A 57671-nucleotide genomic window follows, 5' to 3' on the forward strand; every position below is an offset into this window, starting at 1 on the left:
GAACAAGGATGGAATGGAATCTATCGTGGTCGTCCAGCTCCTTCTGGAACATATACTTGGTATGCTGATGTCTTGTTTAAAGATGGACATACAGAGCAAGTGAAAGGGAATATCACCCTTCTCAGGTAATAATCATTAATATTATTATAAAAAATCAGCCACTAGAAAATAAAATCTCTAGTGGCTTTTTTTTATCTCATAGTGATCAATAATAACAATTCGTTGACTCCTACAATTCTATTACCTGATCGTTCGCTACGCTCATAAGATCACTATTACTTAGTTCTTTAATTTCTATATTTTGATTTTGTTAAATACCATAAATCCATTTTCAATTGGACAAAAAAAATGCTACACTCTATGAGCATAACATTTTATGATTTATTCTAAGTTAATAGATTACTCTATCAAACTACTCGACTTTATGCAAATTTACAACAGGCACATATAACTGTCCTTTTTCGTTGAATCGCCCAATAACGATGCGTTGAACTTCCGAAGTACCTTCATAGATTTGTGTAATTTTAGCATCACGCATCAAACGCTCTACGTGATATTCTTTTACAAAACCATATCCTCCATGCACCTGTACAGCCTCAACTGTTGTGCGCATAGCTACCTCAGAAGCATATAGTTTAGCTTGAGAACCTGCTAAGTCGTATTCCATGTGTTGGTCTTTTAACCAAGCAGCACGATATACCAACATTTTAGCAGCTTCTATTTCAGTTGCCATAGTAGCCAACTTAAAGCTAACACCTTGATGCTTAATAATTGGCTTTCCAAAAGCACTGCGCTCTTTGGCATAAGCAGAAGCTAATTCATAAGCACCTCCTGCAATTCCTAACGCTTGTGCAGCAATCCCTATACGACCACCAGAAAGCGTTTTCATAGCAAATTTAAATCCAAAGCCATCTGCTCCAATACGATTTTCTTTAGGAACTTTAACATCATTGTACATGATAGTGTGCGTATCTGAAGAACGGATTCCTAGCTTATCTTCTTTAGCTCCAATTACAACACCATCCCAATCTGTTTCAACAATAAAAGCATTAATTCCTCTGTGTCCTTTCTCTACATCCGTTTGTGCAATTACTAAGTGTACTCTAGATGTTCCTCCATTTGTAATCCAATTTTTGGTACCATTCAAAACATAATGGTCGCCCATATCAATCGCTGTTGTACGTTGAGAGGTAGCATCAGAGCCCGCTTCTGGTTCAGATAAACAAAAAGCACCAATCCATTCACCAGTGGCTAATTTTGTCAAATACTTTTGTTTTTGTTCTTCCGTTCCATACTCCTCTAATCCCCAACAAACCAATGAGTTGTTAACAGACATACAAACAGAACAGGAGTTATCTACTTTAGAAATTTCTTCCATAGCCAACACATAAGAAAGTGCATCCATTCCTCCTCCCCCATACTTAGGGTCAACCATCATCCCCAAAAAGCCAAGTTCCCCCATTTTTTTGAGTTGCTCAGTAGCGTGAATCATTTTAGAATCGCGCTCAATAACGCCAGGTAATAGTTCTTGTTGTGCAAAATCACGAGCAGCCTCTTTTACTGCTAAATGCTCTTCGGTTAATTCAAAATTCATAAACCTTGTGTTCTATATAGCATAGCCTTATGGCTATCACTGGTTAGTAAAAAGGATTGTTTATTATAAAATTTAGTACTTTTAAGAATTAGTCCTCCGTATGCACTAAATTTTCGACAAATATAAGATTTTAATTAAAAAATTAAGAATTATTTTCTTTGCTCTATATTGCCCATAGAAAATAACTCTTAACCTTCCCTTAAGTTACTTAACTTCTTTTCTTAAGTTTTAACAAAGTATGATAAGAATCCCCTATGAGTTCAAATGTATCCACTACTTCAAATCCTGTATCTACAGACATTTTTTTCATCTCTTCTGAATGATACATTTTACTATTTCCATTAGCAATACAAGTAAAGTAAAGAGATGTTCCTACCAAACAGAATTCACTTGCAGGGAATCGTTGGTTATTCCAAAATGGCTCTAAAATGTAAACAAAAGCATTTTCGTCTACAGCATCATGTACTCGTTTTAAAATAGATAAAATTTCATCCGAACTAAAACAATCTAAAAACTGACTCATCCATACCGTATCTGCACCTTTTGGAATCGCTTGTTCTTCATCTAATAGATTGATTTCAAAATAGCTAATTCGATCCGAATAAGGCTCTTTGGCATTTGTTTCCTTCGCTACATTTAGCTGTCCAGGTAAGTCTAACATTTTTATGTTGACTTGATCGTTATATTCGCAACAAGCTCTTGCCCATTTTCCTGTATTGCCTCCAATATCAAATAAATTGTGCACAGGCTCTTTAAATACAAGGTCTAAAGCATAAGGAAAAGCATCATCAGAATAAAAATGATCAAACTCAAACCAAGATTTTTTGACTTGATCTGGCAATTGAGACAAACCTTCGTATACTGTTGGCCAATCACCAAAGACTTTTAGGCCAGCAGGTTTTCCTTCTACAATAGACTCTTTTAAATGCTCCAAACCTGCATAACAAACATCTTTAGCAAAATTCATATTAACCTCTGTCATTCGATCCGAACGGATAAAGCGTCCAACAGTTGTCAATCTATATTTTTTTTCCTCGTCTTGCTCAACAATATTAATGCACAAACCAGCCTCTAAAAGAACTTTTACGCCATAATGTGACAATCCTGTTTGTTCTGCAATTTCTTCTAAAGTAAGTCCTACTCTAGCTTTAGCTATAACGTCTAAAATATTTAGTTCCTTAAGACATACTGTTGCGTGAAAAAAGATAGGTGCAAATGCTATTTTTTGCGCTTCATACTTTGCTTCAATAGCAGACATTCGATTTGCCATATTGTTTCTAATTTTAATCTTTAATGGTTATTTTATTTATAATAGTCCACTGTGTTGGCTACTTTATCATTTACAATGCTTTACACCCTATACTGCGTAAAACTTATATGACTTAGCATTAAACGACACCGTGGGTTATTGTTTATTAGAAAAGTTGTAAAAAACAGGCTAAATAGTTTAAACAAACCCATTCTTTTCACTCTGTATTAAAGGTTTAAAGGTAAAAGAACTATTAATTAAGTTGGTTATAATTCCTATATTTTAAGTAATCGTTGAGAAAAGTTATCTCCTTTATTTTTCAGGTTCCACTTATTTAAGAAAAATCATGTTTCAGCTCTTTGCCTTTCTTATTTGCTTTCATTGGATAGAAATTTCCCCCAAAATAGGTTTTATTATCGTTTTAAGGTATAGTAAATTGCTAATTTTTTAGTTTTTCAAAGAAAAACATCAAGTGGTGTTCTTTTTCATTTAACAAACCAAGCCCTAACCACTTAATTATCAAAATAAAACACATTAAAAACTAAAAATCATCTACTACCCATTGTCTTTTAGACTATAAGTTGTTTTTATTTGTCAATTAATGACTTACAAAGGTAGGGGAAGGCTAAATTAAAACGGTTTTATATGTAAATATAAAATTATTGCAATGTGGCAATCTTTTTGAGCTTTATAATCGTTCCATTGGTATTAGCACTTATTTTGTGCATTTATCCAAAACATCAATCCAATTTTCCAAATATCAATAGTTTATTCGGTATGTTTCTTCGTTTAATCTTCCTTTTATTTTGCAGTTGTCTTTATCTCGTATCTTTTGCCCAGCCTAGCAATGACGATTGTCACAATGCGACTCCTTTACCTATTAGTAGCAATTGGTGTTCTCCAGTTGCCGCTTACACCAATGTAGGAGCAACAGCATCCAATTTTCCTACTTCCCCGTGTTTTAGTAATAATAATGGAGATGTTTGGTTTAGTTTTGTAGCGGTAGGAACTGATATCAATATTACCGTAAACGGGAGTCAAGCACCAACACCAGGAGGCACACTATTGCGTCCTCAAATTGCTCTTTATACAGGCACTTGTACGAGTAGTGGTGGCACCTTATCACACTTGCAATGTCAAAATGCTTCTGCTGGAAATAACATTGTCGACTTGTACAAAGGGGCATTGGTCATTGGGCAAACTTACTTTTTGCGTATAAAAGGAAACTTGGGTAGTACTGGAACATTCCAGATTTGTGCTCAAAACTATAATGGTCCTGCCCTACCAGGCTCTGATTGTAATTCTGCATCTGTTCTTTGTGATAAATCTTCCTTTGTTGTTCAAAGCGTTGTAGGAGCTGGCTTAGATCCTGATGAAGCATCCAATAGTTGTCTGGGAGGTTTAGGAGGAAATTCTGAATCCAATTCTACTTGGTTTAAGTGGACCTGTGACCAAAGTGGCTCTCTGACATTTACGTTGACTCCTAATAATGCCTCTGATGATTTGGATTTTGTTCTTTACGAACTGCCCAATGGAATTAACAACTGTGTAGGAAAAACGGTACTTCGCTGTATGGCTGCTGGTGAGGCTGTTGCCAACTACCCCACCCCTTGTCATGGTCCTACAGGACTAAGAGCCACTTCAAACGACACCAATGAACAACCTGGTTGCTCGCAAGGACAAGACAATTGGCTATCTCCTGCCAATTTAGTGGCAGGAAGGAGTTATGCCTTACTGATTAATAATTTCACCTCCACAGGCAATGGTTTTCAAATGGATTTTGGTGGAACAGCAACCTTTCAGGGACCTACTGCTGATTTTAATATCTCTGCTCCTAGTACAAATTGTGCTAGTGAGACATGGACCTTTACAGATAATTCTAGTTTTGCCTTTGGAAATATTGCCAATTGGTCTTGGACATTTGGAACTGGTGCAAGCCCTGCAACTGCCAATACACAAGGTCCTCATAACGTGACCTATAATACTCCAGGTCAAAAATCGGCTGTTTTATCTGTAGAAACGACAGAGGGCTGTCTAGTGACACATGTTGTTTTGTTAAATGTCGATTCATGCTGCCAAACAGTCAATGCTTTACAATATACCACCGCCACTACAGATGTTTTGTGTCGAGATAATCCAGATGGTGTAGCAACTATTACTCCAACTACCACCCACCTAACGCCTTATTCTTACAGTTGGTCTACTGGTAATACAGGAAATACAATCAATAATTTGTTAGTTGGAAACTATATGGTTAGTATTTCGAATGGTATTTGTACAGCAGAAGAAACACTGATCATTGGAGGACCACCGCCTTGGGAATTGACAGATAGCATCGTTCGTCCTACCTGTGATGGAGGAACAGATGGTGCCATTTTAGTACTTAATAGCAATGGGTCAAATGGTGCTCCCTATCTTTATAATTGGGATAATACAGGATTTAGCACCAATACATCTTATAATAACCTATCAAACGGAACGTACAATTTGACACTTCAAGATAATCAAGGTTGTGATACCATAATTAGTTATCAAGTTCAAGAATTGGTTTTACAATTAGATCCTGTTGCGTCAGGGATTGTTCATCCAAGTTGCTTTGGTTATGCTGATGGTAGTATCCAAGTAGTGGCACAAAACGGCTTAGCCCCTTATTCTTATATTTGGAATCATAATGCTACAGGAGCACAATTAAATAACCTGCCTGAGGGTACCTATACCTTAGATACCGTATGGGATGCCAATCGCTGTAGGACATGGGCACCTGTCAATTTTACGCTAACCGCACCTGATTCACTTCAAATTGTACTCGATAGTGTAGAAGTTAGTTGTACGGGAAATCCCAATGGTGCTTTAATTCCTATTGTATCAGGGGGTACCTATGCTTATCAGTATCAATGGTCAACCTTCCAGTCGGATTCTATTGCCACCAATTTAAGAGCGGGCAACTATCAACTCACTGTAACAGATGCTAATGGCTGTACTAAAACCATCCAAACTAGTTTGACGGAACCACCTATTCTTCGAGTCAACTACGATGTTCAAGATGTTAGTTGCTTTGGATACTCTGACGGACGTATTCGTATTATTGGACAGGGCGGTCGTCCTGGATATACCTATTCTATGGATGGCATCAACTTTAGTTCGGTTGATAGCTTTGCGGTTCCTGCTGGAACTACGTACAAATTATACCTACAAGATGCTGCTGGCTGTAGAACTGAATATAGTCCTGTTGTTGTCCAAGAACCCGATTTATTAGTTGTTGATGCTGGACGAGATACTACCATTGAATTGGGTGCCACCTTAGACATAGAAGCAAAACTTAGTTTTTTTGATTATTATACCTATGATTGGTCTGTTAATACAGGAGACATAACTTGTCCTTCTTGTCGTAAAACAACCATACAACCAGTCGATGATCGTAAGTATTATAGTGTTTTAGTAACAACACAAGCGGGATGTATTGCTAGGGATTCTTTTTTAGTGGTTGTTGAAAAAGATCGAGATTTATTTATCCCCAATGCATTTTCTCCTAATAATGATGGGCAGAACGACATCCATGATGTTTACAGTGGCAATGATGTGGCAATGATCAAACGTTATTTGATTTTTGATCGATGGGGGGATTTAGTTTGTAACAAAGAAAATATCCCTAGTCATTGGAAAAATTTTGGATGGGACGGCACTTTTAGAGGTCAAAAGTTGCAAACAGGAGTTTATGTTTATATGGTTGAGGTAGAGTTTATTGATGGCGCCGTTATTCGATATTCTGGCGACTTAACGTTATTCCGATAATTCATTCTCTTTTTTAAATGCTTATTCTAATCTATTCTTTCATTGCAATAGGAGTTCCTTTAATCCAATGGTTCATCAATTCAATGTTATCCAATAAGTTTCCAACAACGAATAACTTTGATTTTCCTAACACAATGGATTCATTCCAAAGTTCTTTACGGACTTGTTTATTACCAGAATAACTAGCATGTACAAAGTAAAGGTTGTTTTTAGTATTCCACAAATAGCCAACATGTGTGTCTAATCCTACGATATAAATACCGCTAGGTTGTGTATCCAAATAAGCCTTTAGTTTGTTTAATTGATTAAATGCTTGAATACTTTTCTTCGGACATAGGGTTCTGATAATGATAGAAGCAGCTTGCTGAGCTAATTTTACTCGTGGTAGTGTAAAACCACAATGTTCAAGTGTTGTGGTTACAAAATAGCCGCAAGCAATTTTACCTTTTCGGGGCTTCTCTGTTGTACCGTTAAAATCCCAAGTTGTACCATACCAATAAGAAAAAACGCTATCTGTTAAAGTAGTATACAAATAGTTTTTAGCCATTTTTTGAAGCGTTGGTAGACGTTGTGGGTGAGATTTCCATTCTTTTTCAAAATCTAGCCGCCTCTTATGAATCGTATGTTTAGCATTGCCATAAGCCAATAAATGTGCTTCAATATCAAAACTTTTATAAGCTACATATTCCTTTATGGCAATACAAATAGTAATGCTAATGATTGTTGTCCATATCAGTATTCGATTCATGTTATTGAATTGTTTTTGGCGTTGCATCTACTTTTTTCAAAGACTTTATAGAGCCCAAATCTTTTAGAGCAACCTTGCGTTCTTTACTCTGCCATTTGCCTAAGTGGGTACGCATGCGCTTAGCTACAGATCGCATCGCTTGTACTTGACTTGTTGTTATATCAAAGTAGACTTGAGGACTATCTTCAAATGCTGTCACAGGCAATACTGCATACGTCCAGTCAAAGCCTTCTCTTAAATCCATATTATAACGTCCTTGTATATAGCGCCAAGCTAAAATATAATCATGCGCTCCAATTGTAGTTTGGTTTGTTTGGCTATTTTTTACTAATTCTAATTCAAAGATAAGACCAATATCCGTATTTGTTCGGTATTGATTAGAGATAAAATTTCCTAAAGAGTAGGTAACCAATACTTCTCGAAAAGTAGAAGAATCTTCTTGCCAAATAGTATCTGTCTTAATTGGTTGTATGACATGAGGATGCGCCCCAATAACAACATCTACCCCATTTTCCCACAAAAACTGCGTATATTCAACTTGACTTCTATGTTCGTTTAATTTGTATTCTTTTCCCCAATGCATAATGGCAATAATCATATCAGGTTTTGCCGCTTTGGCTTGTACAATATCCTTATAAATTTGATTTTGCTCGATCATATTGACAATACAAGGCTCTTTGGTTTTAAGCCCATTCGTTGCATAAGTATAATTAATAAAAGCCAAGCGAAAAGTTGTTCCATCCACTTTTTTCTCTACAATTAAAGGATAAAGAGAGTCTCGCTCTGCTTGGTTTTTGAAGGTTCCTGTATGTTTGATTCCTAGAGAATCTAAAACATCTATGGTATGTGTTAAACCGTATTTAAATCCATCGTTGGAATGATTGTTACAAGTTGTCAACAAATCGAAACCTGCATCTTTTAAGTACGCAGCTAAGATATCTGGCGACCGAAACATTGGATACCCCGTATAACGCCCTTTGTTGCTCAAAGTAAGTTCCAAGTTTCCAATCATCAAGTCTGCTTCCTCAAAAATAGGTTTAACATACCTAAAACAAGTTTCATAATCAAAATCACTCATATCCCTACTCTTCATCTTAGAAGGCTCGCCAACTGCCGCACGAATTTGGTTGTCGTGTCCCATGATATCTCCCACAAAAGTCAACTTTATCCGATGCAAACTATCTACTAACAATACTTCTTTGGTTGAAGTGTCGATTGGTTGGTTAGCTAAATTTGTAATAGTAGTTGGAGTATCCACATTCGTACACGATAGTGTACAACTTGCCAGTAGAATTAGATAAGAGGTAATTTTCATAGTTATTTTATTAAGCAGCTGCCATTAATCATAATTCAATCATACTACTAATACAACAATTCTCAATCAAAAATATTTGGATAAAATACAAAAACATCTGCACAGTTCTATCTAAAACAACATAACATTCTAACTTACAAGCATCAACACCTTATAAGTCCATATAAAAAACACCTTGCAAGCAAGACAAAAGTAATTCCTGTTTTTCAAGAAAAACACTTCCTTTTCTATTTTTTTTGTAAATTCGCAAAGCTTCTGTTTTGAAGCTAATTTTAAACGATAGAAATCCCTCCACTAACATAAATATATAATTAAGACTATGAAAAAAATACTGGTTGCTAATAGAGGAGAAATTGCCATGCGTGTTATGCGTACTTGCCGTGAAATGGGCATCAAAACGGTAGCTGTTTATTCCGAAGCTGATAGAAATGCTCCCCATGTTCGCTATGCTGATGAAGCCGTTTGTTTGGGTCCTCCTGCCTCCAACCAGTCTTATTTATTGGGAGAAAAAATTATTGCTGTTGCCAAAGAGCTAGGGGTTGAAGGCATTCATCCAGGGTATGGCTTTTTGAGCGAAAATGCTACTTTTGCCAAACAAGTTACAGATGCTGGTATTACTTTTATTGGTCCCAAACCTCATGCTATTGAGATGATGGGAAGTAAATTAGCTGCGAAAGAAGCTGCGAAGGCAAATGACATTCCATTGGTTCCTGGTACAGAAGAAGCCATCGAAGATCCTGAACTAGCAAAAAAAATTGCCCTAGAAATTGGCTTTCCTATTCTAATCAAAGCTTCTGCTGGTGGTGGTGGAAAAGGAATGCGCGTCGTTGAAAAGGTTGAAGAACTAGACGAGCAAATGGAACGTGCGATCTCTGAAGCGCAATCTGCATTTGGCGATGGTTCTGTTTTTATTGAAAAATACGTGACCTCTCCTCGACATATCGAAATACAAGTATTGGCCGATACACATGGCAATGTCATTCATTTGTTTGAGCGAGAGTGCTCCATTCAACGCCGTCATCAAAAAGTTGTAGAAGAAGCTCCTTCTATCGTTTTAACACCCGAATTAAGAGATGCGATGGGTGCTTGTGCCGTACGAGTAGCTCAATTGTGTGATTATGTTGGTGCTGGAACTGTAGAATTTTTATTAGAAAATAATAAGACGTTCTACTTCTTAGAAATGAATACACGTTTGCAAGTAGAACATCCTGTAACGGAATTAATCTCAGGTGTTGATTTAGTTAAACAGCAAATTTTGATTGCAAGAGGCGAAAAGCTAAGTATTCAACAAGAAGATTTGAGTATACAAGGTCATGCCCTCGAACTTCGTGTTTATGCAGAAGATCCTGTTAATAACTTCTTGCCAAGTATTGGAAACTTAAGCACTTACAAAATTCCTAAAGGAACAGGCGTACGTGTCGATGATGGTTTTGAAGAAGGAATGGATATTCCTATTTATTACGACCCGATGATTTCCAAATTGATCACCTACGGCAAAGATCGTCAAGAAGCTATCCAAAGAATGCTGCGCGCCATTGAAGAATATCATATTGACGGCTGCGAAACAACACTACCATTTGGAACCTATGTACTGCAACACGATGCTTTTGTTTCTGGTAATTTTGATACTAACTTTGTCAAAAAACACTTTGATCCCAATGCACTAGTCCAAGAGGATGATAAAGAGGCAGAATTGGCAGCTAAATTAGCAGCGTACTTGATGAATTCTAATAAACAACAAAGTACAGCAACAACAACACAAAACACTCAAAAATCTAAGTGGGCGGCTCGCAAATGGAGCTAAGTAACGATAAAAAATAATCTTTCAATTTGCCTAATCTTTTTGAAAACGTATTTTTTGAACGTCACTAACATCCCCTTTTACAATACTCCGTATATGCTTTTGCTATTGTAACAAAACATATACGGAGTTATCAATAATGCTCCGACAAGGCATCTACCAACTTATTGGGCTAATCATTGCAACGCACCTTTACAGCATTTTCTTTATCTCAGAAGGATTTTTTCCAAAATACGTCTTAAATGAACGACTAAAGTGTGCCAAATCTTCAAATCCCACTTCCAAATAAACATCTGAAGGAGTCTTCTGGGTTTGGATTAACAAGCGCTTTGCCATTTCCAAACGTTGCTGCTTAATCCATTTGTGTGGAGATTGTTGGTAAATAGCCTTAAATTCTCTATTAAACGTAGAAAGACTACGCCCTGCCATTCTAGCAAGTTTTTCGAGTGGTATGTTGTATATAAAATTGTGCTGCATAAAACTTTCTAAATCCGCTCGTTCAGGTCTTGTGTATTCTTTTAAAACAGTCAACAAATCAGGGCGTGATTGAGCAATAGCCATCAACGCTTCCATTGTTTTTAGCTCAACCATTTGACGATCTAATGTCAAATTGCCTTCTACATATGCCCATATTGAATCCATTAATCCTTTTAGCAACGTATTGTAGGGCAAATGAACAACACACTCTACACGTTCCAAAGTATTGCTTTGAACAGGTAAGTTTTGTATGACTTTTTGTAGAAATTCATCTTGCAAAACGAAAGCAATCATTCTAGCACAGGACTCCCCTTCGCCCCAAGTCTTAAAACACTGTCCATTAGTATACTTACGAATTAAAGCAAAAGAGCCTTTGGCAATAATATAAACTTCCTCATTCCGTTCCAAGGTCATTTGCCCTTCTTGCAAATAAATCAAGACATTGCTAGGATAATAAATTGTGTGCGGTTCTACTAGTAGTGCTTCTACTGATGCTGCAATTTGCATCTGTTCGCACTCGATTGTTTTCATTATTGTTTTTTCCATAGATTCAAATATAATTCATTTACAACCAACTTATTTGCCTTTACTTATCAAAATACTTGCTTTTTTCTGTCAAAAGAGTTTTAGCTTATTAATAGGAGGAAATAGCCTACTGATTACCTCTTAAAATCCATAGATAAATCTTACTTCTCATTACTCCGTTGAAAAATCGTATTAGTTTACTTCGTGAGCGCTACGGGTTCGTAGGAAAACTAAAAAATCAACGGAGTATTAACTTCTATACTTGGCTTTTTAAATTAATGTCTCTATTTTAGTTACACATTGCATCCACTATACATTAATTTCCAACCTATTAAATCTTTTAATTTAATTTATTAATCTACTATATTGTTATGATTAAAAGCAGTACACAGCACACTGTCATTTGGTAACCTGCTGCTTATTCAACCGTCAATCTACAAAAGTTGGAAAGATTTTTATTCTTAAATAATTAAATAAACAGTACAATGAAAAAACAATTTCTATCGGTCTGTTTTGTGCTCCTTGCAACCATATCCTACGCACAAAACTACCAACTCATTCTACCGACCAACGAGCAGCACTTTTTATATGCTCACACTACAGGAAGTCCCAATTATCATCAAGAAATTCGCTCTATACGAATTGACACTTCGGTCACTCAAGGAGCAGAAACATATTATTATAATCATAAAATATTAGAAGAAACTCCTACCAGCTCACTCTGCCTTGCAGATCATAACGACTCATCTTGGGTAGGTCATCAAATAATTGCCTCTAATAACGGGGATTATGTTTTTTTTAACAAGCAATTGGATAGTATTGTCATCAAAAGCTTAGCTCCTTTGAACGATACTTGGACTATATATAAATTTGGAAATGGAGACTATATAGAAGGGACTTTAGTTAGTATTGATACCGCCACGATATTAAACCATTTAGATAGTATCAAAACAATTCATTTGCAAGTAAAAGATGCAGCCAACAATATTATCGTTCATCCGATGAATACTAAAGTTTTGCAATTTTCTAAGCAAAATGGTTGGGTGCAATTTTTTGATTTCCATACCTTCCCTAATGATACCATTCCTTACCAGTTGGTAGGGAGTAGCGCCCAGCCTAATATTGGTATTAACAACCCAACCCACATCGACTTTTTTAATTTTAATGTTGGTGACGAAATTCATACTACTGGTGAGTATCGTCCTCAAGCAACTCCTTGGATTTTTGGTAAGCACAAAACTATTCGTACCGTACTTAGCAAAACAGTGTCAACCAATCAAGATACCATTACCTATACGTATGAAGATTGCATTGCAAGGATTGACAACGATGCAATGCAAGGAAAACAGGATACTACATTTTTAACAGATACTGTTGTACAAAGAGTTATTGTATCCACTGATGTGAATAATTTGGGGCAACTTACCCATGAGCTTGCACCAGATTCTTCTGGTTTTAGTGTGACCTCTGTCAGAAATTTTGCAAGTCTCCGAAGACAAAAAGTTACTTTCAATTATTTTTATTATGATACGTTCAATAACTGCTGGACATTCTACTTTGACGTTTGGCCCCAAATTTGGATTGAGGGCATTGGCGGTCCTTTTGTGAATAGTCCTGCTCGAAAAAACATGCCTGTTTATTACAAAAAGGGCAATGAAACATGGGGCATTCCTGTTAACTGCTCGACGTTTCTAAATATTCCTACGATTGCGAATGAAGAACAGACCATTCAAATCTTTCCAAATCCATTGACAGAAACTGCGACCCTCCAAATTAAAAACTTTGATGCGATGGACAATTGGTCGTTGCGGCTGCTAGATGTAACAGGAAAAGTTGTCCGCTCTACTCCTATCCAAAAAGCAACACATCTATTGCACAAAGGAACGTTACCTTCTGGCGTCTATTTTTATCAACTTACGAATACGCAACAACAAAAACAATACACAGGGAAATTAATTCTACAAGATAATTAATGACACTAAAAAATTGGAGCCTATGACATAACAATAGACTCCAATTTTTCTTTTTTGACAACCGTATTGAGCAGTTTATTCCCTAAGATTAATCTATTAAAATTGCCTCTATTTTTCGCTCTAGTACTTCATAAGAAGTATATCCACTAGACAATATTGTTTTCTTGCCTCCTACTTCCAATACTAGCGCAGGAAATCCACCAATATTCTCTTGGCTTGACAAGCTAAACTCTTCTAAGGCTTGCTTTTGAAAAACCTCTAGTTGCATTTTCTCATTAAACACAGCTTTATTGATACCCAACTGAGCAGCATAGTCTCCATACATCTCGATATCTTCAGGGTTTTTCCCATCCACATAGAAAGCTTGATGCAATAACCCCACAAAAGGAATTACCTGTTGAGGGTAATCAGATTTCACCACACACAATGCCATTGCAGGACACAAGGAATTCATAATCATATTTCCCTGTTCCAAACCACGCTCAACAAAGCCCTTTCCAAAGATTACTCCTGTTGTAGACTCTACCGTTTTGTACGCTCCCGCTTTTATATAAGGAGCAACTTCATTAATAGGTCCTACTCTATCTCCCAAAAACAATCCGCCACTAATTACCTCAAAATCTATTTTGGCATGGTAGGTTTTATGAATTTCCTTAAAAACAGGGCTAAAACCAAAACACCAACCACATAAGGCATCGTAATAATAAGTTATTTTTATATTTTTCATTGTACTATTTTTAGCTTGAAAACTACTGTTCGTTAGCACAACAACTACAAGTATGATTAGTTTTGCTAAGTGATAAATTTTCCCCATTCTAATTTAATTATGCTTACAAGTTTAGTAGTTAGCTACGCTGCTACTTCGTAGTTTTAACGAACTATTGAAGTTAGTTATAGCCATTTTTTTAGTTTAAAAAAGGCAATTGCTGCCAAGAAACTGCTGCCCATTAATGCTAGAGACAAGGGGTAACCATACTGCCAATGTAATTCTGGCATTTGTTGAAAATTCATCCCATAAATGGCTGCAATTAATGTTGGCAAGGAAATACAAACCGTTATAATGGTCAGACTCTTAAAAATTCTATTTTGCTCTAGATCAATCTTACTATTAATATTTTCTTTCAGATCATCCAATCGTTCAAAATTATATTGCAAATGTTCTGTTATAACGGCAATATCATCTAGTTCTACTCCTATTCGCTGATTAATGATTTTTTCTCGATCACCACTACGAATTAATAGTATTAAAATGCGCTGAAAGTTATTAATCGATTCTTTTACCAGTAGATTGTTAAAATTGAGTCTTGTAATCAAATCCAAATCATTCTCTACAAATTGCTTGGCTTCTAACGTTTTTAAAAAAAGCTGCTTAATTCTTTTTGAAATTAGCTCTGTTAAATCAGCATAGTAATCAGAGATGACACCTATCTGAAAAACGAAATGCTCCAAGTGAGAATTAAAATTAATACTATCAAAATCATAACGAGACTTTGTCAAATTTGTCAGATTTCGATCCATTTTTGTGGTCAAAAAATAAAAGACAACGTTACTTTTGATAATAATAAATACTTCTTCTTCTTCAAAAAACACTTGGGAAGAATAGCTAGGAATTGAAAAATTAAATACCAATTGGTTGGACAAATTTAAGAAGTGCGAACTGATTTCTATGTCCTCTTTTTGATTGAATATCGTTAGATTTAATCCAAACTTTTGCGCCAAAGCATTTAACTCATTTTGAGAAAAATCAATAATTCGTACGTTGAACAAATCTGTTAATTGGTAGGTAATTTCATCTACAGACTGGACCTTCTTAACCTGATTATCTTTAAAATAAAGTTCTATCATGGGAGTTGTCTACTTACACTTACATATATTTTAATTTCACGGTAACGGATTTATCTGTATTCCCCACCTCAAAATCAAAATCGTTAAACGTTGGAGCCAACACCCCACTGTGATAATAGTCTGAGAAACCAAACCCTTCTATTGGTAATAAAAAACCATAATCCGCTTTACCATTTTTATTTTCATCATCCAATAAAGCAATGCCATATTTTCCAGCAGGTAAAGGTAATGAAAACTTGACTATTCCGTTTTTCATGGTTGTTTTTTCTACCACTTTACTCATAAATGGTGTTCGCTTCGAAAAAGACTTGCCATCTTTATAAAATCCCAAGACCAAGTTTCCTTTATTGTTTCGGATATTGGTAATCACAACTTCTACGATGGGGGTATTATCTAAGTAAGACCATGAAAAAGCCGTAGAAAAAAATAAGGCAATAGTAGATAGTAAAAAAATGCAGATTGGTTTCATTGTTTTAGAAATTATTATGTTTTAATGCTAGTAATAGTTCGCTACGTTGCTACCTTCGTGGTCGTTGAGTGATTGATAAGCTATGCTTGTTGAATTGCTTTTAAGCGTACGTTTTGTTTTGTTACAGTTGCAAAATTGCCAATCAGTTGTACATCATGATTAGCTATCGCATCCAAGACTACTTTAGCTCTAGCGTGTACATTATCTTCTTTAACATCAACTAACATAATTCCAGATTGAACCCGTTGGTTTTGATATAAATCTTGCGCAAATTCCTTATCTCCTGTCAAAAAAATATAGCCTTCACCGTTTGCTTTTTGGCAAAGTTTTTCTTCCGAAGTATCTGCATCTAACTCCGTAGCGTAATATACTTCATGTTTATTATTACGAATAGCCGTAATAACTTCTGACTCAACAGAACGATATGCAATAAATTTATGTGCCATAGTATACAATAAATATTAAGAGGTTAAGAAATCAATAGGTTCGTTGGCAAACCTTCTCCGTTTTTGGGGTAAAACGCTATAAAGAACCATCTTATTTAAACAGAAAAAGACCGATACTTGTTGCATCAGTCTTTAAATTTATCGTATAACTTACTCAGTTTTTTTACATAAAGTATAATGGAGGAAAACGATCGGGCTGCGCTTCATGCATCAACGCATACACTTTTTCAAATACATCTTCCACACTAGGTTTTGTAAAGTAATCTCCATCTGATCCATAAGGAGGACGCACATCAGCGGCATGGATATTAACAGGTTCAGAATCCAAGGCATAATATCCTTTTTGTTCTACCAAGATTTTGTGCATCATATAAGCCGTTGCTCCGCCTGCAAAATCTTCATCAAACAAAACCAAACGGTTGGTCTTTTTAAGAGAATCTGCAATTAAGTGGTTGACATCAAATGGCATTAGAGACTGTACATCGATCAACTCTACCGAAATGCCCTCTGCTTCCAATTTCTTCACAGCCGCCTCTGCAATACGCACACAAGAGCCATAAGTCACCAAGGTGACATCTGTTCCTGCTTTTAATACTTCAGGAACCCCCACAGGTACTGTAAATTCGTGTACATTGTCTGGCAATTGCTCTTTCAAACGATAGCCATTCAAACACTCAATAATCAAAGCAGGATCATCTGATTGCAACATGGTATTATAAAAACCAGCTGCCTGTGTCATATTTCTAGGCACCAAAAGACAAATCCCTTTCAAGCTATTCAACAACAAACCAATTGGTGACCCAGAATGCCAAATTCCTTCCAAACGATGCCCTCTAGTTCGAATAATGGCAGGTGCTTTTTGAATTGCATTAGAGCGATAGCGTACGGTTGCCAAATCATCCGACAGAGCCGATAAACTATAGATTAGATAATCTAAATATTGAATTTCAGCAATTGGTCTCAATCCACGCATAGACATTCCTATAGCTTGCCCCATAATTGTCCACTCTCGGATTCCCGTATCAAAGACACGTGCCTCGCCGTGTTTTGCCTGCATTCCAGCAAATCCTTGGTTCACATCTCCAATGTTTCCAACATCTTCACCAAAAGCAAATAAGCTCGGATTATTGGTCAAGTGATAATCAAAACACGCATTTAGAATTTCAAAGCCATTTTTTAAAGGAGCATCATCGCTATACTGAGCGGGTACTTCAGGAATATTTAAAGCAGCATACTTAGAAGCACTGTATAAATTAGAAGTATAAGAATCTGTATGCTCTGCAATCAATTCATTTGCCCAGTTGCCCAATGCTTGAACAGCAGCGCCTTGTTCATTTTTAACTAAATACAGTGCTTGACGCACAGCTTTAACCACATCCTTATGGGTTGGGTCCAAGCTTTTAGCTAATTTTTCTTTGATGGCAGCAATTGCTTCTGCTTGTGCACTTTCGTTAACAAGTTGCCCTAACAACTCTTGTGCTTTGTTTAAATTAAATTGAATAGACGCATTAAACGCATTCCAAGCTTTTTTGATAGAAGCACGAACTTCTTTTTTAGCCTCTTTTTGGATAGCGTCTAGCTCTTCAAGAGTCGAAATTCCTTCATCAATCAACCATTGCTTCATTTGAACAATGCCATCTTTTTCTTTCTCGAATTTCAAACGCTCAGCATCCTTGTAACGCTCATGAGACCCAGAAGTCGAATGTCCTTGTGGTTGTGTGACTTCTTCTACATGAAACAAACAAGGTATATGATTTTCTCTGGTTTTGTCGATTCCTTTTTCAAAAACTGTACGCATTTCAGCATAGTTCCACCCTTTGGTGGTATAGATATCAACCCCTTTTTCACCTTCTTGAGTAGGTTGAAAACCAGCTAAAGCTTCAGAGATACTTCCTTTGGTTGTTTGATATTCTTTGGGAACAGAAATACCATATCCATCATCCCATACAAAAACGGCTAGAGGTACTTGCATCACTCCCGCAGCATTTAAGGTTTCCCAAAATACGCCCTCCGAAGTACTTGCATCTCCAATACAACAAAAAGAAACTTCATTTCCCTCTTTCGAAAAGTTCGTCCCTGTTGACAAATCAGGAGAAGTTCTATATTTTTTGGAGGCTAATGCTAAACCTAAGGCACGCGCCATTTGTCCTGCCGTTGGAGAAATATCTGCACTAACATTTTTGGTAGCAGTATGATCCAGCCACTCTCCTTGTTCATCAACTAAAGGCGTTGCAAAGTGAGAATTCATCTGGCGACCAGCAGAAAAAGGCTCATGTTTGGGATCTGCATGTGCATACAACTGAGCATATAAATTTTCGACTGTTGCCAAACCAGAAGCCAACATAAATGTCTGACCTCTGTAATATCCTGAACGAAAATCACCATTCTTAAACACCCTTGCCATTGCTACTTGAGCAACTTCTTTGCCTGCTCCAAATATGCCAAACTTAGCCTTTCCTGTCAAAACTTCCTTGCGTCCTAGCAAACTTGCTTCGCGACTAATACATACTGTTCTGAAATCTTCTAAAGCTTCTTGTTGAAACTTTTTGGAATACTTAGGAGAAGTATTTTTTGTTTTAGCTTGACTCATGCTTTTTTTCGTTTTGGTTACAATAACTTATCTCAACAGTTCTTTCTTATAAATACAACTTGTTATTCATAAAAATACCTTGTACACAACAATATTCTAAAATCATTTGTTTTTGATTTCCGAATATGGGTGCAAAAATATAACAAAAAGTTGGACCTATAGAAGCTAATCCAAAAATAAATCAAAAAAAATCGACAATTGCAGTTTTTTTGGCATAGCTGTTGGATATAGGAAGTGTAGAAGCATGAGTCAAACTAAAACTTTAGTTAAAATACTACTAATTCGCTAGGATTTGACTCAAAATTTTATACCTTTATAATCATATTACATAGATACTTGATGTATGTGTCTATGAAACAATTGAATTAAAATCAATATTTTATATCATTTCACTCGTATAAGTATAAACTATTAAAATAAACTATTTGACATGAGAAAGCTAATTAATCTATTCGCTATACTAGTACTATTTGCATCTACGTCTATGGCTCAAGACATCAAACTTGAGTTGTACCAAGGCGAAAAAGCAGAAGCAAAAGACTTAAAAACGGCTGATGAGCAACAAGGAGCTAAATTAGTACAAACAGGAACAGCTACAGATTGGAATTATGGAAAAATCGAAAAAGCATCGACTGGTGTTCGTTTCTTTAAGTTTACCAATACAGGATCGGCTCCTTTAGTTATTTCGGCAGCAAAAGGAAGCTGTGGGTGTACCGTTCCTTCTTATCCCAAAGAGCCAATCATGCCAGGTGAAGCGGGATATATCAAAGTAAAATACGATACTAAACGTGTGGGAGCATTTACCAAATATGTTACCCTAACTACCAATGCAACTTCTAACACAACTACTCGCCTAAAAATTACAGGTACTGTTGAAGCAGAAGCGGCTCCAACTCCTGCCAAAGAAAAAAGCATGTTTAACTAAGCCTCGTAATCAAACAAATAAAAATCCTAGTAGAACTCTTTAACTAAAAAATTAGTTAACATACTATTAAAGTACTAGGATTTTTAATTCTTTAATTATATCTTCGTATTACAACATTATTACACCAAATTCTTATCAACATAAAAATTGACATCAAAATGAAAAAGATATTCTCTCTATTTGCGGTATTATTGGTAGCCGTTTCTTTTGCTTCTGCACAAGAAATTACGTTCTCTAATTATGCAGCTGGTGACTGTACAAAAGCTTCTTCAGCAGCAGAAAAAGAAGGTGCGCAAATGGATCAACCAGGTACTACTGCAACAGAATGGAACTATGGAAACATTAAAAATGCTTCTACTGGTTATCGTTACTTCAAATTTACCAACACAGGATCTGGTCCATTGGTTATTTCGGCAGCAAAAGGAAGCTGTGGATGTACCGTTCCTTCTTATCCAAAAGAGCCAATCATGCCAGGTGAAAGTGAGTTTATCAAAGTAAAATATGATACTAAACGTACAGGTGCTTTTACTAAATATGTTACTTTGACTACCAATGCTCAAACAAATACAACTACTCGTTTGAAAATTTTTGGAACAGTAGATGCTCCTGCAAATACTCCTGCTCCTGCGTTGAAAGAACAACCTCAAGGATAATAATCAATTATAATCAATCATCCCATTTCTTATTGGAATGGGATATTTTTTCACCCCTTATAACTAAATTTTTAGTTTTACAACTATCGAATTAGTTTAAATAATACTTCTACTTATGAAAAGATTAGTTAGCGCAGTGCTTTTTTTTGTTTTAGGCACTCAATTATCAGCTCAAACAATCAGTTTTGATACCGAAAAAATTGACTATGGTACGATTGCTCAAGGATCTAATGGCGAACGATACTTTTCTTTTACCAATACAGGTACAGCTCCTTTAATTATTCATAATGCTCAAAAAAGCTGTGGATGTACGGTCCCTACATGGCCCAAAGAGCCTATTTTGCCAGGAGAAAAGGCTAAGATAAAGGTTAAGTATGATACCAATCGTTTGGGTTCTTTTACAAAATACGTCACTATTACAAGTAACGATTCTCAAAACCCTACCATTCGATTGAATATTGTTGGAACAGTAGACAAGGAAACAGCAGCAACTCCTAAAAAAGAAGCTTACATTTTTGAATAGAAATAGCGTCTATACTATTTAATCTATTTTTTTGCACACTTCAACTAAGTTTTTAGTTAAATAAGTATAAGTAATACGGCAGTTTTTCAAGGTACACAACTGCTTGCTTTGCGTGAAGTAGGTTCATACTATTGATTATCACCCTCCCTAGTATTTGAATCTACTTCTATACTTATTCTTGTATTCTTGGTTTTATCCTTCTATAGGTTCTAAGGGCAAGATACTTGTATCTATAATTGATAAAATCTCTTGATAAGGAATTTCAAAAGAGATTGCCCCCAAGGCAAAAGGTCCTAAATCGTATGGATTATAATAAAAATGTAGCCCATCTGTTCCCACCGAAAAGTTAGGTGGCAACATAAATTCTCCTGTACTAAACTCATAATGGGTTTCCACCAAATTGGTATCTGCATCCAAATTAACAGTTCGCTTAAATGCAGCTTCTGAAATGGTTAACAATTGAGATTCAAAATCATCAATAAACAATTCTTTTAGGTCAACTACCTTGCCTGTTGTCAGATCTACCGTTAAATAGTTCGTCCATGAATTGGCATGTGCTCCTCCTGTAAATTCTAATTTATTTATTCTTAGAGAAACTAAAGATGGTCTATTGAGCAACACATCAATTTTCATTTCAAATACCCAATTACTAGATGGGAGTTGAAATTCAATCATTTCTTGCTTGTGTTCTTTGTATTCTTGTAAAAACTGCGTCATTCGCTCTTCTAAGTTTTCATAACGCACCTCTCCCATCATATCTTGTAACAACAAATCTTGTACAAGGGTATTCACAGAATCCATAATTACTGTTGCCGAAAAAGAATCTACCTGTGGATAAGTGAATACTATTTTTGTAATGTCATTTTGGGTATAATCTTTCGCTTTTTCTTCTAGTTTGTAAGCCAACTGAATGGAATAATGTAATGTATCTGGACCTACCATAATTTGATGTGGCACAGAATCATTTGTCACCAAGGTTTCAGCTCCTCTTGGTGTCCTTTCTGTATGTACTGTAGTGGTGTCTCTACAAGCAGCAAACAGTGTTATGCATAAAAGTATAGTTCCTATAGAACCCCATTGATTCATTGTATAATCACTTGTATTGTTGTCAATAAATTACCAAAGATGTTCTAAGAATATCTATTAGCGTCAACTCTGTTTGTTCGGTTAAAATCAGGTATCCTACAATTTAGGTGATTTTGAAGATAAATAGAAAAATCATACGAAAAACATTTGTTTCGGTGGCAACCACTCCATATTTTTTGCAGATTATAAGCTATATAAATTGATTATTTACTAAATTTACGTTCTTATTGTTTTGCCCAAAGTAAGCATTTTAATATAGTGGTTAGCAGTGCTGCTAATTACTTGCTCGTTGCTTGAGCTTTGTATGTGGTTTCAACAAACTACTAATAAAATAATACGATTTACTGCGTGAGCGCTTTGCTTTTAGTTAGCTGCGCTGCTACTGCGTGGTTTCAACGGAGTAATAGTAAAAAACACTATTGATTTATTACAAAATCATGAAAACAGAAAAAGAAATACAATTAGCAGCTTCCGCATTTTCTAGTGCTTTTGACAATAATCAAGCCACTACCTTAGAAGGAACATTTATACCATACCAATATGCCTATTTGTATAAAAAACAGCAGTTCTATTTAGGCGCATCTGTTCTTATAGGCGTTTTGTTTTGCTACTTGGCATATCACGCTTGGTATACAGATGCTGTTTATTATTGGCATATTGATGGTCCAGTTGTTACAGGAATCACAATTATTGCCTTGTTTCTTGTTACTTTCTTGTTTTTAGTTAGACAGTATTTTCAAATAGGTTTATATATCAATGACGCTCTAAAAAATCCACGCCAATCTCGTTATGGCACGCTTATCACTAAAGAATATTACTTTGAAAACAATCCTCGTGAGTTTCATATTATTCCCAAAGAAAATATTGTTCGAATAGATCATGAAGAAAAGAGAAAAAATCAAGAGATTTATCTAGAGTTGCTCTTAGATATGGGCAATCGCTATGAACTGCGAGGAATAACGTATCACCCAACTGATTTTGATTTAAAAACATGGATAGAGCAAGACAAATAAGCTATTTTTGCAACTTTAACGTATCTTTAACAGCAGCTTCTTTTAGATGTGGATTCGGATTTTCGAGGACACTTGCAGGTTCTTCTTTGTCCAGTTTGTTAAGATCTATTTTGCCTGTATAAATACCATAAAAGGCAACTGCTCCTACCAACGCCAAACCAATAAAAGAGAAGGTGGAGAACTTCCAACCCCAAATATTTCCAAGATATTCATCTTTAAAATCTCCGAAAATCATCTTTCTAGCCCTGTCTCTGCGCTCTTTGCGGCTTAGTTCAATAAATGGTCTTTCATCTTCTTCCTTTTCCATAAGTTGTATTTCTTACTTTATAGAACGTTTGTTGAAATTTTTCCTTTTTCCATAGAAAACAAAAATTTTAAACGAACTATTATTTATTATCTACGTATAATTAAAGTTCAAACAATACTTAGTACAATTATTGAAGCATAAAATTAATCAATTGTTTGCTAATAGCGTTTATTATAAAAAGAAAATAATTAAGTATCTTTTGGTCTCCTTTTAAAATATCTCCCAACAGTTAAGTAATCATTCAAAAAATAAAGAAACGCTGTTTTTCTTCTTTAAGAGAAGATGAACTACCTAAATAGTACTTGTTAAAAGAAAATATGAAACTTATGAAGAATGTTTTGATGGTCTTAGCCATTTCTATTTTAAGTTCTGGATTAACATTAGGAATTTACAAATATTATATTGAAGAACCTGTTACCCCTGTTCGGGATGTAATCATCAAGGAAGCTTCTTTTGCCAAGCAAGTAAATCACCCCAACTACTATCCAGATATAACCAATGTCAGTTCTTTTAAAGATGCTGCCGACTTAGTTCGCCCAACGGTAGTCCATATTCATAGCAGTAGCGGCGATCGATACGACCGCTTGTTTGGAGGAGAATCGTCTGGTTCTGGGGTTATTGTTTCTGAAGATGGCTATATTGTTACCAACAATCATGTTATTAGTGGTGCCAAGGAAGTAACCGTTACCTTAAATAATAAGAGAACCTACGAAGCTAAAATCATTGGTACGGACAAAACAACTGATTTAGCTGTCATCAAAATCAAAAAACGAGACCTAAAAGATGTCAAACTGCCGATGTTGCAATTTGGTAATTCGGATGATGTTTCTGTTGGTGAATGGGTTTTGGCAGTTGGTAATCCTTTTAATTTAACCTCTACAGTTACCGCTGGGATTGTTTCTGCCAAAGGGAGAAATATTGATATTTTAGATGGTGCTTATGACATCGAATCGTTTATTCAAACCGATGCTGTTGTTAATCCGGGTAACAGTGGTGGTGCTTTGGTAGATACGGATGGTAATTTGATTGGTATCAATACGGCCATTATTACCCGTTCAGGACGCTATGAGGGGTATTCTTTTGCTGTTCCAGCCAACTTGGTAAGAAAAGTAATGCAAGATTTGATTGAGTTTGGTGAGGTTCAACGTGGCTTTTTGGGAGTGACCATCAAAGATATTTCGGACGAAATTGCAGATGAGAACAAGTTAGAATCTATGGATGGTGTTTATATCCAAGGAGTTGGTGAAGAAAGTGCCGCCGAAGAAGCAGGTTTGCAACGTGGTGATATTATTGTTAAAGTCAATGGTATTGATGTCAAAAGTTCGCCAGAATTGCAAGAACAAGTAGGGCTATTCCGTCCAGGAGAAAAAATTGCTGTTATTTTCTTGAGAGAAGGAAAATTAAAATCAACTGAAGTGATTTTAAAAAATGGCTCTAATACCATTGCGCTTGGAGAGAAAAGAAGCACAAGTGGTTTTCTAAATTCAAAAGAAAACTTGTTGGAAAATCTAGGAATTGCTGCCGAGACCTTAGATGACGATGAATTCAAAGATACAGAAGGGGTTATTATTACCAAAATTGATAAAGATGGGATCATCGAAGGCACCAATATGGAACGAGAATTTATTATAACTTCCGTTAACAATCAAAAAATCAGCTCCTTAGAAGAATTTAAAGATGCGATTGTTGATGCGGAAGGTGAAATTGTCTTAGACGGATTTTACAAAAAATATCCTGGTGAGTACAGCTATGTTTTTGACAAGGACTAAATGATGTCCCCATAATTGTCTACTAACGACTCTAATACCAAGGTTTTGAATATTTTTTTATGTCCACTTACTTAATGTATTAAAATGTCTTAATAGAACAATAAAATCCATTACTCCTGCTTTATTTTTGAGTAGGTGTAATGGATTTTGTATTTTTGTGGTAGACAACTCATCATTACTCCGTTGAAAAATCGTATTAGTTTGATTATCAGAAAGATGCATTTTTATCAACCTTTACACTAAAAGACTGGTAATCAAACTAATACAAGATACTTTTTTACGTTTTTACTTCGTGAGCCTGCGGGTTCGTAGAAAAACTAAAAAATCAACGGAGTATTAACTCATACAATCAATACTAATTCTATAAACCTGTTCTTATTCCTTGATTTACTTTTTCAGCTCGCTTAGTTGAGTTACTTCCTACGCTACGTAAGCTCTTGAGAATGCCAACTTAGTTAACAAAAAATAACGACCACACAGTAACAATCTAGCGAACTACTAATAAACACAACATGAAAAAAATACTAGCATTCAGTTTAATTCTTGCAACTTTATTGGCTTGCGATAGAAACGATACCTTATTTACTAAAAATATCGATAACACCAGTTCTAAAACCATTCATTTCTATTTTTATGGTCCTTTTAATCCTATGACTTATGGAGACACTGTAACCGTAGCAGCAGGAGAATTTAAGGAAATTCATTTTTACAAAGAGGAAAATAGTAATGTTGATATACGACAAGGTTGTAGCGTTTACGACGACTCTATTCGCGTAGAAATTGTTGGAGGTGGAACATTGAACAAAGATTTAACGAATGAAGCCGATTGGGACTTTGAAAAAGGTGCTGAAAACAGCCAAAATTGTACCTTTAAAATTACAGATGCGGACATACTTTAGATAAATCATGTGGAAGGTTATTGGAATTCCTTTAGTACTTTACTTTATTTTTGCCTTGTACATTTACCAACCTGTTCCTACGGTCGATGCGGCAGTAGCAGAACTCATAGAGGACATGCCTATAGATACTGTCCTACAATATATTGAGCTCAATTACACCTTGGCAGTACAAGAAATGCAACGAGCCAAAATTCCTGCTAGCATTACACTAGGACAAGCAATCCTAGAGTCAAAATATGGCACAAGTGAATTAGCGATGCAAGCCAATAATCACTTTGGTATTAAAGCAGAGGCTAAATGGGATAGTACGGATCGCCATTGTATTTATTCTTATGAATGGAATCAAAAAAAGCAACGAATGTATCCTATGCTGTCTTGTTTTAGACGTTACAAAAATATTCAAGCGTCCTATATTGGTCATTCTAACTTCTTGGTTCAACGAGCTCATTACATGCCTCTTTTTGCCTTAGATATTTATGATTTTGAAGCTTGGGCGCATGGATTGCAAAAAGTAGGGTATGCTACAGATCCTAATTATGCCAATAAGTTGATTTCGATCATTCAACGATATCAATTATATCGTTATGACAAAAAGGAAGTCTTGATCGAATCTTAGAAAGCCAAACTTTTATTATCTTTGCAGTTAGATAAGTAATCGTTCAGAAAAAACATATAAAAAACAACCTATTTTTTAGCTATATTTTTTTCTGCCCACTTACTTAAGAACAATAGTTCGTTGAAAAACTTTATTAGTTTGATAATCAACAAGTTACACCTTTGCTGTGTTTTGTGTTAAAATTTTGATTATCAAACTAATATAAATGTGCTTTTTTATCTTTTTGGTAAAAAAGTAAAAAATCAACGAACTACTATTAAGAAAATATCTTTGAATTAATCATGTAAAAACAAAACCGTAAGTAGTCGTTTATACTTAAATACTAAGAAATACAGTCTATATTCTCTGTACCGACTTACTTATAATTAATACTTAATTATGGAAAACAATAACCAAAAAGTGGTTAAGACAAGTGACATCACTTGTAGAATAGGTTTGGATGAGCAAAACGTTCCTGTAAAAATTGAATGGTTGGCACAAGATTCTCCTGATACACCAGAATTTAAGGAGTCAAAAGCAATGCTATTGGCTTTGTTTGATAAGGACTATAGAGATACGTATAAAATTGATCTTTGGACAAATGAGTTACAAATAACAGAAATGAATAAATTCATGTACCAAACCCTCCGTGGGCTAGCAGATACGTACTTTCGTGCTACCAACAACAAGGAGATGGCCAATGATATGAGAAAATTTGTACAGTATTTTGGAGAAAAAACAGAGGTTACCGCTCCTGAAAATTAGTTATCTCCTGCTTTACTGATACATTTTTGACTACTAGACATGTTCTATTAATTTTGAGAATTAAAGAGGAAATTATCCAATCTTTTTTAATTCTCAAATTCTTTTTTAGACCTATTCCATAGCTATCCTTCCTACCAACAGCCTTTTTGCTAAATTCATATTTAGCAGGATAGGATACCAACACACATCTGCCATTATGGAATTACTTCGCCAAACTCTACATCAACAAATTCCAATCAATGATCAAGACTGGGCTAGCCTAATGCAGCATTGGAATCAAGAAAAACACCTTCAACGCAAAGAATATCTTTCGGATATAGGAAGTATTGGGAAACACCTTTATTGGGTTTTGGAAGGAACACTAAAAATCTGTGTTCTCAACCAAGGAGAAGAAACCTGCATTGGTTTTGGTTATCCCAATACGGCTATTTGTGCTTATGCTTCTTTTATTTCTAATCAACCTACCGATTATTATATTCAAGCCATTACTCCCTGTCGATTGATAGGTATTGCTCGGGAGGATTTTTATCAGGTTATTGAACAAAATATTCGATTAGAACGGGCTTGGCGTAAGTTGACGGAGCAAGCACTCTTGGGCAGAATTGAACGAGAAGTCTACTTAAACAACTCCAATCCCCAAGAAAGATTTATACGCTTGTGGAACCACAGTCCACACCTTTTTCAGTTGGTTCCGCAGCGTTACATTGCCTCCTACTTGCAAATGAGTCCCGAAACATTTAGCAGAATTAAAAAGAAAGTTTGGAAACGTTGATTTCAATCAAGATTTTTTAATTCTTTTTTGTGGACTTTTGTATTGTTAATAGTTCGCTACGTTTATGAAATAACCAAATACGATTTTAAGCGAACTAACGATTGACATTAATAATAACAATACACCTATGAAATCGAGTGATTTATTACAACAAGTAGAAGCCACTAGTAGGGCTATTTTAAAATTAGCAGAAGAACATTTTGCTCCCTTATCTTCAGAAGTCTTAAACTACAAACCCAATGCACAAAAATGGAGTATTGCTGAATGTTTAGAACACCTCAATTATTACTCGGATTATTATAATAAAGAGGCACAATTAGCCATAGAAAAAGCCAAAAAAAAACAATGGAGAGCAGTTCCTACATTTAACTCAACATGGTTGGGCAAAAAATCTATTGAGTCCGTGCATCCTAACAATACCAAACCCACTCAAACTGTCAAAACATTAAATCCTTCTTTGAGTACCGTTCGCCCAGATGTCGTGCAGCGATTCATTCAAGGGCAAAAAGAATTCTTGCAACTCATTGAAGCGGCTAGACATATTAACCTGAACAAAGCAAAAGTCCGTATAGAGGTCTTTAAATTATTAAAATTACGTCTTGGAGATATATTTCTTTTTATGATCGCTCACCACCAACGCCATTGCAACCAAGCGTTGCGTGTTGGTAATTTTGAAGCTACTCTACTCTTCAAAACGGTTCACTAAGCTTATTAAAACAATCCGTTTACCAAGATCTTGTAAAAGAAATTGACGGCATGATTGGCAAAATACTCACTTGATATAATTTGAGTGTTCCGTCTTCTTGCTCTTTTGGCACAACCATATAAGGGTTCAGTTGGTTATAAACATTGTACACTCCTATGCTTAAAGTTTGTGCCCCATGTTTGAGCTGTTTGTGCCAGTTGACAGTTAAGTCCATCCTATGATAAGGCGGCATTCTAAAATTATTTCGATTGACAACATTGGTAATATCAGCAATAATAGAACCTGTTGTTGCTATAGGGATATTGCTGTTGTTATAGTGCCCTATTTGAGCTTGAATAGGTGTGTAACGCTCTAAACCTAACGTAACCGGATGCCCTGTTCCATATACCCAAACTAAGCCAATATCCCAATTTTTATTAAACTTATAATTCAATGCTACACTTACATCATGCCTTCTGTCATAACGATATGGGAATGGTTTACCTTGGTTCAGTCGCTCAAATTTTCGCCAAGACCAAGACAAGGTATAGCTAACCCATCCTGTAAATTTTCCTTTTTGGCGTTGAAACAATACCTCTGCGCCATAACTTTCTCCTTGTCCAATTTCTACCAAAGATTCCCAAGAACCTCTATCTTGTAAAAAGTTTGTACTAGGATTGTATTCCAATACATTTTCCATCAATTTGTAAAAACCTTCTACTGTAAATTCTAAATTCAAGGGCAAGTCTTGTGTAATTCCTAACGACCACTGATGCGAATGCTCTGGTGGAATATTTCTAGTTGTTGGCAACCAAAGATCGGTTGGCAAGCCAATCCCTGGATTGGTCAATAAATGGACAAACTGCGACATTCTCGCATAAGATGCTTTGATAGAAGTTCGTTTGGCAACCAATAAATTAACCAACAAACGAGGTTGAATAGAGAAATAATTTTTTCCTTTTAAATAAAAATCAGCTAAGTGTATCCCTGGGTTAATTTTTAGAATCTTGCCAATTCGAATATCATCTTCGATATAGGCTGTAAATTCATGGATATGATTAAAGCTCTCCACTTCTGATTCCTTTCCTCCAAAACTAAATGTAGATTTACTTATTTCGGGACGAAATAAGTGATAGGTATACCCTAAACCAAAACGAATGTAATGTTTATTGTGCGGAATATAATCAAATGCCATATGTCCTCCAATATCATGAATCGGAGTTTGTCCTTCTGACTCAAACTCTTCCTTCTGAATCATAAAGCCATGACTATCTTTTAACTCTGAATAGCTCTCTGTCTTCGATTCGTAGAAATAATTACTATATGTAGCCGAAGTACGCATAAATAACTTTTGGCTCAATTCAGTATGCCAATGCAAAGCAACAATTTTATTTCCCCATTGCAAATAATCATCGTTGCGAATTGATTTGCTTAATGTTTCTGGTCCTAAATCAAAATTGAGATGATTGGTCTGATTGTAGTTAAAAATATCATCTCCGAAATAACCATTTAAAATGAGGTAGTTTTTATCTGAGAACTTATGTTTAAGCTTGATATTAATATCGTAAAAACTATAATCAATAACATTTCCATTCCCATTATTCCCTTCTACAATAGCTCTTTGAATGGGTACCCCAATTATATCGACCCAAGATCGTCTTGCCGACACAAGAAAAGACGTTTTTCCTTTCCAAATGGGACCTTCTATCGAAAAACCTCCAGAAAGCAACCCGATTGAAAGTTCGCCATGAAATTTTTGCATATCCCCCGTTCGAGTGTGAATATCTAGTACCGAAGACAAACGCCCTCCATAACGAGCAGGGAAACCACCTTTGATAATGGTTGCTTTTTTGATAATTTTGCTATCAAAGATAGAAACAAACCCAAAAAGATGATTGGCATTATAAACAGGAACACCATCTAACAAAAATAGATTTTGATCAGGACCTCCTCCCCTTACAAACAAACCACTTGCTCCTTCACTACCTGATTGTACACCAGGTAGCAACTGCATCGCCTTGACGACATCTGCCTCACCTAACAAACTAGGCAATGCCTTGACGACCTTGATATCCATTGTATTGCTACTAATGACATTTAACTCATGTCTAGACTCCATATGTTCTGTCGATTCAACAACAATTTCCTCCATTTCTTGTCCTGAATTCAGATTCACATCGAGCTTTGTATGCTTTACCAAATCTAATATTGTTGTAATAGACTCATAACCGATATAAGAGCAAACAATTTGATGTTTTCCTTTGGGCAAGGTTAAACTATAAAAGCCTTCTATGTTTGTCGTTGTCCCTCTAGATGTAATCGGTTCAAATATAGTAGCTCCAATTAATGGATCATTAGTTTGATGGTCAATAAGGTATCCACTAATAGTAAACTGTGGTACAGGAGGTTGTACCTTATCTGGATTATTAAACAACGTGACTTGTGTTCCAATTACTTTAAAATCTATTGGCGTTCCTGCCAATACTTGCTTTAGTATCCAGCTTGTTGATTTGTTTTTTGCAGAGACATTAACACGCTTATCTAAGGAGATTTTGGAAGGGTCAAAAACAAAATGAATATCTGAATTTTTTTCTTCCAATAAATTTAAAGCCGCAGCAATTGTTCTATTTTTTATTTCAATTGTAAGCGTCTTTTCTAACAACGGATGTTCTTGTCCCCAAGTGACGTGAGTTATTAAACAGAATCCTAGAATAACAAGATTTAATATAAGCTTTTTTGATAACATTGATCATTGATTTAGAATCACAAACTTGGGGTGTCTTGTTTGTAGGATGCAAGATACAAAAAAGTTAGCAGAGCTGTTGTTCTTTTGCTAGTTAATGAGATTGGTGGCTAATAGTCAGCTCTATAAAAAATGGATTGATTTAACGGTACTTAAAAATTTAAACCTCAATAAAAAAGAAACCATTTTTCTAACGATGCTTTTATTCCTTTATTTTATCCTTCAAAAAATCAACCACCTCATCAATTGCTGTTTCAGCATCAATCCAGTGCAAGTCTTTTTCTTTTCGGAGCCAAGTCATTTGGCGTTTGGCATACCGTCGTGTATTGCGCTTCACCAACTCTATTGCTTCTTCTAAAGTTGTTTTGCCATCAAAATAATCAAAGAATTCTCGATAACCAACCGTTTGCAACGCATTAAGTGCTCGTTGAGGATATAATGTTTTCGCCTCTTCTAACAACCCTGCCTCTAGCATTAAATCGACCCTTCTGTTGATGCGATCGTATAGGACTGCTCGTTCCCAATGAATTCCCAATTTGATGACTGTAAAAGGACGTTCCACCTTATTTTTGCCTTGAAACGATGAAAATGGCTGCCCCGTTCCTCTACAAATTTCCAAGGCACGAATCAAGCGATGAGGATTGGACACATCTACTTTGGCATAATAAACAGGATCTGCCTTTTTTAATTCCTCTTGCAACGCCTCCACCCCTTCTATTTCTAGCAGCTGATTGAGTTCTAATCGAATTTTTTTATCTACCTTTGGATAAGTATCCAATCCTTCACAAACTGCTCGTATGTACATTCCCGATCCCCCCACCATGATGGCAATATTCTTTTTTTGGTAATAATCTTCTAAAAAAGCAAGAACATCCCGTTCATAATCTCCAATATTGTATGCTTCTTCTATAGAAAGGCAATCTATAAAATGATGTACTGCCGCTGCCAACTCTTCAGCATCAGGCTTGGCAGTCCCTATCGTTGTTTCTTTAAAAAATTGCCTAGAATCGCAAGATAAAATCTCAGCATCGAATTGTTGAGCCAATTGTATAGCCAAAGCGGTTTTGCCACTAGCCGTAGGACCAGCGATTACAATCAGGTATTTGTTATTTTCTTGCATTGGTGGGTAAAACTATTTTTTGGACAGATTGTATAATTTCTCTTTAATATCCTTCTCATTACTTCGTTGCTTTTTATGTTTTTCTATGAAAAACTAAAAAAGCAACAGAATATTACTTCTAACAGTATAAGAGGCTGTTCTCTCTACCGTTAAACTGCTAATGTAAGATTTAATCTTATCAATACCAATATTTAAGTTCGTTGTAAGCATTTTGTCAAAAAATTATCTATACTTAATCTAAATAAATATAATTGATTAGAGACTTAATATTTTAAAAACAATTTCGTAACCTTGTGGTTAAATTCATTACCCCATCCCTTTATCCACCAAAAAAATTGATGCATTATGGTATTAACAGACTTAAATGTGGGTGAAAAAGCCGTTATCGAAGATTTTAACAACCCCCAAGTAGAATTGGTCATGACAGACATGGGCTGCCCGTTGGGAACAACGATAGAACTGTATCGTAAAACGCCATTCAATGGACCGCTTTCTATCAAAACTGCATCTGGTAATTTACTAGCTATTCGTTCAAACGAGGCTAAAAATTTGATTATCCGCAAACAATAATGACAGCAACTACTCCAGCACTTGACATAAAAAATATCGCTTTATTAGGAAATCCCAATGCGGGCAAATCTTCCTTGTTTAATGCTTTGACGGGCTTGAACCAAAAAGTAGGAAACTACTCTGGTGTTACAATCGACAAAAACACAGGTATTTGGACGCTCTCCAATGGTCAGTCTATTGATTTGATTGACCTTCCTGGAATCTACAGTTTGTTTGCCAAATCACCAGACGAACGAGTCGTTTTAGATCCGCTATTCAATCCTGATCACAAAGAACGTCCAGATTTAATTTTATTGGTCTTGGATGCTAGTAACTTAACTCGTAGCTTATTATTATTAGACCAAATAAGGGCGTTTAATTTTCCTATTGTTGTTGTATTGAACATGTTAGATGTAGCCAACAATCGAGGCGTTGAGATTGATGTTCAACAACTAGAAAAAGCAATCGGGCTACCCCTTGTTTGTATCAATGCTCGTTTGCAACAAGGGTTGAAAGAATTGGAAGATGCCATTCAAAAAGTGAATCCACCTTCCTTTGATACCGCAGCTTCTCCTGAGTTAACAACAGCGTGGGAAAAAGAGATTCATGCAAATATTCCTTTGCAAAACCCTTTTCATGCCAAGCTATTGCTTAGTCAACAGACGCATTTATCTTTTTTAAGTTCTCAGCAACAAACGCTACTAAGTAATATTATTAATAACTATAATATTGACTTATTACAACTTCAAACAACAGACTCTCAAGAACGGCTAAACCGATTAAATCATAGCTTAGAAGGCATTGTTACGGAATCTAAAAATGTTGTTACTATAACCGAGCGACTAGATAAAATATTGCTTCACAATATTGGAGGTTATGTTATTTTCTTTACCATTCTCCTACTTATATTTCAAGCTATTTTCAATCTAGCAACCCCTCCAATGGATTGGATTGACAATAGTTTTTCCGATTTTTCGGACTGGTTAGCTGGCTTGTTACCAGAAAGTTTAATTACTGATTTACTAATAGATGGTATTATTGCAGGCATCGGTGGTATTGTTATTTTTATCCCGCAGATAGCCATTCTTTTTGCTATTATATCTATTTTGGATGAAACGGGCTATATGGCACGTGTCATGTTCCTGACGGACAAGACAATGAGTCGTTTTGGCTTAAATGGAAAAAGTATTGTTCCGTTGATTTCTGGTGCTGCTTGTGCTGTTCCTGCAATTATGGCCACTCGAAATATTACTTCTTGGAAAGAACGTTTGACGACTATTATGGTCACGCCACTAATGAGCTGCTCTGCTCGTCTACCAGTCTATATTATATTCATCACACTCATTGTTCCCCCTGTAGCTGGTTTCGGACCTTTTGGTCTGCAATCCCTCGTTTTGGCGGGACTCTATTTAGGAGGCTTTCTGGCTGCGCTCATTTCTGCTGCTATTTTTAACAAACTGCTTTCTAATGACATTCAAGACGATAACTTTTTTATCATGGAATTGCCATCTTATAAGCTCCCTCAATGGAGAAGTGTTGGCATCACTATTTACCAAAAAACTAGTGATTTCGTTTTTGAGGCTGGTAAAATTATAATTGCCATCTCTATTATTCTATGGGTTTTGGCTACATACGGTCCTCCAAGTGCCATGCAACAAGCAGAACAAGAAGCAATAGAACTCTATCAAATACAACCCGAAATAGCAGAAAGCGAAGCTGCTTTAATTGCTTCTAAACAACTAGAGGCTTCCTATATAGGTCATATTGGGCATTTCATAGAGCCTGTTATTCGTCCATTGGGTTACGATTGGAAAATAGGCATTGCTTTGATTACCTCCTTTGCCGCTAGAGAAGTCTTTGTTTCGACTATGGCAACCATCTATAGTGTTGGTGATACAGATGGCTCAGAAGGCACTTTATTAGATAAATTGCGCAATGAGCAAAATCCTGAAACAGGAGCGCCTATTTTCTCAACTGCTACTAGTTTTTCTCTCTTGATTTTTTACCTTTTTGCGATGCAATGCATGGCTACTTTAGCTATTGTACAAAGAGAAACTAGAAGCTGGAAATGGCCTTTAATTCAACTAACTTACATGACTGCTCTAGCTTACTTTGGAGCCTTGTTAACCTATCAATTATTAAGCTAATGGAATACTTAGAACATACGGTTATTCTTATCGTCTTTTTGGCTGCCATTGCTTATTTGGTCTCCATTTTTAGACCTAGCAAAGCTAGTGGTTGTTCCAAAGGTTGTGGCAATCAATGTGCTGTTGGCAATTTGGAACAAGCAATGCATCAGTTTGAGCAAGATTGGGCAGAAGGGAAGGTTTGAGTGCATACTGATTGTTAAAAGATATACTTTTATTTAACATTTACACTAAAAAGCAACGGGGCTATTCTTATAATAGTAAAAATACTTCTATTTGGTTTGACGCTATGCTCCAATTTTCCTCCCAGTGTATTACTAGTTGATTCTTGTCATTATTAAAGGCTATTATTTCAGAATAAAGCTCCTCCTTATTCGGCAAAACTAGTTTCAACCGATCTCCAATTTTATATTTAATTGTTTTAGTTCGACTTTCTTCTTGATATAAAATAAGTGCGGTTTGTTCTTTTAAAAGATGAATAGAAGTAGTCAAAAATAAGAAAAAGGCTTCTATTCGATCAAAATCTACCCAAGGTTCTACTTGTTTTAAAAGGTTAATATTATCATCGTCCCCCATTAACTTTAAATGGTAATATAACTCCTCACTTGTTTCTGGTAAATCACAAAAATGTTCTTTAAAATCACCAGGATAAAAACCTCTTGAAAAAAAAGATTTTATAACTAAATTTTCACAAGTAAAGAAATAAGGCAATAAGTTTTTAATTCTATTTTTATACTCTATAGCATTATTTTCCCTCCCATCTTCTCCTTTTTCATAGACATAATAAAAGCTATATAAAACATTCATTTTTGTCAAATTATCACCTCTGTGAAATTTTTTCAAAAGACGTTTACTCACTTCATACACTCCTTCTTGCTGAATACAAGTAGCAAAAAAGTATTTTTTATCCGTTATCTGTTTTTGCTGAATACCATATTCTATTAATGTTTCTAGTTCTAACTCTTCTAGTTTTTGCTTTCCTCGTTTTCCTTTTAAATAATTCCACCTATACTTTTCTTGATCTTGCCAGTCCTTCATAAATATACTTACACTTGCATTACCCAATAAACAAAAAAATGGCACAAACGCTCTATGCATTCATGCCATTTCTATTCTAAAAAAAGGAAAAGAAGCTTATAATTTAGCCAATAAATCTTTTTTCTTTTCATTAAATTCATCATCTGTCAAAATGCCCATTTCTTTCAGCTCTCCCAACTCTTTTAATGTTTTCATAATTTCTTCTCGTGACATTTTTTCCTCGTTTCCACTATTGTTGTTGTTAGCAGTATTATTTTGGTTGTTCTGATTCTGCATATTTTGCATCATTTGCTGCATCATCATTTGCTGCATCAACAACTCATTTTGTGTTCCCTTCATATTCTCATAATTCCCTCGCTCCGCTGCAATTTTGTCAACATCCATTTGATTGAATGCCTTCATTTTGTTCAAATTGTCGTTGCTAGTCAAGTTCATTTTAGCAAGCTGCTTCATATGCTCAGTAATTTCTGGAGGCAATGAAACAGAGGTAATTTGAAACTTCGTCAGTTCTAGTCCAAAATCCTTTAAATCTTCTTGAATAAGAGGTCGAATGGTTTCTCCTAATTCAGAATATTGAGAATAAATATCAAACGCTGTAGCGCCACTTTCAGACAATGCCTCTGCAAATTTAGGTACGACTAGACCACGAAAGACATCTTCGAGTTCATCTACAGTCAAGATGCTGCTTGTTCCTGCATATTCTCTATAAAACTTTTTAGGATCAGCAACACGAATAAAATATGTTCCAAAAGCGCGCACTTCGACACGACCAGCTTCTGGATCTTTTACAAAAATAGGGTTTGGTGTTCCCCACTTAAAATTGGTTAATTGTCGAGTGCTAACGAAATAAACATCAGCTTTGAAAGGAGAATTAAATCCATGCTTCCATGACTTGAGTTTGGTAAGCACTGGCATATTTTCTGTTTTGAGAATGTGCCTTCCTGGACCATACACATCTGCAATTTGTCCTTCGTTGAGGAAGATTGCCGCTTGAGATTCTCGAACAGTTAGTTGAGCACCATATTTAATGGCAGCATCTTTATCTGGAAATTTCCAAACAAGGACATCCTTGCTATCTTCTTTCCATTCTATAACCTCTAATAATTCATTCTTAAAAAAGCCAAACATAATACGAGCGTGTTTTTTTTGAGGGATTTAAAATATTCTAATTAATACAAATGTGAGTTAAACAAGCATCTAGCCCCCTGTTGCACGTCTAAGACCTTCCATTTGGGTTGCCCAGAATTGTTTTTCTTGTTCCACCTCATCTGAATCACAAAACGCTGTAATCTCCAAAATAGTTTCACCAGTTACTTCTGAACGACTCATTTGAAAGTCCAAAAATTCCTCTTCTCCTTCAAATTCTTCCCATTCTAGTTTCAATTGTTCGTTTTCAATATCTTCTAAAACAACGGCCACTTCTTCTTCTCCATCCCACTCAAATGTAAAACGACCATCAACTACATTGCAGTCATCACAAAACCAGCGAATCAAACAGTCTGGTGTTGTCAAAAATTTATATATAATAGTTGGCGAGGCTCTAAACAAGAACTCCATAGTGAAAGATACTCTATCCATAAAAATAGTATTTACGTTGGTTCATCTGATTTTTACAATGATTAAAAGATTAAAATGTATGCCAAAAATAGTCTAGAAGAAAATTTGTGTATTGAGTATTGCAATTTTCCAACCATTATAATAAAGAATAATACATTCAAAGAAGGCAGATGTTGGCATTATTTGGTTTTGATTTGATGCGTCAATACCTCCTATCTCTTTCCCACAATTAATAATAAAAAAACCAATTTTACAAAAAAAAAGAAAAAAATGTAGAGAAATCTGTAAAATTCATTTAAAGTAATGTTATAGAATTGAGAGAAATGGAACATAGTTCTTTTTTAAACGTTAGCATTTGTAGGAATTAAACAATAATAAAAGCAACAAAGCCTTTTGAAGTACAATAATTCTTTGTATTTTTGTGGGTCAGTTTGTTAATAGCTGTTTAATATTAAAAAAAGTCCAAAAACGAACAGAACTGTATGAGACAATTAAAAATAACTAAGTCTATAACCAATCGGGAAAGTCAATCTTTAGAAAAATACCTTCAGGAGATCGGAAAAGTTGACTTGTTAACACCAGAAGAGGAAGTAGATTTAGCCAAACGTATTAAACAAGGCGATCAAATAGCACTAGAAAAACTAACTAAAGCCAACTTGCGTTTTGTCGTTTCTGTAGCGAAACAATACCAAAACCAAGGGTTGTCACTAAGTGATTTGATTAACGAGGGAAATTTGGGTTTGATTAAAGCAGCACAACGTTTTGATGAAACTAGAGGTTTCAAATTTATATCTTATGCTGTTTGGTGGATTCGTCAATCTATTCTTCAAGCTTTAGCAGAGCAATCTAGAATTGTTCGTCTTCCACTTAATAAGGTAGGTTCTTTGAACAAAATCAACAAAGCTTTTTCTAAACTAGAACAAGAATATGAACGTGAGCCTTCTTCAGATGAGTTGGCTGATATATTAGAAATACCATCAACAGAAGTAGAAACAACATTGGGTGTCGCTGCTCGCCACGTTTCAATGGATGCTCCTTTTGTAGAAGGAGAGGATAATTCTTTGTTGGATGTTTTGGAAAATACCAATACTCCTAAAACAGATTCTCAACTAGAGTACTTAGAGTCTTTGCGCAATGAAATTGAGCGTTCTTTGTGCTCTTTAACAGATCGTCAAAAAGAAGTTATCAAGCTTTATTTTGGAATTGGTTTTGAGCATCCAATGTCGTTAGAGGATATTGGTGAGAAATTTGGCTTAACAAGAGAGCGTGTTCGTCAAATAAAAGACAAAGCAATTAATAAACTGCGTACGTCTTCTTCTAAGAGTAAATTACTAAAAGCATATTTAGGTAGATAAACCTATTTTGTTCATAATCTCCTAAAAACATTCTATGCAAAAAAATGCATAGAATGTTTTTTTTTGCTTTTCTCTAAACCTTTTTCTTCTTAGCCTGTTGCATTCACATAGGTTGTTATAAAAATATCAAAAACAATAACTTAAGAAGTAGAAAATCACACTTCACTTATTCCTAAACAAACGAATACAACATACCCTCAATTATAACAGTTCTCAACAAACATTTTCTCCACTCGCTATATTGCCTTGCAGATAATGCCAATAGGAACATCAAATTTAATTTCCCAAACATTTTTTAACCAACTAAATACATTGAACTATGATTTTCAAGAACCTTGTAATCAAATCGTTATTTTTATTAGCCCTAGTAATTGGCTTTATGTCTTGTGAAAAAGAAGCAGAGTTGCAGTCAAAAACGTACAACTACAGTTTTAACACAGGACAGGCAGCTGCGGCTTATGCCTACTCTGGATCGCATCCTAACACCATCAAAGCAGAATTAAAGTTAGATGAAATGGCTGATGGCACTACTAAAGTAAGTGTTACACTGACAGGAGCACTTGACTCTACCTATATGGTACATGCACATGACATGGCGACGGCTTCTTCTACTCCAAACAATACACCTTATCTCGAAACACCCAATGGAAACGTATATGCAACACCAATCATGGTCTCGGGTGGAACAGGTACAAGTTCTCAAATCTCAACGAAGTCTTTTGAGGATTTAACCACTACTTACGATGGGTTCTTTGTTGTGCATGATCCTACTCAAGCGATTAATACAGCTGATCCTACAACTTATGTTGTTTTAGGTACTTTTGCTAGATAATATTTTATAATATTATAATAGATAAATACAAGAAGCCCTCTCATCAAAAATGAGAGGGCTTCTTAATGTCTTAATACTTCTAAAGCCTATTTAGTAGCCTGTCTTATTCTATTATTAAGGTTTGATGGCATCCAAAACAAATCGAGTGACTGTTTGTTTGCGTTTAATCATAAAGCGTCTCATACGCTCGTCATCAATTCCTAACGTTTTTTGCAAAACGGTCTGAGACATAATTGGCAACAAACAAAGAGACATTATGTTGAGAATTAACTCTGCTGATCGAATCTCAGTTTTGACCGTACCTTTTTCAATCTCTGCTTGAATTTGCTCATTAATCAAAGGAATAATTTTTCCAATTAATCCTCCTTCATAATCCAATACGTTCATAAATAGTTTTTCTGGATTTTGGCTTAACTCATTCACAATAAAGTTTGAGAGATACGGTTCCTCCAAAAAGAAATCTATCAACATTTCAACTAAATGTGCAATTTTGGTGTTTAGCTCCGATTTTTCCAAAAATACATTCATCAACATAGGTGTGACGGACTTTACACTCTGTTCGAATACCTTGTCAAAAAGTTTCTCTTTTGACCTAAAGTAGTAATGCAGCATGGCCTTGTTTACGCCAGCATCATCTGCTATTTCTTGCATTCTAGCACCTTTTAATCCTTTTTGGTAGAATACTTTTTTTGCAGACATTAGAATTTTTTCTTCTGTTGGTGTCTTTTTCAAATCCAGTTGGTTTTCATTTATAATCAGATCAAACAATACATAAAGCCGCTATGCTGTTGGGTTTGGCAAAAAAAAGTGGCATTGTTTTGATCTTTTTTAGTGTTGTCATTAGACAAGATACATGATTGACTATTAAGTGCCTTTTGTATCTTTTCGGTCTAAATTAGGCACATAATTACGACTTTTTTTTCGAGTTTTCAAACTTTCTATACCGAATCACGGCTTCTCTTACGCCCCCCATATTCTTAAATAATTTCTTCCCATTCGTCTTCATGGCAGTCTAAATACTTATCTAACAAACGCCCACTGCTCTCGTACATTTCTTTGAACCTATCTTCCACTTGTTTCTGAAACTCAGCATCAATCAAGTTCTTGATGTCGTTAAAGCTACCTACTTTTTCAGATTCTCTAAACTTAAACGTTTGTTCAAATAAATCTGATTCGAATTTAACGATAAATCGGTCGTTGTTCTTAAATACGGTTGTCTTGTAACCTTTTGTGTCTATATAACCAATAATTCTCATATATACTATTTTATTATCCTATAATAATGATTTGTCTTCATTACATTAGCTATCTGAATGCCATCCATCGTGGGGTCTCTCTACCAAATGGTTCTGTAGTCCACGTTAAATTAAAATGAAACTTTTATAGACCAAGCATTTATTTTGAATAAAACACGCTATAAAAATATATTTTGCACGTTTTTTGTGGACAAATTTATTATAAATTTTCAGAACTTGCTGTTATTGAACCTCATCTATAAAAAACCTGTCTAATAAAAGTAACAAAATTACAAATACTATCATTAAGGAAGTATATTTCCCTCAACAATTCAAACTTAAATTATATTATTACTATGAAAAAGATTACCAAAACAAGCAATAAAGTGATCAAATTTGGTCGTTTTCGCTGGGTAGCCGCAGGAGCAATTTTTGCTTTAATTGCTGGGTTGTGTTTTATAAATCCATCCAACGGGGAACAAGTTTTTGATGATAACTTCATGGCTTATGAAGATAATATTAGTGCAGAATTAGATTTAATGCTATCCACTCGTAGTGCTGGTGATGATGAAGCTCATGCTTCTTTGCGTATGATTAGAGAAGGAATGGAGCATTACAACAATAAGGAATACGACAAAGCAATCCCTATTTTTGAAGAATATCTTGAAAAAAATCAAGATGCTAGCGACTATAATCAAATCAAGTTTTACCTTGCTGTGTCTTTTTTAGGACAAAACGAAACAGAAAAAAGTGCTAAAATGTTTGAGGAGTTGGCACAGTTAGCAGAACCTGAAATCCAAGAGGATTCCAAATGGTATTTATCCTTAGCCTATGCAAGAATTGGAAAGACGGCAGAAGCAAAAGCGCAACTAGAAGAGTTGGCTAGTAGTGAAAAATACGGTTCTAAAGCTGCCAAAATCTTAAATCCATCCAAAACAAAAGTTGCTTTTAGATAAGAAACCTTTTCTAAAATATAGATATAAATTCTAAAAAAGTCTATTTTGAATCTTACTTTCAAAATAGACTTTTTTTATTAACTCTAAGTAATTGTTCAACACATAATAGCAACAAAATTCAATCGTAATATTGCATGCTAAGTAGCAACGAACACCTACTTATAAAACCTAACACATGAATCTGTTTTCTATTTTTAACGTATTACTACTCTCATTCTACACTTCTGCTCAATTATTTGCTTTTCAGACAACGACAGAAAAATTATTAGCCAATCCCGACATTACTTGGGCTGGAGAAGTCTATGTTGATTATTTGCCCAATATTACTATTCAAGAACCTGTAGACGCACAAATCAAAGAACTCTATGGAACATCGGAGTATAATGTTTTTGAAATTCTAAAAATACAAACTTCTCCCCTTGAAGACTGGCTACAACCTACCTCCCACTTACTTTCAAATCATTTTCTGCAACTTACATCTAAGCATTTAAATGCATATGCTGATGCAAATTTAACTCAAAAATTAAGTCCTAAAGCTTACTCAAAAGCAGCAGCTTATCAAGTAGTTGATACTGTTTTGGCCTTTGATCCCGAAACATATGTAGAAATGGTCAAAATTGACACGAATGAGTTGCGTCCTCAAGAGGTACAAACGTTCCGAGTAAAACAACTATTAACGTATAACGAAAGCCAAAATCAGCTACAAATTACTCCTATCGCTATTGCTCCTGTGGCAACAATTTATAATAAAAGCTCTCTTCGTAGAAACGTCCGCAAAGATGTTTTATTTTGGATGCCTGTAAAAGAAGCCTTTAAAGCATTAAACTTGGAAACAACAACGATTACTTGGGCAAAACGATTGAAAAAAGATGTTTCTTCCGAAACAATCAATACCATTAAAGGAACAGGTAGTATTGCTGATGTTTTTGATAAGATGGTCGCACATTATAAAACACAACCTTCTTCAACTAAAATGTACGCCGCCAAAGAAAAACAACTAACTCTGCTTTCTCCTGATGCTGTCAAAAATTTTGGAGATGCTGTGGATACTGTTGTCACTTTTGATCCAAATACTTTTGAAGAGCGTATTGATGTTGTTCATCGAAATCTTCCCAAAAACTTCGCCACAAAAGTACGACTTATTCAAGATTGGTACTGGAATGCCCAAACACAGGAGATGCAAATTCGTACACTTGGTTTTGCCCCCATATCATCTCAAACTGATGCCAAAACTAAACATGCTCCCATGTATTATATAAAAACAAAAGAATAAGTACTTTTTAGCAACTGTAACCGTCTAGAATCAACAGCAAAAAGTAGTCTATTATGTAAGGTCTCTTGTCTTAATACAAGAGACCTTTTTTAGTCGTTCGTGTAACTAAATTTGAATGGTGCGTTATGAGTACGAACGCTCTTTATTGCTCTTGGTAACAACCAAGTAGACTTTCGCTGATAGTACTAAGAAACTATCCACGAACTAAACACCGCACAGTAGCAATACAGCTAACTACTACTAATAATAACCATTCATTTTAAAACACTTAATTATTCGCTGTTATGAAAACCTATCTTAAATTTACTTTTGCCCTAGTACTAAGCACTTTTTACTGCTTCCCATCTTCCGCACTTCACCCTACCAATAATATACTAGACAACTCAGATATCACATGGGCAGCAGAGGTATACACAGATTATACGCCCAACGTCAATTACTTTGCCTTAGGCAGAAAAAAGATGCAAAAACAATACGGCATTTCTAGAAGCACCTTTAGTACATTAAAAATCCAGCAAGCCTCTAGTGATCACATCAACTTAGACGACCTTACCTTGGCTCGAAAAATACTAAATATGTCAAACAATTCTAGTTCTTTGTTTAAAGATGCCTCTTTAAGTACTCCTTTGAGTTATGCTGATTATCTCAAAATCACCCAAGAAACAACCTACGATACCACCTTTGTATCTCAGCCCGAAGGAACAAAAACAATGCAAATTATTGCTAATAAGATCAACATTAATGAAATTCAACTATTTAGAGTAAAGCAAATTTTACATTATAACGAAAAAACCAATGAACTAGGTCTCACTCCAATTGCTATTGCTCCCATTTTGAGTTCTTACGACAAAGAGGGCAAACTGATTGGTACAACTCCCCTATTTTGGATGTCTGTGCAGGCTATTGCAGAACAACTAGATTTAAACGCCGCTACAATCAATTGGGCAAAACGATTAACACGCTCTATAGATACCGATGAAGTGACGGTCATAAAAGGGAATCATAGTTTTGCAACTATATTAAACAAAATTCTATATCGTTATACTCAAACACCTAATACATCTAAGCTTTATCATACTTATGGAAAAATGACTCCTATGAGCCCGCAAGAAATAAAAAAACTCAATAGTGGCCTCGATACGCTAATTACTTTTGATCCCGTCACATTTGAAGAAAAGGTATCGGTTATTAACAATACTCCTACTCCTGAAACCATGCATACAATTCGCATTGTTCAAGATTGGATTTGGAATGAAGACACCCAAAACATCAGCATTCGACTCGTTGCCTTTGCGCCTCTTTTAAAACGTTACGACAACCACAAAAACTTCCTACATTCTGGTCCCATGTTTTATAAAAAACCTAATGAATAAACAGTTGATAGATTTTTATTTTTAATAAAAAAAGCGTGAGAGTCATTCTGTTATTATTTTACAGAATGACTTTTTATTTTTTTTGAAAAAAAATATTCTTGAGAAGCAGCATTCAATTCACAAAGTTCGTTTTGTAGACAAAGATTCTTATATTTATATGTGGAGACTTAAAAATATTTTTTGAATTAAAACAGATAGTAATACGTTAAACATTCTACACTACCTAAAATATTATTTGAACTCCTAAGAATAAATTATCCAAATATGGCAATTGCTTTGAATATTTCAACGACAGAACATACCGCAAAAGACGTTCAGTCTAGCTCTAATGAAGCTAAACTGATTGCAGGTTGTTTAGCAGAAGAACGTTGGGCGCAAAAACAACTTTACGAACAACATTATGGAAAAATGATGGGAATTTGTTTGCGCTACTCTAATAACTCCGAAGATGCTAAAGACATTCTTAACGAAGGTTTTATTAAAGTTTTTCGTTATCTGCAACGCTACAAAATCGGTACATCCTTAGAAGGTTGGATTCGAAGGATTATGATTAATACCTCGATTGATTTTTATAGAAAAGCAATTCGTCATAGAACAGAAGACATAGAATACGCATCCAATACAACAGCAACAGGTGAAGATGCTATTAGTAAATACTCTGCTAAAGAAATTCTTTCCGTTATTCAAACATTGCCTCCTTCTTATCGTGCTGTGTTTAACCTTTATGCCATAGAGGGTTATTCTCATCGTGAAGTAGCGAATCAATTGGGAATTTCTGAAAGTACTTCAAGGTCCAATTTGGTAAAAGCTCGCGCAAAATTGAAAGTTTTACTAACAGAACTTTACAAATAACAAAGATATAGAATGAAAAATAAAGATTTTGATAACATAGACAAACTTGCTCAGGAAGCCTTCGAGAACTTCGAGGTAGAGTTTGACCCAATGGACTGGGCAGATCTACAAAACAAACTGCGTACAGAGTCATCTATAGACCAAGTTGCTAAGGACGCATTAGAAGATTACGAGGTTCCTTTTGACAAAAACGATTGGATAAGGCTAGAGAAACAGCTGGATAAAGAACGAGATTTGCTACCACATATTTGGTGGCTAAAAAGTACAGAAGTTGGCGTTATGGCCTTGTTACTCTTTACCCTGTTCAATTTAAATTCAAACCAAACACCACATACTCATTCAAACCAAAACTATGATCAAACAACTACACTAACTCCTTCTGCTGATTTGGATAACGCTACTACTAACAAAGACCAAAATAGTACGTTCCAAATGCCAGAAAAAGATGCATCAACTCTATCTAACGATATTAATGCCCCACAGGCATTTCATGAGTCTGCCACTACCACGGTGGGGAAAGCATCTAGTGATAATTTTAGTGATAATAGTTCTAATAACAATCCTAGTTTTGATACACCTTCATTGGCTGCCACAAAAACAAAAGAATCCAATCTATCTCGTGCAACCAATGTAGTTACTGATGACAATCAAACATCTTCAGTTGTGACAACAGCATCTAACAGCAACGAGGTACCGAATCAGACCAACAACAACGGTTCTACTGGTGAAGATGGTACAGCTAATACGCTAAATGCAACAACTGATCATGATGTTACTAATAAATTAACAGGGATAGAAAATACGACTAAAAGAAATGAAACAGAAAAAGAAACTAATCGTAGTCGATTTTCTATCCTACAAATTCCAACCCTTGATGTCAAGGATGGTATCAAAACAACAGATCCTATTTTTGAACTAAAGAAAGCAAAATTGGAGTTGCCATTCAAAGGTAAGAGCTATATCGGCGCTGTTGCTCGTATTGGTTCTAATTTTGCCACTAGCATGGGTGGAACGAGTGTTGGATATGGAGCTGGGTTAACATTTACGAATGAACTTTCTCGTAAATTTGCTCTCAAAACAGGTGCTATGGTTGCTTATAATAAGTATGATGTCAATGAAGTATTATTAATCGACAACAAGCTTATTGATGGTCGTGTTTATGAAATTGATCAGTCCAAAACAAGTCACCTAGTTATTTTAGAAGTTCCAGTAGATATCCAGTATACTTTCTTCCAAAGTGAAAAATGGAAAATCTATGCGACAGCAGGTATCGTTGCGAATGTTATTAGTAGCAGAACTTATACAGGTTCTCAAACTTCAAACGCTAATGGCATTAGTTTAAAAGAAGATCTTAATTCTAACAATTTTGATAGAGGTGCCTTTGAAGGTGGTTTAATAAATCAAAATGCCTTTTTATCTGTTGGAGGTGGCTTGGGCTTGGAGCGTCAATTAGGAGATAAAATTAGTTTGTACATTCTTCCGTCTTATCGACATGCTGTGACACCTTCTGGAGCAAACAAAGATTACATTAGTTCTTTTAGTGTTAATATCGGAATAAAAACAGCTTTGTAAACAAAGAAAATGATTTATAGCAGTTTATATATTAAGTTCAAAAAATTAACATTTTGATTTTGCGAACAACAATTTATTTTAAAAAGCAGTTAGTACCTTCACCATGTATTAACTGTTTTTTTTATCCTTAATTGAATAAACATATGCAAACACCGTCTATCAAACCTAATCAAAGCAAGCAATATTTTGTTACAGGAATTGATACAGATGTTGGAAAAACGATCGTTTCTGCTGTTTTAGTTGAAGCATTACAAGCAGACTACTGGAAGCCCGTACAAGCAGGAGGATTAGATTTTACAGATACCAATGCTGTTCAAGAACTGGTAAGTAATCCTACGAGTCATTTTTTTGAAGAAGCATACCGTTTAAATACGCCTGCATCACCACATTATGCAGCTGAAGTAGATCAACTCACAATTGACTTTCATTCTATTAAAATCCCTGATACAAAGCATAACTTGATTATAGAAGGAGCTGGAGGTTTATTTGTTCCTTTGAATGATGATTTTTTAATTATTGACCTTATCCAACGATTTAATGTGCCTGTTGTATTGGTTGCAAAATTTTACTTGGGTTCTATTAATCATACCCTTAGTTCTATTGATGCGCTTCAAAAAAGAAACATCCCAATTGCTGGAATCATTTTTAATGGTCCTATTACTGAATCGTCAAAAAAATACATTTTAAACTATACCAAAATACCTTGTTTGGGCTGTATTCCATGGCTCGATAATTTTTCTAAAAAAGAAGTTGTTAAATATGCAAAAACGGTAAGAAATTTGCTACTATAAATAGTAATCGTCCCACAACTAATCTAGTTAGTGTTTCATATACTAATTTCTTTCTTTTAAACAAAAAATGGGTAACAATTCTGTACTTTTCACATTAATAGAGTGAATTGTATAGGCATTGTAATGTCTAATTTTTTTGCTTATTAAAATATTTATTTATGCGCAAAAAAATGAAACTTTTTCTCGTTTTATCTCGTTTTAAAGTTTAGGGAGCATCACAAAACAAAAAGCTAAATGAGACAGTTAAAAATCACACAAAAAATCACCAAAAGAGATAGCTTATCTCTAGACAAATATCTTAATGAGATTGGTAAAATCAGCTTGATTGATTCTGAAGAAGAGGCTATCTTGGCAAAAAGAATTCGCCAAGGTGATCAGGAGGCATTGCACAAAATTACAAGAGCTAATTTGCGTTTTGTTATTTCTGTTGCCAAACAATACCAAAATCAAGGATTGCCATTAATCGACTTGATTAATGAAGGAAATGTTGGTTTGATTAAAGCTGCAAAACGCTTTGACGAAACCAAAGGATTTAAATTTATTTCTTATGCCGTTTGGTGGATTCGTCAATCTATTCTACAAGCTATTGTAGAGCAGGCTCGACTAGTTCGCTTACCTCTAAACAAAATTGGTAGCAACAATCGCATCAATGAAGCATATCATTCTTTCATGCAACAATTTGAAAGAGAACCTAGCGTTGAAGAGTTAGCAGACTTAGTTGATTTATCTCCTAAGGAGGTACGTAATATTTTACGTATTAGTGGCAAACATGTGTCTGTAGATGCTCCTATGACAAGTGAATCTGGAAGCGATGCGATGACCATGTTAGATACCTTAGCATACGATGGCTCTGGCGAAGAACCTGAAGGTGACTTAATGAACGAATCGCTAAAAGAAGAGGTCAAAAACGGCTTAGCTACCTTGTCTAAAAAAGAAGTGGATGTTATTTGTGCGTACTACGGCTTGAATGGTCAACAACCAATGACCCTAGAAGAAATTGGGTACCTTTGTGATTTAACCAGAGAGCGTGTTCGCCAAATTAAAGAAAGAGCAATTCGAAGATTAAGAAAGTCAACAAATAGGAATAACCTACGATCTTACTTAGGTTAATCAAGATTAAATATAATATACTCTAATAGTTTTTTAAAGCCATCTCAAACGGAGATGGCTTCTTTATTTTAAATCCTAATGGGTTACATCAAAGTGTTTAAAAAACCTACTCTCTTCATATTGAGGACTTGCTTTTTGCTTAACTGCTTGTATTTCCAAGTGCCAAGGTTCATTTTCTAATCCTCTTCCTGTATTGGTTAGGTCTTCCACCTGTGTAAAGCCAAAATCGATTAAGATATCTTTCATTAACTCAAAGTAGTACCCAAACTTATGCACATCGTATTCATCTTGTTGCCAACCAAATAAACTACCCATTCCCCAAAATCGATCATTACTACCAGAAGTTTTGCTATAAAAAGAAGCATGGCTTCCTGATATGATTTGCTGAAGGTGCCATAGTAAATTGGGACAAATAATATACACTACTCCTCCTGTCTTTAAAACACGATTCCATTCTGCTAATACTTTCAAAAATTCTTTTAACGTAAAATGCTCTACTACGTGCCTAGAATAAACTTCATCTACTGTTCCGCTTTCAAAAGGCAATTGATCTGCCGAACATACATAATCTACATTGGGTAAATCGCGAATATCACAAGTCAAATATCCTGCTCGTGGCTTTTTTCCGCAACCAATTTCTAATTTCATATCTTTTTAGTTTGTGTCTATTGAATCAAAACGAATTGCCCTCCAATTTTTTCATCTCCCAACAATTGTAAAAAATAAACTCCACCAATTAAATCAGAAACATCTATCCAAGCATCTATGGATGAAATTGTTCCTTTTTTTAGGCAAACACCAGAAGTGGTCATTAGCTGATACCTCAAATTGAGAGTTTCCGTTGTCGTTTGAATTCGTATACGTTGGGTAGCTGGATTAGGAGATAAACTAAATTCAATTCTTTCTTTTGGAATTGAAACAACAGAAGTAGGTATTGTGATAGAATCTGCATTTAATCTTAGACGAAGCGTCTCATTCGTAACCATCTGCCCTGTTTTCATTCCTCCTACCAAATATTTTACCGTATCACTTACATTTCCTATGCCTCTTAAATCCATTGGCAAATTATAACCATACTCTACATCAAAACTATGATTTGACTTATCATAATAGAGACTCCTACCATTAGGTTCTACACCACCAGACCCATTATAAGCCACTCCATCATAATTATACGTTACAGTAGAGCCTCCTAACCAAAATACCTTACCCAACGCTGTTGTTGCCGCCATTCGATACCCATTCATTCCCATCCAACTAAAGCTAGACCAACTGATTTGAGATGGGTTGGTTGGGTTGATAATTCCCCTTCGAAAATAAGCTTGAATATTAAAATTTCCTGCCATAGAAGCTCCTCCAAAGTAATAAATCGTATCTCCTATAATTGCCCCCGAGGCACCAAAAGAACGAAAAATATTATTATTACCTACCCCCGTTCCTGCTTGCCAAGTGTCTGTTGTAGGGTTGTAAATTTGCACGGAAGATACATTTCCTGTATTGCTCCATCCCGTTATCACATAAATCAAACTATCTCTCCAAACCGCTTGTACTTGATCATCTATAGCAACAGGGATATTAGCTCCATCTGCCAAATAAACGTTGTTGTTTATATCATATATATGTACTTTATTAGACGACGCTTCTCCCCCATTGGCATAAACATGATAACCACCTATAATGTATATTTTATCTTTTACACGGCTAGCAGCTGCTGCAATTTTGCCAAGCGTATCAGGTAAAACTGCGATGGTATCCCACACATTGGTGTTCGTATTATAACGATACGAACGCAAATGGATTCCAGAATAAAGCTTTGTTGAATCCAATCCTCCAAAGGTATAAATATAAGGCACTCCGTTTACCAATCCTTCAGCAACAGCATTATTGGTTATTCGCTCGGGAGCATTTGCCATTGGTGTTACTTCCCAAGCTTGCCCCAAGCTGATGGTTGCTATTATCATCCCCAAAAAACTGGTAAAAAATATTTTCATAATCATCCATTTTTAGTAGCTACGTCCTACAAAGTCACCAACTTTGAAAAAAGGGAAATTACAAGGTAGTTCATTTATATACAAGCCGACAGAAATTAATAAAATCTATGTTCAATTTTTACAAAACAAGATACAGAATATTAAAATTTTAGAGGATGAAATGTCTACTTTTTGGTAGAGCTTGCCAAGTCTCTCTTGGGCTTACTACGGAACAAGTACCAAAAGATTACGGAATAAAATGTATCTTAGAACCTTTAAAGACTTAAAAAAGCTTTTCTCAATAGTTAGCTGTGCTGCTAACTACTATTTTCAAAAACTGATTAAATAATATCAATGGAACCATTCTTCACTAACGACGCTGTTGTTTTTGGCTTACTAATGCTGCTTTTAGCTGGTATTTTTCACACTGCCAGTTCTAGTGCCCCTGGTTGGAAAAAATTCTATACCATTGTCCCTTCCTTATTACTTTGTTATTTTTTACCTGCGTTGCTTAATTATCCTTTGGGACTTATTGCACCAGAGTTTTTTAAGGGAGATGCTTTGATGGCATTCTTGAATGAACGAGGTGTTGACTTGACAGGAGTTAATTTACAAGCATTGTCTTTTGAAGGCATTAAAGAATTTTTGGAGCAAGCAGGCATTGAATCCAATGAATACAAGCCCTTTATTCAAAAATCAAAATTATACTTTGTTGCCTCCCGCTATCTATTACCTGCCAGTTTGATTCTACTCTGCTTAAGCATTGATTTTAAGGGCATCAAAAAATTAGGTCCCAAAGCTTTAATCATGTTCTTTGCGGCTACGGTTGGAATTATACTGGGTGGTCCGATTGCGCTTTTGGTGACTTCATATATTTTTCCCAATCTGGTTAGTGTTACCCCTGACGAACTCTGGCGTGGTCTGTCTACGGTTGCAGGAAGTTGGATTGGAGGTGGAGCCAATCAGGCGGCAATGAAAGAAATCTTTGAAGTGAGTGATAACTTGTTTGCAACAATGATCATCGTTGATGTTGTGGTAGCTAATATTTGGATGGGTTTCTTGCTGTATGGAGCTAATATTTCTGAAAAAATTGACGCCAAACTCAATGCCGATGCCTCTTCAATCGAAGAATTGAAAAAAAGCGTTAGCGACTATCGAGCAAGCGTTGAGCAAATGCCTACCACCACTTCTAACTTTATCTTAGGCGGACTTGCCTTTGGTGGTGTTGGTTTGGCACACTGGGGAGCCGATGTTATTGTCCCATTCATGGAACAATATAGTACTACATTAAAACAACTTCGATTAAACTCACTTCTATCAGGCTTCTTTTGGCTAATTGTCATTTCGACTACTGTAGGGCTGCTTCTTTCTTTTACCAAGGCACGAAAATTAGAAGGTGTTGGAGCCTCTAGAATAGGCTCTGTGTTTATTTACATTTTGGTTGCAACTATTGGAATGAAAATGAATTTAGGGGAAGTCTGGTCTAATATAGGGCTATTTGCGATTGGTATCACTTGGATGTTAGTACATGTGATTATTTTATTAATAACCGCCAAACTCATCAAAGCACCTTTCTTCTTTGTAGCAGTAGGAAGTCAAGCCAATATTGGTGGTGCCGCCTCTGCACCTATTGTCGCTTCCGCTTTTAGTCCTGCTTTGGCACCTGTTGGAGTATTAATGGCTGTTTTGGGCTATGCATTGGGTACATATGGAGCTATTATCTGTGCTATCTTAATGCAAGCTTGTACTTAACACACCATTTCCCAACAATTGCATAAAAAGTTATACACTTAAAATTCACGAAGTGTTGTTACAATCAAAGCTGTTGATTTTCGAGCTTGTGATTTTAAGTGTATAACCTACCTCTATTGTATAGTAATAAATGAAACCATACGAACTTAAAAACTAAACTCCATTTCCTGCTTTTCCTCTTCTACACTATTCGCTACGTCTTCTACAAATAAGTCGATTTGCTCCTTTGTTACATTCGGCATACAAATAATATGTGTGACGGCTTCTTCTGTTGCCAATTGCCATTTGGATTTAATTTGATCGGATGTCTTAGAAAAAACAACCGTAATTGCTCCTGGATTTGTCCAAGCCTTTATTCCTATTTCATTTAATTTATCTTTGCAATATTCTGCCACTTCTAAGCTATGTAGATACCTTCTCTTTAGTCCTTCTAATCCTAGTTTTTTTATTGCATACCACAAAAACAAAGGACTGTGTCCATTTCTAGATCCTGTTATTGTCGTATCCAAAGAGCCTATATAAGAAATTCCTTTAGATATCTTGTCTCGATAAGATCGCTTGGTAATCAACACACCTGAAGGCATTGGCGAGCCTATAAACTTATGCCCACTAATCGAAATACTATCCGCACCATCTGCAAAATCAAAGGGTACATACGGTGTCACAAACCGCCCATAAGCCCCCGACAAAGCGGCATCGCAATGAATATAATGATTCTGAATGGCTAATTTTTTTAGAATCCCTTTTATTTTTGAAACATCATCTTTGGCTTCTTTCATGGTCGTTCCAAAAGTGGTCAAAACAATCGCAGGTTTATGACGATTGAATTGCACTGTATTCTCAAAATCTTCATAATCAATTTCACCATTCTCTTTAGAACGGATGACAATACTTGGTATGTTCAGCAAGTGTATGTTCTTTCGAACACTATAATGAGTAGATTCAGAATAGTAAACCATGGCCTTAGGATACATTTCTCTAGCCAAATAGAGTCCATACAAATTGCTTTCCGAACCACCATTGGTAACATATCCCCAATAATCGTTAGGATTGGCTCTAAATACTTTCGCGAAAAAAGCAACAATCTCTCGCTCCATTTCGTGCGTTTGAACTTTGTAAGTGCTATTTTCGAATGGATCTCCTAAGTTGTTGATTGGAAACTTTAAGAAATCATATAACTCAGAATAATCAAAATCTTTGGACACTGGATAACCCAAAAAGGAATCCCTCGCTTTTTTTACTTCTGTTTTTAACTGAGTTAACCGCTCTTTATCACAAGTCCGTAAGTTGTTATCCATTTGTTTGTATTTTTTGCAATCGTTCTCTAAAAATTATCTCCAATCACGATCAAAGTTTTGGAAATAATCAATATTTATTTTCTGTAAAAATACGGCATATCTTCTTTTTTTTCTTACAATATCTTTTTCTCAGAAAAAAATTCTATTATTTTCAAATAAAAAGTAATGCTTTCTAAATCTTGTTCTTCGATGAAGACAAAAACGAAAAAAATACTGCCGCTATGGATGCTACAGACAAAAAGATACTAAACTTATTACAGGCTAATGCCAAACAAAATACGAAAGAGATTGCAGGACAAATCAAATTAACGATTTCTCCAACCTTTGAGAGGATAAAAAAATTGGAACAACAAGGGGTTATTAAGGCTTATGTAGCTATTTTGGATAGAACTAAAATAGGGAAATCGCTTATGGCACATTGCCAAATATCTCTATTCAAACACTCCAAGGAGTTGATTTTAAATTTCAGAAAAGAGGTAGCTAAATTGCCTGAAATTATACGCTGCCACCACGTATCTGGCAATTATGACTTTTTGTTGGAAGTTGTCGTTAGTGATATGAACGAATACCAACGTTTTGTTGTAGAAAAATTGTCAACAGTAGAGGGCATTTCAAATATACAGAGCTCTTTTGTCATGGAGGAAATAAAAGAAGGATTTGTCTATCCTTTGTAAGTAAGATCAACTCCAAACAATCCATAAAAAACATCAATTCGTTCATTTTTAACAACTCAAAACGAACGAATTGATACGCTCTTTATTTACGCTGCTGGTAATTCTGGATTTTTACACACCTCATCTCCTTTTTTGCCACAAACAGAACACTCTCCAATCTTTGTTTTTAACAAAGGATTATTTTGCGCACAAGTTCCTCTAAAATCTTTTCCGACCACAATTTGGCGAATGTTAATAAGCAAGAAAGAGACGAAAAAAATGCCGAATACCAAACCGAAAACGGTTAAAAAATGTGTCATAAATATTGCTTTTTAATGAATTAGTAGCCTTTAGTTCAGCTCTTTTGTGTTCTTAAATTATAAACACTTCTAAAGTTGTTTGTGTTTAAAACAACCTATTTTAGCTCGAATCCAATGACTAGCTCAAAGATACTAATTGTCTATTGATTAATGACCTTTATTAGAAATTTCTTGACAGACTTCTTACAATAACAATGCTCTTTGAAAAGCATTTTATTTGTTGTTCGTTTATAATTGTTCTACAAAAAATCGACTACTATCATTTTTAAAACAATTCCTAATTTTTTCCTTGTATAAATACCAATACCTGAATGCAAAGTAAAATTTTAGACCACAAAAGCATAAAACATAGCCTTTTTTTCAACTCTTTAGTCTTTTTCTAGTAAATTGTTAAAAAAAAACAAAAATTTGCCCCATATCTTATCAATCAATAGTTTGTTGAAAAAAATATTTAATTGATAATCAACAAGTTGAAACCCCGTTCAATTTCAAAAAACTTCTGATTATCAAACTAATATAAATGTACTTTTTTATCTTTTTGCTCAGTAAGCTTGTATTAGTAATACAAAAATGTTGTTTACGAGTATAGCAAACTAAAAAGTAAAAAAGCAACAAGCTACTAATCCATAAGATTAAGTTATAATACCAACGTTGAAATACGTCCCCCAAAAAGAATCATACACTGTTACTCATTCTACATTTAAAAAGTTGTTGTCCTATTTTTTGACAGCTTTTTGAATTAATACTGAATTATGAAGACTCCATCAAACGCACTATTCAAGCTAATCCGAAAAATGACACCTAGTGAAAAACGTTACTTTAAACGGTTTGGCTTGTTACAACAAAAAAAAGACTCCAATAAATATATTTTACTATTTGATGCCATTAACGAACAAGTTGAGTACGATGAACAAGCATTGCTCAAACAATTTAAAGGCTACGACTTTATCAACAACTTTTCGGAGATCAAAAAATATCTTTTTAATCAAATTCAAAAGGCACTCCGTAACTACCACTCACAAAGCTCTATAGATATTATTTTATACAATTATCTAAGCGATATCAGTGTATTGTATAGTAAAGAATTGTATGTAGAATGTAGTCGCATTATCAAAAAAGCAAAAAAAATTGCGACGAAACATGAGAAATTTAGTCTGCTACTATTACTGAACGAATGGAAACGCAATGTGCTTCGAATTAGTCATCATGTCAATGGAATTCAAAATTATTTAGACAATGAAGTGACCAAAGACAAAGAGTACATTGCTTGTGTTGAAAACGAATCTGTTTACTTCAATAAAAGCCTTGAATTTACACTACACCTACGCAAAAAAGGACCTGACCATGAAATCTCTTCAGAGATAGAATTGCCTGCTGATGGACCAATGACATTTAGAGCCAGACGCTATTCCTTCTTACAAAAAAGTATGGAAGGGTACTTAGAATTTGATGGTGAAAAAATATTTGAAGCAAGTAGTGCCGATGTTAAAATATTTGAAGAAAATCCACATTTTATCAATGCCATTCCCAAACAATACATCATTTCATTAACCAACCTTTTGGATTCTTGTGCCAATAAGATTAAGTACAACGATGTATTTGATGAATATATGCTCAAAGTAATCAAAGTCTTAGACTCTTATTCTTTTGATGCTGAATTTATTGCCAAAGAACGGCTACTAGTTTATATTATCAAATGCAAGGTCTATAGCCTAAGAGGCAATCTTCAAGATTTAAAAGATGTCCGCCAAGAACTCAAAGATCAATACGATACCACAAGCAAAAAGGGGTATAAAACCCCAGATTTAGACATTTATGTCCATGACAATTTAATGCGTTCTGCACTCATTACAGAAGATTTTTCTTCTGCTTTAGAATCTTATAATGATATTTTGCAACTAAATCTAGGCAACTATCGAGAAGATCTGCAAATGGAAACGCGTTTGTTGGGTTTAATTCCTCACTATGAACTAGGCAACTGGTTGCTTCTAGAAAGCATGGTGCGTTCTGCCCTTCGCTTGTTGCAACGCAAACACAGCCACTTTAAGTTGGGAAAATTATTTTTAGAAGCAATCAAAAAGTGTATCGTCATCCAACAGCAACCCAATCATAATGAAAGTGACATTGTTGATCTTCTTCAGCAACTAAAGTTAGATGCTTTGTCAATTACAAGCAAAAGACGATTGGCCGATTATATTTTATTTATTGGCTGGATTGATAGCAAAATTTCTAACCAGTCGATTGCAGAGTGTATTTATGAAGCAACAAAAGCAGGTTATAAGGTTTAGAATGACAATTATTAGGTAGTATCTTAACATCCCGTATTGCCTAAAACCAATTCAAAGCCTTGATTAACCCA

Annotated in this window: 53 protein-coding genes (1 of these 53 running past the window's edge); 28 read left to right on the forward strand and 25 right to left on the reverse strand. The window is 35.3% G+C overall.

The genetic code is table 11. From position 1 onward, the window contains the following. Nucleotides 1–412 precede the first annotated feature (412 nt). Nucleotides 413–1594, reverse strand: a complete 1182-nt coding sequence (locus CG11_RS10135) for an acyl-CoA dehydrogenase family protein (RefSeq protein WP_052595758.1) — start codon at nucleotides 1592–1594, stop codon at nucleotides 413–415. A gap of 208 nt (nucleotides 1595–1802) precedes the next feature. Then, a complete protein-coding gene (locus CG11_RS10140; RefSeq protein ID WP_052595760.1) occupies nucleotides 1803–2864 on the reverse strand; it encodes a methyltransferase in 1062 nt (353 codons plus the stop codon). 756 nt (nucleotides 2865–3620) lie between these two features. Between CG11_RS10140 and CG11_RS10145 the strand changes: the two genes are divergently transcribed. Continuing rightward, nucleotides 3621–6635 (forward strand): gliding motility-associated C-terminal domain-containing protein, encoded by a 3015-nt coding sequence (locus CG11_RS10145; RefSeq protein WP_156039726.1) that lies wholly within the window; start codon nucleotides 3621–3623, stop codon nucleotides 6633–6635. Between the two features lie 31 nt (nucleotides 6636–6666). On the opposite strand, the gene CG11_RS10150 is transcribed toward CG11_RS10145, so the two are convergent. Together CG11_RS10150 and CG11_RS10155 are read right to left on the reverse strand one after the other, a co-directional pair. Beyond that, the gene (locus tag CG11_RS10150; RefSeq protein ID WP_156039727.1) at nucleotides 6667–7383 is read right to left on the reverse strand and encodes a hypothetical protein; all 717 of its coding nucleotides are present in this window, start codon (nucleotides 7381–7383) and stop codon (nucleotides 6667–6669) included. A gap of 1 nt (nucleotide 7384) precedes the next feature. After that, nucleotides 7385–8698: a CapA family protein gene (locus CG11_RS10155; protein WP_052595765.1), complete on the reverse strand. Its 1314-nt coding sequence runs from the start codon at nucleotides 8696–8698 to the stop codon at nucleotides 7385–7387. A 319-nt stretch (nucleotides 8699–9017) separates the two neighbouring features. Here CG11_RS10155 and accC point away from each other — a divergent pair, with 319 nt between their 5' ends. Beyond that, a complete protein-coding gene (accC, locus tag CG11_RS10160) occupies nucleotides 9018–10502 on the forward strand; it encodes an acetyl-CoA carboxylase biotin carboxylase subunit (protein ID WP_052595767.1) in 1485 nt (494 codons plus the stop codon). 189 nt (nucleotides 10503–10691) lie between these two features. Here accC and CG11_RS10165 read toward each other — a convergent pair whose 3' ends face one another. Further along, entirely contained in the window at nucleotides 10692–11507 is an 816-nt protein-coding gene (locus tag CG11_RS10165; RefSeq protein ID WP_197043821.1) for an AraC family transcriptional regulator, read from the reverse strand. A gap of 479 nt (nucleotides 11508–11986) precedes the next feature. Here CG11_RS10165 and CG11_RS10170 point away from each other — a divergent pair, with 479 nt between their 5' ends. Then, nucleotides 11987–13474, forward strand: coding sequence for a T9SS type A sorting domain-containing protein (locus CG11_RS10170; protein WP_052595771.1), 1488 nt, complete (start codon nucleotides 11987–11989; stop codon nucleotides 13472–13474). A gap of 88 nt (nucleotides 13475–13562) precedes the next feature. Here the strand turns inward: CG11_RS10170 and CG11_RS10175 are convergent, their stop codons facing one another. The 5 genes from CG11_RS10175 to CG11_RS10195 all read right to left on the reverse strand — a co-directional run bounded on the left by CG11_RS10175 (nucleotide 13563) and on the right by CG11_RS10195 (nucleotide 18824). Next, nucleotides 13563–14201: a DsbA family protein gene (locus CG11_RS10175; protein ID WP_156039728.1), complete on the reverse strand. Its 639-nt coding sequence runs from the start codon at nucleotides 14199–14201 to the stop codon at nucleotides 13563–13565. 164 nt (nucleotides 14202–14365) lie between these two features. Next, a complete protein-coding gene (locus CG11_RS10180) occupies nucleotides 14366–15319 on the reverse strand; it encodes a CorA family divalent cation transporter (protein WP_052595775.1) in 954 nt (317 codons plus the stop codon). Nucleotides 15320–15338: 19 nt separating this feature from the next. After that, the gene (locus tag CG11_RS10185; RefSeq protein WP_052595777.1) at nucleotides 15339–15788 is read right to left on the reverse strand and encodes a DUF2141 domain-containing protein; all 450 of its coding nucleotides are present in this window, start codon (nucleotides 15786–15788) and stop codon (nucleotides 15339–15341) included. Between the two features lie 80 nt (nucleotides 15789–15868). Next, nucleotides 15869–16234, reverse strand: coding sequence for a DUF5615 family PIN-like protein (locus CG11_RS10190; protein ID WP_052595779.1), 366 nt, complete (start codon nucleotides 16232–16234; stop codon nucleotides 15869–15871). Between the two features lie 163 nt (nucleotides 16235–16397). Continuing rightward, nucleotides 16398–18824 carry a thiamine pyrophosphate-dependent enzyme gene (locus CG11_RS10195; protein ID WP_052595782.1) on the reverse strand — a complete coding sequence of 809 codons (2427 nt, stop codon included), beginning with the start codon at nucleotides 18822–18824 and terminating at the stop codon, nucleotides 16398–16400. Between the two features lie 430 nt (nucleotides 18825–19254). Between CG11_RS10195 and CG11_RS10200 the strand changes: the two genes are divergently transcribed. The 3 genes from CG11_RS10200 (at nucleotide 19255) to CG11_RS10210 (ending at nucleotide 20925) form a co-directional block, all read left to right on the forward strand. Then, nucleotides 19255–19749 carry a DUF1573 domain-containing protein gene (locus CG11_RS10200; RefSeq protein ID WP_052595784.1) on the forward strand — a complete coding sequence of 165 codons (495 nt, stop codon included), beginning with the start codon at nucleotides 19255–19257 and terminating at the stop codon, nucleotides 19747–19749. 158 nt (nucleotides 19750–19907) lie between these two features. Then, nucleotides 19908–20402 carry a DUF1573 domain-containing protein gene (locus CG11_RS10205; RefSeq protein WP_081909521.1) on the forward strand — a complete coding sequence of 165 codons (495 nt, stop codon included), beginning with the start codon at nucleotides 19908–19910 and terminating at the stop codon, nucleotides 20400–20402. Between the two features lie 115 nt (nucleotides 20403–20517). Beyond that, nucleotides 20518–20925, forward strand: a complete 408-nt coding sequence (locus tag CG11_RS10210) for a DUF1573 domain-containing protein (protein ID WP_052595786.1) — start codon at nucleotides 20518–20520, stop codon at nucleotides 20923–20925. A 192-nt stretch (nucleotides 20926–21117) separates the two neighbouring features. Here CG11_RS10210 and CG11_RS10215 read toward each other — a convergent pair whose 3' ends face one another. Next, complete coding sequence (locus CG11_RS10215) at nucleotides 21118–22011, reverse strand: DUF3298 and DUF4163 domain-containing protein (RefSeq protein ID WP_052595788.1); 894 nt, start codon at nucleotides 22009–22011, stop codon at nucleotides 21118–21120. A 437-nt stretch (nucleotides 22012–22448) separates the two neighbouring features. Here CG11_RS10215 and CG11_RS10220 point away from each other — a divergent pair, with 437 nt between their 5' ends. Continuing rightward, nucleotides 22449–23024, forward strand: a complete 576-nt coding sequence (locus tag CG11_RS10220; protein ID WP_052595790.1) for a DUF1772 domain-containing protein — start codon at nucleotides 22449–22451, stop codon at nucleotides 23022–23024. Between the two features lies 1 nt (nucleotide 23025). Here the strand turns inward: CG11_RS10220 and CG11_RS10225 are convergent, their stop codons facing one another. Further along, the gene (locus tag CG11_RS10225) at nucleotides 23026–23331 is read right to left on the reverse strand and encodes a hypothetical protein (protein WP_052595792.1); all 306 of its coding nucleotides are present in this window, start codon (nucleotides 23329–23331) and stop codon (nucleotides 23026–23028) included. A gap of 317 nt (nucleotides 23332–23648) precedes the next feature. On the opposite strand from CG11_RS10225, the gene CG11_RS10230 reads away from it, so the two are divergent. Then, complete coding sequence (locus CG11_RS10230) at nucleotides 23649–25100, forward strand: trypsin-like peptidase domain-containing protein (RefSeq protein ID WP_231512783.1); 1452 nt, start codon at nucleotides 23649–23651, stop codon at nucleotides 25098–25100. A gap of 57 nt (nucleotides 25101–25157) precedes the next feature. Here the strand turns inward: CG11_RS10230 and CG11_RS30155 are convergent, their stop codons facing one another. Beyond that, the gene (locus CG11_RS30155) at nucleotides 25158–25322 is read right to left on the reverse strand and encodes a hypothetical protein (RefSeq protein ID WP_156039729.1); all 165 of its coding nucleotides are present in this window, start codon (nucleotides 25320–25322) and stop codon (nucleotides 25158–25160) included. A 290-nt stretch (nucleotides 25323–25612) separates the two neighbouring features. Here CG11_RS30155 and CG11_RS10235 point away from each other — a divergent pair, with 290 nt between their 5' ends. The 5 genes from CG11_RS10235 to CG11_RS10255 all read left to right on the forward strand — a co-directional run bounded on the left by CG11_RS10235 (nucleotide 25613) and on the right by CG11_RS10255 (nucleotide 28837). Then, a complete protein-coding gene (locus tag CG11_RS10235; RefSeq protein ID WP_052595793.1) occupies nucleotides 25613–25999 on the forward strand; it encodes a hypothetical protein in 387 nt (128 codons plus the stop codon). A 7-nt stretch (nucleotides 26000–26006) separates the two neighbouring features. Continuing rightward, on the forward strand, nucleotides 26007–26615 hold the full coding sequence (locus CG11_RS10240; RefSeq protein ID WP_052595796.1) for a glycoside hydrolase family 73 protein: 609 nt from the start codon (nucleotides 26007–26009) through the stop codon (nucleotides 26613–26615). Nucleotides 26616–26993: 378 nt separating this feature from the next. Then, nucleotides 26994–27359, forward strand: coding sequence for a gliding motility protein GldC (gldC, locus tag CG11_RS10245; protein WP_052595798.1), 366 nt, complete (start codon nucleotides 26994–26996; stop codon nucleotides 27357–27359). A 196-nt stretch (nucleotides 27360–27555) separates the two neighbouring features. After that, on the forward strand, nucleotides 27556–28131 hold the full coding sequence (locus tag CG11_RS10250) for a Crp/Fnr family transcriptional regulator (RefSeq protein WP_052595800.1): 576 nt from the start codon (nucleotides 27556–27558) through the stop codon (nucleotides 28129–28131). A 127-nt stretch (nucleotides 28132–28258) separates the two neighbouring features. Beyond that, nucleotides 28259–28837, forward strand: a complete 579-nt coding sequence (locus CG11_RS10255; protein WP_052595802.1) for a DinB family protein — start codon at nucleotides 28259–28261, stop codon at nucleotides 28835–28837. A gap of 19 nt (nucleotides 28838–28856) precedes the next feature. Here CG11_RS10255 and CG11_RS10260 read toward each other — a convergent pair whose 3' ends face one another. Next, nucleotides 28857–31562 (reverse strand): TonB-dependent receptor, encoded by a 2706-nt coding sequence (locus tag CG11_RS10260; protein ID WP_052595804.1) that lies wholly within the window; start codon nucleotides 31560–31562, stop codon nucleotides 28857–28859. A 199-nt stretch (nucleotides 31563–31761) separates the two neighbouring features. Continuing rightward, nucleotides 31762–32679 (reverse strand): tRNA (adenosine(37)-N6)-dimethylallyltransferase MiaA, encoded by a 918-nt coding sequence (miaA, locus tag CG11_RS10265; RefSeq protein WP_052595806.1) that lies wholly within the window; start codon nucleotides 32677–32679, stop codon nucleotides 31762–31764. A gap of 345 nt (nucleotides 32680–33024) precedes the next feature. Here miaA and CG11_RS10270 point away from each other — a divergent pair, with 345 nt between their 5' ends. From CG11_RS10270 to CG11_RS10280, 3 genes are read left to right on the forward strand one after another with little or no spacing between them, the layout of a single operon-like run. Continuing rightward, entirely contained in the window at nucleotides 33025–33249 is a 225-nt protein-coding gene (locus CG11_RS10270) for a FeoA family protein (RefSeq protein ID WP_052595809.1), read from the forward strand. After that, nucleotides 33249–35375, forward strand: a complete 2127-nt coding sequence (feoB, locus tag CG11_RS10275) for a ferrous iron transport protein B (protein ID WP_052595810.1) — start codon at nucleotides 33249–33251, stop codon at nucleotides 35373–35375. Before CG11_RS10270 ends, feoB begins: the two co-directional genes overlap by 1 nt. Then, a complete protein-coding gene (locus tag CG11_RS10280; RefSeq protein WP_052595812.1) occupies nucleotides 35375–35560 on the forward strand; it encodes a hypothetical protein in 186 nt (61 codons plus the stop codon). Before feoB ends, CG11_RS10280 begins: the two co-directional genes overlap by 1 nt. 67 nt (nucleotides 35561–35627) lie before the next feature. Here CG11_RS10280 and CG11_RS10285 read toward each other — a convergent pair whose 3' ends face one another. From CG11_RS10285 to CG11_RS10295, 3 genes are all read right to left on the reverse strand, one after another. Then, complete coding sequence (locus CG11_RS10285) at nucleotides 35628–36413, reverse strand: hypothetical protein (RefSeq protein WP_156039730.1); 786 nt, start codon at nucleotides 36411–36413, stop codon at nucleotides 35628–35630. 96 nt (nucleotides 36414–36509) lie between these two features. Then, nucleotides 36510–37541 carry an SPFH domain-containing protein gene (locus CG11_RS10290; protein ID WP_052595816.1) on the reverse strand — a complete coding sequence of 344 codons (1032 nt, stop codon included), beginning with the start codon at nucleotides 37539–37541 and terminating at the stop codon, nucleotides 36510–36512. Nucleotides 37542–37610: 69 nt separating this feature from the next. After that, nucleotides 37611–37991, reverse strand: a complete 381-nt coding sequence (locus CG11_RS10295; protein ID WP_052595818.1) for an START-like domain-containing protein — start codon at nucleotides 37989–37991, stop codon at nucleotides 37611–37613. A gap of 461 nt (nucleotides 37992–38452) precedes the next feature. Here CG11_RS10295 and CG11_RS10300 point away from each other — a divergent pair, with 461 nt between their 5' ends. Next, a complete protein-coding gene (locus CG11_RS10300) occupies nucleotides 38453–39325 on the forward strand; it encodes an RNA polymerase sigma factor RpoD/SigA (RefSeq protein WP_052595820.1) in 873 nt (290 codons plus the stop codon). A gap of 319 nt (nucleotides 39326–39644) precedes the next feature. Beyond that, a complete protein-coding gene (locus CG11_RS10305) occupies nucleotides 39645–40157 on the forward strand; it encodes a hypothetical protein (protein WP_156039731.1) in 513 nt (170 codons plus the stop codon). A 114-nt stretch (nucleotides 40158–40271) separates the two neighbouring features. On the opposite strand, the gene CG11_RS10310 is transcribed toward CG11_RS10305, so the two are convergent. Further along, complete coding sequence (locus CG11_RS10310; RefSeq protein WP_156039732.1) at nucleotides 40272–40889, reverse strand: TetR/AcrR family transcriptional regulator; 618 nt, start codon at nucleotides 40887–40889, stop codon at nucleotides 40272–40274. Between the two features lie 245 nt (nucleotides 40890–41134). Beyond that, on the reverse strand, nucleotides 41135–41413 hold the full coding sequence (locus CG11_RS10315) for a hypothetical protein (protein WP_052595828.1): 279 nt from the start codon (nucleotides 41411–41413) through the stop codon (nucleotides 41135–41137). A 335-nt stretch (nucleotides 41414–41748) separates the two neighbouring features. On the opposite strand from CG11_RS10315, the gene CG11_RS10320 reads away from it, so the two are divergent. The 7 genes from CG11_RS10320 (at nucleotide 41749) to CG11_RS10350 (ending at nucleotide 49319) form a co-directional block, all read left to right on the forward strand. After that, on the forward strand, nucleotides 41749–42348 hold the full coding sequence (locus CG11_RS10320) for a tol-pal system YbgF family protein (protein WP_052595830.1): 600 nt from the start codon (nucleotides 41749–41751) through the stop codon (nucleotides 42346–42348). Nucleotides 42349–42523: 175 nt separating this feature from the next. Next, the gene (locus CG11_RS10325) at nucleotides 42524–43621 is read left to right on the forward strand and encodes a hypothetical protein (protein ID WP_052595832.1); all 1098 of its coding nucleotides are present in this window, start codon (nucleotides 42524–42526) and stop codon (nucleotides 43619–43621) included. 284 nt (nucleotides 43622–43905) lie between these two features. Continuing rightward, nucleotides 43906–44994: a hypothetical protein gene (locus tag CG11_RS10330; protein ID WP_052595833.1), complete on the forward strand. Its 1089-nt coding sequence runs from the start codon at nucleotides 43906–43908 to the stop codon at nucleotides 44992–44994. Between the two features lie 264 nt (nucleotides 44995–45258). Beyond that, complete coding sequence (locus tag CG11_RS10335; protein WP_052595834.1) at nucleotides 45259–45846, forward strand: RNA polymerase sigma factor; 588 nt, start codon at nucleotides 45259–45261, stop codon at nucleotides 45844–45846. A 12-nt stretch (nucleotides 45847–45858) separates the two neighbouring features. After that, nucleotides 45859–47418: an outer membrane beta-barrel protein gene (locus tag CG11_RS10340; RefSeq protein WP_052595835.1), complete on the forward strand. Its 1560-nt coding sequence runs from the start codon at nucleotides 45859–45861 to the stop codon at nucleotides 47416–47418. A gap of 143 nt (nucleotides 47419–47561) precedes the next feature. Continuing rightward, a complete protein-coding gene (gene bioD, locus CG11_RS10345) occupies nucleotides 47562–48209 on the forward strand; it encodes a dethiobiotin synthase (protein ID WP_052595836.1) in 648 nt (215 codons plus the stop codon). 234 nt (nucleotides 48210–48443) lie between these two features. After that, nucleotides 48444–49319, forward strand: coding sequence for an RNA polymerase sigma factor RpoD/SigA (locus CG11_RS10350; RefSeq protein ID WP_052595838.1), 876 nt, complete (start codon nucleotides 48444–48446; stop codon nucleotides 49317–49319). Nucleotides 49320–49394: 75 nt separating this feature from the next. On the opposite strand, the gene CG11_RS10355 is transcribed toward CG11_RS10350, so the two are convergent. Further along, the gene (locus CG11_RS10355; protein ID WP_052595839.1) at nucleotides 49395–49967 is read right to left on the reverse strand and encodes a methyltransferase domain-containing protein; all 573 of its coding nucleotides are present in this window, start codon (nucleotides 49965–49967) and stop codon (nucleotides 49395–49397) included. A gap of 17 nt (nucleotides 49968–49984) precedes the next feature. Next, nucleotides 49985–51310 (reverse strand): T9SS C-terminal target domain-containing protein, encoded by a 1326-nt coding sequence (locus CG11_RS10360; RefSeq protein WP_052595842.1) that lies wholly within the window; start codon nucleotides 51308–51310, stop codon nucleotides 49985–49987. Between the two features lie 333 nt (nucleotides 51311–51643). On the opposite strand from CG11_RS10360, the gene CG11_RS10365 reads away from it, so the two are divergent. Beyond that, nucleotides 51644–53041 (forward strand): DUF819 domain-containing protein, encoded by a 1398-nt coding sequence (locus CG11_RS10365; RefSeq protein WP_052595844.1) that lies wholly within the window; start codon nucleotides 51644–51646, stop codon nucleotides 53039–53041. A 146-nt stretch (nucleotides 53042–53187) separates the two neighbouring features. Here the strand turns inward: CG11_RS10365 and CG11_RS10370 are convergent, their stop codons facing one another. Continuing rightward, entirely contained in the window at nucleotides 53188–54339 is a 1152-nt protein-coding gene (locus CG11_RS10370) for a histidine decarboxylase (RefSeq protein ID WP_052595846.1), read from the reverse strand. A 179-nt stretch (nucleotides 54340–54518) separates the two neighbouring features. Here CG11_RS10370 and CG11_RS10375 point away from each other — a divergent pair, with 179 nt between their 5' ends. Further along, nucleotides 54519–55013: an Lrp/AsnC family transcriptional regulator gene (locus CG11_RS10375; protein ID WP_197043822.1), complete on the forward strand. Its 495-nt coding sequence runs from the start codon at nucleotides 54519–54521 to the stop codon at nucleotides 55011–55013. Nucleotides 55014–55099: 86 nt separating this feature from the next. On the opposite strand, the gene CG11_RS10380 is transcribed toward CG11_RS10375, so the two are convergent. Next, nucleotides 55100–55312, reverse strand: a complete 213-nt coding sequence (locus CG11_RS10380) for a hypothetical protein (RefSeq protein WP_052595848.1) — start codon at nucleotides 55310–55312, stop codon at nucleotides 55100–55102. 752 nt (nucleotides 55313–56064) lie between these two features. Between CG11_RS10380 and CG11_RS10385 the strand changes: the two genes are divergently transcribed. Next, complete coding sequence (locus CG11_RS10385; protein WP_156039734.1) at nucleotides 56065–57600, forward strand: hypothetical protein; 1536 nt, start codon at nucleotides 56065–56067, stop codon at nucleotides 57598–57600. 23 nt (nucleotides 57601–57623) lie between these two features. On the opposite strand, the gene CG11_RS10390 is transcribed toward CG11_RS10385, so the two are convergent. Continuing rightward, nucleotides 57624–57671 carry the 3' end of a hypothetical protein gene (locus CG11_RS10390; protein ID WP_156039735.1) on the reverse strand. 720 nt of this gene lie beyond the right edge of the window, so 48 of the gene's 768 nt are visible here — the last part of the coding sequence; the start codon falls outside the window, past its right edge; it ends in the stop codon at nucleotides 57624–57626.

Source organism: Aureispira sp. CCB-QB1 (assembly GCF_000724545.1).
Lineage (GTDB): Bacteria > Bacteroidota > Bacteroidia > Chitinophagales > Saprospiraceae > Aureispira.

What these genes read in the sequence shown, in the direction of transcription:
- CG11_RS10300 (WP_052595820.1), top strand. Translation starts at nt 38,453, where the DNA reads ATGAGACAATTAAAAATAACTAAGTCTATAACCAATCGGGAAAGTCAA.
- CG11_RS10340 (WP_052595835.1), top strand. Translation starts at nt 45,859, where the DNA reads ATGAAAAATAAAGATTTTGATAACATAGACAAACTTGCTCAGGAAGCC.
- CG11_RS10360 (WP_052595842.1), bottom strand. Translation starts at nt 51,310, where the DNA reads ATGAAAATATTTTTTACCAGTTTTTTGGGGATGATAATAGCAACCATC.
- CG11_RS10350 (WP_052595838.1), top strand. Translation starts at nt 48,444, where the DNA reads ATGAGACAGTTAAAAATCACACAAAAAATCACCAAAAGAGATAGCTTA.
- CG11_RS10250 (WP_052595800.1), top strand. Translation starts at nt 27,556, where the DNA reads ATGGAATTACTTCGCCAAACTCTACATCAACAAATTCCAATCAATGAT.
- CG11_RS10335 (WP_052595834.1), top strand. Translation starts at nt 45,259, where the DNA reads ATGGCAATTGCTTTGAATATTTCAACGACAGAACATACCGCAAAAGAC.
- CG11_RS10205 (WP_081909521.1), top strand. Translation starts at nt 19,908, where the DNA reads ATGAAAAAGATATTCTCTCTATTTGCGGTATTATTGGTAGCCGTTTCT.
- CG11_RS10170 (WP_052595771.1), top strand. Translation starts at nt 11,987, where the DNA reads ATGAAAAAACAATTTCTATCGGTCTGTTTTGTGCTCCTTGCAACCATA.
- CG11_RS10215 (WP_052595788.1), bottom strand. Translation starts at nt 22,011, where the DNA reads ATGAATCAATGGGGTTCTATAGGAACTATACTTTTATGCATAACACTG.
- accC (WP_052595767.1), top strand. Translation starts at nt 9,018, where the DNA reads ATGAAAAAAATACTGGTTGCTAATAGAGGAGAAATTGCCATGCGTGTT.
- CG11_RS10145 (WP_156039726.1), top strand. Translation starts at nt 3,621, where the DNA reads ATGTTTCTTCGTTTAATCTTCCTTTTATTTTGCAGTTGTCTTTATCTC.
- CG11_RS10325 (WP_052595832.1), top strand. Translation starts at nt 42,524, where the DNA reads ATGAATCTGTTTTCTATTTTTAACGTATTACTACTCTCATTCTACACT.
- CG11_RS10140 (WP_052595760.1), bottom strand. Translation starts at nt 2,864, where the DNA reads ATGGCAAATCGAATGTCTGCTATTGAAGCAAAGTATGAAGCGCAAAAA.
- CG11_RS10320 (WP_052595830.1), top strand. Translation starts at nt 41,749, where the DNA reads ATGAAAAAGATTACCAAAACAAGCAATAAAGTGATCAAATTTGGTCGT.
- CG11_RS10270 (WP_052595809.1), top strand. Translation starts at nt 33,025, where the DNA reads ATGGTATTAACAGACTTAAATGTGGGTGAAAAAGCCGTTATCGAAGAT.
- CG11_RS10210 (WP_052595786.1), top strand. Translation starts at nt 20,518, where the DNA reads ATGAAAAGATTAGTTAGCGCAGTGCTTTTTTTTGTTTTAGGCACTCAA.
- CG11_RS10185 (WP_052595777.1), bottom strand. Translation starts at nt 15,788, where the DNA reads ATGAAACCAATCTGCATTTTTTTACTATCTACTATTGCCTTATTTTTT.
- CG11_RS10255 (WP_052595802.1), top strand. Translation starts at nt 28,259, where the DNA reads ATGAAATCGAGTGATTTATTACAACAAGTAGAAGCCACTAGTAGGGCT.
- CG11_RS10280 (WP_052595812.1), top strand. Translation starts at nt 35,375, where the DNA reads ATGGAATACTTAGAACATACGGTTATTCTTATCGTCTTTTTGGCTGCC.
- bioD (WP_052595836.1), top strand. Translation starts at nt 47,562, where the DNA reads ATGCAAACACCGTCTATCAAACCTAATCAAAGCAAGCAATATTTTGTT.
- CG11_RS10195 (WP_052595782.1), bottom strand. Translation starts at nt 18,824, where the DNA reads ATGAGTCAAGCTAAAACAAAAAATACTTCTCCTAAGTATTCCAAAAAG.
- CG11_RS10290 (WP_052595816.1), bottom strand. Translation starts at nt 37,541, where the DNA reads ATGTTTGGCTTTTTTAAGAATGAATTATTAGAGGTTATAGAATGGAAA.
- CG11_RS10355 (WP_052595839.1), bottom strand. Translation starts at nt 49,967, where the DNA reads ATGAAATTAGAAATTGGTTGCGGAAAAAAGCCACGAGCAGGATATTTG.
- CG11_RS10175 (WP_156039728.1), bottom strand. Translation starts at nt 14,201, where the DNA reads ATGAAAAATATAAAAATAACTTATTATTACGATGCCTTATGTGGTTGG.
- CG11_RS10165 (WP_197043821.1), bottom strand. Translation starts at nt 11,507, where the DNA reads ATGAAAACAATCGAGTGCGAACAGATGCAAATTGCAGCATCAGTAGAA.
- gldC (WP_052595798.1), top strand. Translation starts at nt 26,994, where the DNA reads ATGGAAAACAATAACCAAAAAGTGGTTAAGACAAGTGACATCACTTGT.
- CG11_RS30155 (WP_156039729.1), bottom strand. Translation starts at nt 25,322, where the DNA reads ATGCATCTTTCTGATAATCAAACTAATACGATTTTTCAACGGAGTAAT.
- CG11_RS10190 (WP_052595779.1), bottom strand. Translation starts at nt 16,234, where the DNA reads ATGGCACATAAATTTATTGCATATCGTTCTGTTGAGTCAGAAGTTATT.
- CG11_RS10315 (WP_052595828.1), bottom strand. Translation starts at nt 41,413, where the DNA reads ATGAGAATTATTGGTTATATAGACACAAAAGGTTACAAGACAACCGTA.
- feoB (WP_052595810.1), top strand. Translation starts at nt 33,249, where the DNA reads ATGACAGCAACTACTCCAGCACTTGACATAAAAAATATCGCTTTATTA.
- CG11_RS10240 (WP_052595796.1), top strand. Translation starts at nt 26,007, where the DNA reads ATGTGGAAGGTTATTGGAATTCCTTTAGTACTTTACTTTATTTTTGCC.
- CG11_RS10285 (WP_156039730.1), bottom strand. Translation starts at nt 36,413, where the DNA reads ATGAAGGACTGGCAAGATCAAGAAAAGTATAGGTGGAATTATTTAAAA.
- miaA (WP_052595806.1), bottom strand. Translation starts at nt 32,679, where the DNA reads ATGCAAGAAAATAACAAATACCTGATTGTAATCGCTGGTCCTACGGCT.
- CG11_RS10230 (WP_231512783.1), top strand. Translation starts at nt 23,649, where the DNA reads ATGAAACTTATGAAGAATGTTTTGATGGTCTTAGCCATTTCTATTTTA.
- CG11_RS10330 (WP_052595833.1), top strand. Translation starts at nt 43,906, where the DNA reads ATGAAAACCTATCTTAAATTTACTTTTGCCCTAGTACTAAGCACTTTT.
- CG11_RS10380 (WP_052595848.1), bottom strand. Translation starts at nt 55,312, where the DNA reads ATGACACATTTTTTAACCGTTTTCGGTTTGGTATTCGGCATTTTTTTC.
- CG11_RS10235 (WP_052595793.1), top strand. Translation starts at nt 25,613, where the DNA reads ATGAAAAAAATACTAGCATTCAGTTTAATTCTTGCAACTTTATTGGCT.
- CG11_RS10295 (WP_052595818.1), bottom strand. Translation starts at nt 37,991, where the DNA reads ATGGATAGAGTATCTTTCACTATGGAGTTCTTGTTTAGAGCCTCGCCA.
- CG11_RS10225 (WP_052595792.1), bottom strand. Translation starts at nt 23,331, where the DNA reads ATGGAAAAGGAAGAAGATGAAAGACCATTTATTGAACTAAGCCGCAAA.
- CG11_RS10155 (WP_052595765.1), bottom strand. Translation starts at nt 8,698, where the DNA reads ATGAAAATTACCTCTTATCTAATTCTACTGGCAAGTTGTACACTATCG.
- CG11_RS10200 (WP_052595784.1), top strand. Translation starts at nt 19,255, where the DNA reads ATGAGAAAGCTAATTAATCTATTCGCTATACTAGTACTATTTGCATCT.
- CG11_RS10365 (WP_052595844.1), top strand. Translation starts at nt 51,644, where the DNA reads ATGGAACCATTCTTCACTAACGACGCTGTTGTTTTTGGCTTACTAATG.
- CG11_RS10180 (WP_052595775.1), bottom strand. Translation starts at nt 15,319, where the DNA reads ATGATAGAACTTTATTTTAAAGATAATCAGGTTAAGAAGGTCCAGTCT.
- CG11_RS10260 (WP_052595804.1), bottom strand. Translation starts at nt 31,562, where the DNA reads ATGTTATCAAAAAAGCTTATATTAAATCTTGTTATTCTAGGATTCTGT.
- CG11_RS10135 (WP_052595758.1), bottom strand. Translation starts at nt 1,594, where the DNA reads ATGAATTTTGAATTAACCGAAGAGCATTTAGCAGTAAAAGAGGCTGCT.
- CG11_RS10385 (WP_156039734.1), top strand. Translation starts at nt 56,065, where the DNA reads ATGAAGACTCCATCAAACGCACTATTCAAGCTAATCCGAAAAATGACA.
- CG11_RS10305 (WP_156039731.1), top strand. Translation starts at nt 39,645, where the DNA reads ATGATTTTCAAGAACCTTGTAATCAAATCGTTATTTTTATTAGCCCTA.
- CG11_RS10220 (WP_052595790.1), top strand. Translation starts at nt 22,449, where the DNA reads ATGAAAACAGAAAAAGAAATACAATTAGCAGCTTCCGCATTTTCTAGT.
- CG11_RS10370 (WP_052595846.1), bottom strand. Translation starts at nt 54,339, where the DNA reads ATGGATAACAACTTACGGACTTGTGATAAAGAGCGGTTAACTCAGTTA.
- CG11_RS10150 (WP_156039727.1), bottom strand. Translation starts at nt 7,383, where the DNA reads ATGAATCGAATACTGATATGGACAACAATCATTAGCATTACTATTTGT.